The sequence below is a fragment of the Telluria sp. RB2R28 genome, from assembly GCF_059685835.1.
This window is the reverse complement of sequence record NZ_JCASIK010000001.1, coordinates 345,176-402,278: the sequence shown is the minus strand read 5'-3', so window position 1 is coordinate 402,278 and position 57,103 is coordinate 345,176. Positions and strand designations below refer to the sequence as shown.

General features: G+C 65.2%; 50 protein-coding genes, 1 tRNA gene and 1 riboswitch (1 of these 52 only partly in view). Of the genes, 29 read left to right on the top strand and 22 right to left on the bottom strand.

The features are described from left to right. Positions 1-225 precede the first annotated feature (225 nt). A complete protein-coding gene (locus AC56LV_RS01775; RefSeq protein WP_499555565.1) occupies positions 226-2,688 on the top strand; it encodes a hybrid sensor histidine kinase/response regulator in 2,463 nt (820 codons plus the stop codon). On the opposite strand, the gene AC56LV_RS01770 is transcribed toward AC56LV_RS01775, so the two are convergent. The 9 genes from AC56LV_RS01770 to glyA all read right to left on the bottom strand — a co-directional run bounded on the left by AC56LV_RS01770 (position 2,649) and on the right by glyA (position 9,644). Continuing rightward, complete coding sequence (locus AC56LV_RS01770) at positions 2,649-3,281, bottom strand: riboflavin synthase (RefSeq protein ID WP_499555563.1); 633 nt, start codon at positions 3,279-3,281, stop codon at positions 2,649-2,651. The genes AC56LV_RS01775 and AC56LV_RS01770 overlap by 40 nt on opposite strands. 6 nt (positions 3,282-3,287) lie before the next feature. Next, a complete protein-coding gene (gene ribD / locus AC56LV_RS01765; RefSeq protein WP_499555561.1) occupies positions 3,288-4,451 on the bottom strand; it encodes a bifunctional diaminohydroxyphosphoribosylaminopyrimidine deaminase/5-amino-6-(5-phosphoribosylamino)uracil reductase RibD in 1,164 nt (387 codons plus the stop codon). A 28-nt stretch (positions 4,452-4,479) separates the two neighbouring features. Further along, positions 4,480-5,073, bottom strand: coding sequence for a GspH/FimT family pseudopilin (locus tag AC56LV_RS01760; protein ID WP_499555559.1), 594 nt, complete (start codon positions 5,071-5,073; stop codon positions 4,480-4,482). Beyond that, positions 5,070-5,549 (bottom strand): type IV pilin protein, encoded by a 480-nt coding sequence (locus AC56LV_RS01755; protein ID WP_499555557.1) that lies wholly within the window; start codon positions 5,547-5,549, stop codon positions 5,070-5,072. Before AC56LV_RS01755 ends, AC56LV_RS01760 begins: the two co-directional genes overlap by 4 nt. 37 nt (positions 5,550-5,586) lie before the next feature. Beyond that, positions 5,587-6,231 carry a pilus assembly PilX family protein gene (locus AC56LV_RS01750; RefSeq protein WP_499555555.1) on the bottom strand — a complete coding sequence of 215 codons (645 nt, stop codon included), beginning with the start codon at positions 6,229-6,231 and terminating at the stop codon, positions 5,587-5,589. 7 nt (positions 6,232-6,238) lie between these two features. Further along, positions 6,239-7,228, bottom strand: coding sequence for a PilW family protein (locus AC56LV_RS01745; protein ID WP_499555553.1), 990 nt, complete (start codon positions 7,226-7,228; stop codon positions 6,239-6,241). Beyond that, complete coding sequence (gene pilV / locus AC56LV_RS01740) at positions 7,225-7,752, bottom strand: type IV pilus modification protein PilV (protein WP_499555551.1); 528 nt, start codon at positions 7,750-7,752, stop codon at positions 7,225-7,227. Before pilV ends, AC56LV_RS01745 begins: the two co-directional genes overlap by 4 nt. 103 nt (positions 7,753-7,855) lie before the next feature. Continuing rightward, the gene (nrdR, locus tag AC56LV_RS01735; RefSeq protein WP_183550526.1) at positions 7,856-8,323 is read right to left on the bottom strand and encodes a transcriptional regulator NrdR; all 468 of its coding nucleotides are present in this window, start codon (positions 8,321-8,323) and stop codon (positions 7,856-7,858) included. Between the two features lie 73 nt (positions 8,324-8,396). Next, positions 8,397-9,644: a serine hydroxymethyltransferase gene (gene glyA / locus AC56LV_RS01730; protein ID WP_499555549.1), complete on the bottom strand. Its 1,248-nt coding sequence runs from the start codon at positions 9,642-9,644 to the stop codon at positions 8,397-8,399. A gap of 99 nt (positions 9,645-9,743) precedes the next feature. After that, positions 9,744-9,863, bottom strand: a riboswitch (ZMP/ZTP riboswitch). A 174-nt stretch (positions 9,864-10,037) separates the two neighbouring features. Here glyA and AC56LV_RS01725 point away from each other — a divergent pair. From AC56LV_RS01725 to AC56LV_RS01680, 10 genes are all read left to right on the top strand, one after another. After that, a complete protein-coding gene (locus AC56LV_RS01725) occupies positions 10,038-10,784 on the top strand; it encodes an SDR family oxidoreductase (protein WP_499555547.1) in 747 nt (248 codons plus the stop codon). Positions 10,785-11,030: 246 nt separating this feature from the next. Then, positions 11,031-11,435: a tol-pal system-associated acyl-CoA thioesterase gene (gene ybgC / locus AC56LV_RS01720; protein ID WP_499555545.1), complete on the top strand. Its 405-nt coding sequence runs from the start codon at positions 11,031-11,033 to the stop codon at positions 11,433-11,435. A gap of 23 nt (positions 11,436-11,458) precedes the next feature. Continuing rightward, positions 11,459-12,142, top strand: coding sequence for a protein TolQ (tolQ, locus tag AC56LV_RS01715; protein WP_183550516.1), 684 nt, complete (start codon positions 11,459-11,461; stop codon positions 12,140-12,142). Between the two features lie 16 nt (positions 12,143-12,158). Further along, positions 12,159-12,590, top strand: a complete 432-nt coding sequence (locus AC56LV_RS01710) for a biopolymer transporter ExbD (protein ID WP_183550513.1) — start codon at positions 12,159-12,161, stop codon at positions 12,588-12,590. 24 nt (positions 12,591-12,614) lie between these two features. Further along, positions 12,615-13,685, top strand: a complete 1,071-nt coding sequence (tolA, locus tag AC56LV_RS01705) for a cell envelope integrity protein TolA (protein ID WP_499555543.1) — start codon at positions 12,615-12,617, stop codon at positions 13,683-13,685. Positions 13,686-13,716: 31 nt separating this feature from the next. Then, complete coding sequence (gene tolB / locus AC56LV_RS01700) at positions 13,717-14,988, top strand: Tol-Pal system beta propeller repeat protein TolB (protein ID WP_332529816.1); 1,272 nt, start codon at positions 13,717-13,719, stop codon at positions 14,986-14,988. 33 nt (positions 14,989-15,021) lie between these two features. Next, on the top strand, positions 15,022-15,549 hold the full coding sequence (pal, locus tag AC56LV_RS01695; protein WP_183550504.1) for a peptidoglycan-associated lipoprotein Pal: 528 nt from the start codon (positions 15,022-15,024) through the stop codon (positions 15,547-15,549). 130 nt (positions 15,550-15,679) lie between these two features. Then, a complete protein-coding gene (gene ybgF, locus AC56LV_RS01690) occupies positions 15,680-16,435 on the top strand; it encodes a tol-pal system protein YbgF (protein WP_499555541.1) in 756 nt (251 codons plus the stop codon). 73 nt (positions 16,436-16,508) lie between these two features. Further along, a tRNA-Lys gene (locus AC56LV_RS01685) sits at positions 16,509-16,584 on the top strand. Between the two features lie 70 nt (positions 16,585-16,654). Further along, positions 16,655-16,912, top strand: coding sequence for a hypothetical protein (locus AC56LV_RS01680; protein ID WP_258836033.1), 258 nt, complete (start codon positions 16,655-16,657; stop codon positions 16,910-16,912). A gap of 177 nt (positions 16,913-17,089) precedes the next feature. On the opposite strand, the gene AC56LV_RS01675 is transcribed toward AC56LV_RS01680, so the two are convergent. The 3 genes from AC56LV_RS01675 to AC56LV_RS01665 are packed head-to-tail and all read right to left on the bottom strand — an operon-like array spanning position 17,090 to position 20,127. After that, positions 17,090-17,899: an ABC transporter ATP-binding protein gene (locus AC56LV_RS01675; protein WP_499501607.1), complete on the bottom strand. Its 810-nt coding sequence runs from the start codon at positions 17,897-17,899 to the stop codon at positions 17,090-17,092. 13 nt (positions 17,900-17,912) lie between these two features. Beyond that, entirely contained in the window at positions 17,913-18,818 is a 906-nt protein-coding gene (gene ntrB, locus AC56LV_RS01670; RefSeq protein ID WP_499555539.1) for a nitrate ABC transporter permease, read from the bottom strand. A 28-nt stretch (positions 18,819-18,846) separates the two neighbouring features. Next, positions 18,847-20,127, bottom strand: coding sequence for a CmpA/NrtA family ABC transporter substrate-binding protein (locus AC56LV_RS01665; protein ID WP_499555538.1), 1,281 nt, complete (start codon positions 20,125-20,127; stop codon positions 18,847-18,849). 429 nt (positions 20,128-20,556) lie between these two features. Between AC56LV_RS01665 and AC56LV_RS01660 the strand changes: the two genes are divergently transcribed. The 5 genes from AC56LV_RS01660 to AC56LV_RS01640 all read left to right on the top strand — a co-directional run bounded on the left by AC56LV_RS01660 (position 20,557) and on the right by AC56LV_RS01640 (position 24,869). After that, complete coding sequence (locus AC56LV_RS01660; protein WP_499555536.1) at positions 20,557-20,751, top strand: hypothetical protein; 195 nt, start codon at positions 20,557-20,559, stop codon at positions 20,749-20,751. Positions 20,752-20,837: 86 nt separating this feature from the next. After that, positions 20,838-21,167: a hypothetical protein gene (locus AC56LV_RS01655; protein WP_499555534.1), complete on the top strand. Its 330-nt coding sequence runs from the start codon at positions 20,838-20,840 to the stop codon at positions 21,165-21,167. A gap of 164 nt (positions 21,168-21,331) precedes the next feature. Continuing rightward, positions 21,332-22,087, top strand: a complete 756-nt coding sequence (locus AC56LV_RS01650; protein ID WP_499555532.1) for an ABC transporter ATP-binding protein — start codon at positions 21,332-21,334, stop codon at positions 22,085-22,087. Next, complete coding sequence (locus AC56LV_RS01645; protein ID WP_499555530.1) at positions 22,084-23,514, top strand: DUF3526 domain-containing protein; 1,431 nt, start codon at positions 22,084-22,086, stop codon at positions 23,512-23,514. The genes AC56LV_RS01650 and AC56LV_RS01645 overlap by 4 nt, the downstream gene beginning before the upstream one ends. Continuing rightward, positions 23,511-24,869 carry a DUF3526 domain-containing protein gene (locus AC56LV_RS01640; RefSeq protein ID WP_499555528.1) on the top strand — a complete coding sequence of 453 codons (1,359 nt, stop codon included), beginning with the start codon at positions 23,511-23,513 and terminating at the stop codon, positions 24,867-24,869. Before AC56LV_RS01645 ends, AC56LV_RS01640 begins: the two co-directional genes overlap by 4 nt. A gap of 33 nt (positions 24,870-24,902) precedes the next feature. On the opposite strand, the gene AC56LV_RS01635 is transcribed toward AC56LV_RS01640, so the two are convergent. Continuing rightward, on the bottom strand, positions 24,903-26,720 hold the full coding sequence (locus AC56LV_RS01635; RefSeq protein WP_499555526.1) for a methyl-accepting chemotaxis protein: 1,818 nt from the start codon (positions 26,718-26,720) through the stop codon (positions 24,903-24,905). A 252-nt stretch (positions 26,721-26,972) separates the two neighbouring features. On the opposite strand from AC56LV_RS01635, the gene AC56LV_RS01630 reads away from it, so the two are divergent. From AC56LV_RS01630 to AC56LV_RS01615, 4 genes are all read left to right on the top strand, one after another. Next, on the top strand, positions 26,973-28,373 hold the full coding sequence (locus AC56LV_RS01630; RefSeq protein WP_499555524.1) for an L-cystine transporter: 1,401 nt from the start codon (positions 26,973-26,975) through the stop codon (positions 28,371-28,373). Between the two features lie 95 nt (positions 28,374-28,468). Beyond that, entirely contained in the window at positions 28,469-29,230 is a 762-nt protein-coding gene (locus AC56LV_RS01625) for a histidine phosphatase family protein (protein WP_499555522.1), read from the top strand. Positions 29,231-29,241: 11 nt separating this feature from the next. Then, positions 29,242-30,219 (top strand): NAD(P)H-hydrate dehydratase, encoded by a 978-nt coding sequence (locus AC56LV_RS01620; protein WP_499555520.1) that lies wholly within the window; start codon positions 29,242-29,244, stop codon positions 30,217-30,219. A gap of 292 nt (positions 30,220-30,511) precedes the next feature. Next, a complete protein-coding gene (locus AC56LV_RS01615; protein WP_499555518.1) occupies positions 30,512-30,913 on the top strand; it encodes a hypothetical protein in 402 nt (133 codons plus the stop codon). Between the two features lie 70 nt (positions 30,914-30,983). Here AC56LV_RS01615 and AC56LV_RS01610 read toward each other — a convergent pair whose 3' ends face one another. The 4 genes from AC56LV_RS01610 to AC56LV_RS01595 all read right to left on the bottom strand — a co-directional run bounded on the left by AC56LV_RS01610 (position 30,984) and on the right by AC56LV_RS01595 (position 40,541). Continuing rightward, positions 30,984-35,234 (bottom strand): ATP-binding protein, encoded by a 4,251-nt coding sequence (locus tag AC56LV_RS01610; protein ID WP_499555516.1) that lies wholly within the window; start codon positions 35,232-35,234, stop codon positions 30,984-30,986. A gap of 259 nt (positions 35,235-35,493) precedes the next feature. Continuing rightward, the gene (locus AC56LV_RS01605) at positions 35,494-38,700 is read right to left on the bottom strand and encodes an efflux RND transporter permease subunit (RefSeq protein ID WP_499555514.1); all 3,207 of its coding nucleotides are present in this window, start codon (positions 38,698-38,700) and stop codon (positions 35,494-35,496) included. 27 nt (positions 38,701-38,727) lie between these two features. Next, on the bottom strand, positions 38,728-39,873 hold the full coding sequence (locus AC56LV_RS01600) for an efflux RND transporter periplasmic adaptor subunit (protein WP_499555512.1): 1,146 nt from the start codon (positions 39,871-39,873) through the stop codon (positions 38,728-38,730). A gap of 245 nt (positions 39,874-40,118) precedes the next feature. Next, positions 40,119-40,541: a divergent PAP2 family protein gene (locus tag AC56LV_RS01595; protein ID WP_499555510.1), complete on the bottom strand. Its 423-nt coding sequence runs from the start codon at positions 40,539-40,541 to the stop codon at positions 40,119-40,121. A 133-nt stretch (positions 40,542-40,674) separates the two neighbouring features. Between AC56LV_RS01595 and AC56LV_RS01590 the strand changes: the two genes are divergently transcribed. Both AC56LV_RS01590 and AC56LV_RS01585 read left to right on the top strand, forming a co-directional pair. Further along, positions 40,675-41,733 carry a DUF475 domain-containing protein gene (locus AC56LV_RS01590; protein WP_499555508.1) on the top strand — a complete coding sequence of 353 codons (1,059 nt, stop codon included), beginning with the start codon at positions 40,675-40,677 and terminating at the stop codon, positions 41,731-41,733. 122 nt (positions 41,734-41,855) lie between these two features. Beyond that, on the top strand, positions 41,856-42,290 hold the full coding sequence (locus AC56LV_RS01585; RefSeq protein WP_499501589.1) for a DUF8785 domain-containing protein: 435 nt from the start codon (positions 41,856-41,858) through the stop codon (positions 42,288-42,290). A 27-nt stretch (positions 42,291-42,317) separates the two neighbouring features. Here the strand turns inward: AC56LV_RS01585 and AC56LV_RS01580 are convergent, their stop codons facing one another. Together AC56LV_RS01580 and AC56LV_RS01575 are read right to left on the bottom strand one after the other, a co-directional pair. Then, a complete protein-coding gene (locus tag AC56LV_RS01580; RefSeq protein ID WP_499555506.1) occupies positions 42,318-44,771 on the bottom strand; it encodes a coiled-coil domain-containing protein in 2,454 nt (817 codons plus the stop codon). A 108-nt stretch (positions 44,772-44,879) separates the two neighbouring features. Then, the gene (locus AC56LV_RS01575; RefSeq protein ID WP_499555504.1) at positions 44,880-45,905 is read right to left on the bottom strand and encodes a serine/threonine protein kinase; all 1,026 of its coding nucleotides are present in this window, start codon (positions 45,903-45,905) and stop codon (positions 44,880-44,882) included. A gap of 156 nt (positions 45,906-46,061) precedes the next feature. On the opposite strand from AC56LV_RS01575, the gene AC56LV_RS01570 reads away from it, so the two are divergent. Both AC56LV_RS01570 and AC56LV_RS01565 read left to right on the top strand, forming a co-directional pair. Further along, the gene (locus tag AC56LV_RS01570) at positions 46,062-47,102 is read left to right on the top strand and encodes an alpha/beta hydrolase (RefSeq protein ID WP_499501586.1); all 1,041 of its coding nucleotides are present in this window, start codon (positions 46,062-46,064) and stop codon (positions 47,100-47,102) included. A 130-nt stretch (positions 47,103-47,232) separates the two neighbouring features. Next, a complete protein-coding gene (locus AC56LV_RS01565; protein WP_183550443.1) occupies positions 47,233-47,919 on the top strand; it encodes a UPF0149 family protein in 687 nt (228 codons plus the stop codon). A gap of 27 nt (positions 47,920-47,946) precedes the next feature. Here AC56LV_RS01565 and AC56LV_RS01560 read toward each other — a convergent pair whose 3' ends face one another. After that, positions 47,947-50,457, bottom strand: coding sequence for an ATP-binding protein (locus AC56LV_RS01560; protein ID WP_499555502.1), 2,511 nt, complete (start codon positions 50,455-50,457; stop codon positions 47,947-47,949). A 99-nt stretch (positions 50,458-50,556) separates the two neighbouring features. Continuing rightward, positions 50,557-51,141 carry an oligoribonuclease gene (gene orn, locus AC56LV_RS01555; RefSeq protein ID WP_183550437.1) on the bottom strand — a complete coding sequence of 195 codons (585 nt, stop codon included), beginning with the start codon at positions 51,139-51,141 and terminating at the stop codon, positions 50,557-50,559. A gap of 47 nt (positions 51,142-51,188) precedes the next feature. Between orn and AC56LV_RS01550 the strand changes: the two genes are divergently transcribed. The 5 genes from AC56LV_RS01550 (at position 51,189) to AC56LV_RS01530 (ending at position 56,056) form a co-directional block, all read left to right on the top strand. Then, complete coding sequence (locus AC56LV_RS01550; protein ID WP_332529788.1) at positions 51,189-52,451, top strand: M48 family metallopeptidase; 1,263 nt, start codon at positions 51,189-51,191, stop codon at positions 52,449-52,451. After that, positions 52,448-52,792 carry a 4a-hydroxytetrahydrobiopterin dehydratase gene (locus tag AC56LV_RS01545; RefSeq protein WP_499555500.1) on the top strand — a complete coding sequence of 115 codons (345 nt, stop codon included), beginning with the start codon at positions 52,448-52,450 and terminating at the stop codon, positions 52,790-52,792. Before AC56LV_RS01550 ends, AC56LV_RS01545 begins: the two co-directional genes overlap by 4 nt. Next, the gene (rsgA, locus tag AC56LV_RS01540; RefSeq protein WP_332529786.1) at positions 52,789-53,703 is read left to right on the top strand and encodes a ribosome small subunit-dependent GTPase A; all 915 of its coding nucleotides are present in this window, start codon (positions 52,789-52,791) and stop codon (positions 53,701-53,703) included. The genes AC56LV_RS01545 and rsgA overlap by 4 nt, the downstream gene beginning before the upstream one ends. Positions 53,704-53,787: 84 nt before the next feature. After that, the gene (gene argF, locus AC56LV_RS01535; RefSeq protein WP_499555498.1) at positions 53,788-54,711 is read left to right on the top strand and encodes an ornithine carbamoyltransferase; all 924 of its coding nucleotides are present in this window, start codon (positions 53,788-53,790) and stop codon (positions 54,709-54,711) included. 112 nt (positions 54,712-54,823) lie between these two features. Next, the gene (locus AC56LV_RS01530) at positions 54,824-56,056 is read left to right on the top strand and encodes an argininosuccinate synthase (protein ID WP_258836058.1); all 1,233 of its coding nucleotides are present in this window, start codon (positions 54,824-54,826) and stop codon (positions 56,054-56,056) included. Between the two features lie 132 nt (positions 56,057-56,188). Here the strand turns inward: AC56LV_RS01530 and AC56LV_RS01525 are convergent, their stop codons facing one another. Then, positions 56,189-57,103, bottom strand: the 3' portion of a protein-coding gene (locus AC56LV_RS01525; protein WP_499555496.1) for a porin. Its footprint extends 111 nt past the window's final position; only the last 915 of its 1,026 coding nucleotides appear in the window; its start codon lies off the right edge, out of view; its stop codon occupies positions 56,189-56,191.

Genomic DNA, 57,103 nt, shown 5'->3' with positions numbered 1-57,103 from the left:
CGCCGGCCTGGCCTTTCCGGCTGCCGGCGCGCATCGTCTATACTATGCGTGCCCGCAGCGGGCATTCGCCCCCGTACACATCAACGCCGGCGCCAGGCACCATTGGCGCTCTACTGGTAACAACCCATGAGCATGCCCGATCACCCGGTTCACCTGGCCAGCGCCCTGTTGCATGGCGCCCAAGCACACCACCGCGTGCTGCCTGCGCACTGAGTCGGCAGCCGCATGCATTCACCCGACGAGTACCGCGCCGAAATCGACCGCCTGCGCAAGACCACGCGCGACCTGGTTGCCATGACCACCCTGCCGGCCATCTGGGGCGACCTGCCGCCGGAGGGCGTCATCGACAGCCTGGCGAGCGTCCTGCTCACGACGCTGGACCTGGACCTGGTCGGTATCCACCTGCCGGGCAAGGGCGAGATCGATCCCCTGGACGCGATTCGCCTGCGGCGCAACGATGACGCTGACGGCGCCATGCTGGCGGCCGCGCGCGCGGCGCTCGACGCCGCCATCGGGTCGGCCGACCTGCATGACCTGTGGCCCGCCACCCTGCACGCTGACGGTGACAATGACGCGGCGCTGCAATTCGGCACGGCGCGCTTCGGCACCGGCAGCGAGCCAGGCGTCGTGGTCATCGGCGCGCGGCGTGCGGGCTTTCCGTCCGAACACGAGCGCCTGCTGCTGGGCGTGGCCGCCAACCAGGCCGCCGCGATCCTGCAGCGCCGCCTGGCCGAGCGCGCACTGGCGCGCAGCGAATCGCGGTTCCTGGACCTGGCCGACTCCGCGCCGGCCATGCTGTGGGTGACTGAGCCCGATGGCAAGCTCTCGTTCCTGTCGCGCGCCTGGCACGAATTCACGGCCCAGGACCGGGGGACGAGCCTGGCGTTCGGCTGGACGGCAGCCGTGCATCCCGATGAGCGCGACGCGGCGCTGCACGCCGTCGTCGATGCCAATGCGCGCCGCGTGCCATTCAGCATGGAGCATCGGCTGCGGCATGTCGTCGATGGGTACCGCTGGGTGATTGCGACCGGACAGCCGCGCTTTGCGGCGAACGGCGACTTCCTGGGTTTTGTCGGCAACGTGCTCGACATCAGCGACCGCAAGCGGACCGAACAGGCATTGCACGAGACGCGCGACACGCTCGTGACGATGTTCGACGCCCTGCCGGTGGGCGTGGCCGTGGCCGGCCAGGACGGCAAGCTGCTGCTGTCGAACCAGGCAATGCACCGCTACCTGCCCACCGGCGTGCTACCGTCACTGGACGAAGAGCGCTACATGCGCTGGACCGCGTTCGATGCAGATGGCCGGCCCCTGGAGCGCCGTGACTTTGCCGGCGCACGCGCGGCGCGCGGCGAGCGCGTCGTGCCGGGCATCGAAGCGCGCTACCTGGGCGACGATGGTGTCGAGATCTGGACGCAGGTGGCCGCAGTGCCGCTCAAGGGCCGCGACGATGTCACGCGCGGCCATGTGGCGATCGTCACCGACATCGATGCCTTCAAACGCACCGAAGCAGCGCTGCGCCTGGCAGAATCCCGCCAGCGCGAACTGTTCGACGAAGTGGCCAGGGCCAACCGCAACCTGAGCGAATTCCTGGCCGTGCTGGCGCACGAACTGCGCAATCCGCTCGCTCCTTTGATGACGGGCCTGGAATTACTGCGCGTCGGCCCCCGCGACCCCGCCGTGGCAGCCAATGTGCGCGACATGATGGAGCGCCAGGTCCGGCAACTGGCGCACCTGATCGACGATCTGCTCGACATTGCGCGCGTCACCAATGGCAAGGTGGAGATCCGCAAGACCCGCGTCGACCTCAACGCCATCGTGACCAATGCGGTCGAAACAAGCCTGCCGCTGATCGACAAGCACCGCCATGCATTCGACCTGCAGCTGCATGCTGCGCCGCTGCCGGTGCAGGCCGACGCCACCCGCATTGCGCAGGTGATCGGCAACCTCTTGACCAATGCGGCCAAATACACGCCCCCTGGCGGCGCGCTGTCGCTGCGCGTGACGCAGGACGGCACCCACGCCCTCATCACCATCACCGACAACGGCGTCGGTATTCCCGCCGCCTCACTGGAATCGGTGTTCGAGATGTTCAGCCAGGTGGGCAGCAACCGCCAGCACGCGCAGGGCGGCCTGGGCATCGGCCTGTCGCTGGTACGCCAGCTGGTCGACCTGCACGGCGGCGCGGTCAGTGCGCACAGCGAGGGCATCGGCAAGGGCAGCACGTTCGTGGTCAGGCTCGCGCTGGACGACGCGCCGGCGACGGCGCCGCCTGAGGAGGTCGCCGCGCAGGGCACGCCGGCTGCGCCGGCACTGCGCATTCTCGTCACGGACGACAATGTCGATGCGGCGGTGACGCTGTCGATGCTGCTCGAGATGGAGGGCCACGCCGTCACGGTCGCCCATGACGGCCAGCAGGCGCTGCAGATGGCCGCGCAATGCGTACCGGACGTGGTGTTTCTCGATATCGGCCTGCCGGACATGTCGGGCCACGACGTGGCGCGACATGTCCGGCAGCTCGCCGGGCTCGAACGCTGCACCATCGTCGCCGTTTCTGGCTGGGGTGCGCAGGACGACCTGGCGCGCTCGAGCGCCGCCGGCTTTGATGCGCACTTCACCAAGCCGGTGGACTCGAGCCGGGTGCTCGATTACCTGGCGGTGGTTGCTGCCAGCATGCGCTCGACGTAGCGCGCAATCAGGTCGATCTCGAGATTGACGCGCGAACCGGCCGCCAGGTGGCGCAGCGTGGTGACCTCGATCGTGTGGGGAATCAGGTTGATCGAGAAGCGGCAGACTTTCTGGCCGCCCTCTTCCAGGTCAGCCACGCGATTGACGGTCAGCGACACGCCGTTGACGACGATCGACCCTTTATAGGCCAGGAACTTGCCCAGCTCGTGCGGCGCATCGATGATCAGTTCGCGCGATTCGCCGACCGGCTCGAAACTGTGCACGACGCCCAGTCCATCGACGTGACCCGAGACCAGGTGCCCGCCCAGGCGCTCGGCCAGCGTCAAGGCTTTCTCGAGGTTGACTTCACCGGGCGCGTCCAGGCCCACGGTCTTGTTCAGGCTTTCGCGCGAGACGTCGACCGTGAACCCGGTGGCGCTCTTTTCGGTGACGGTCATGCAGGCGCCGTTGATGGCGATCGAGTCGCCCAGGCCCACGTCGGCCAGCGGCAACGGGCCGGCATCGATGGCGAGACGCACGCCGGCGTCCAGGCCGCCGGCCAGCGGCGCGACGGAAGTGATGGTGCCGACAGCGGCGACGATTCCAGTAAACATACGACGTTATTCCTTGTTGGGGGTAGCAGAGGATGGGGAAGCAGCTTCGGCGAAGCGGGCCAGGATGCGCAGGTCGTCGCCCACGCGCGTGACGTCGTGGAAGCGCAACTGGCGCCGCCCGGTCAGTTGCGTGAGCGGCGGCAGGTCGAACATGCCCTGCCCCGGGCCGATCAGGCTGGGCGCCAGGTAGACCAGCAATTCGTCGACGCAGCCTTCGCGCACGAGCGAGGCATTGAGCTTGCTGCCCGCTTCAACGTGGACCTCATTGACTTCGCGCCGACCCAGTTCGCGCATCAGCGCCGGCAGGTCGACCTTGCCGTGGGCGTTCGGCAGGTACAGCACCTCGTGGCCGGCGGCGCGCAGGGCGGCGGCTTTCTCGTCGCCCGGTTGTTCGGCCGCGGCGACGAGCCAGCACGGTTCGCCCTGCAGGATGTGCGCATCAAGATCGATCTCGAGGCGGCTGTCGACGATCACGCGGCGCGGCTGCATCGGCGTGGCCAGGCCCCGTACCGTGAGTTGCGGATTGTCGGCCTTGACCGTGCCGATGCCGGTGACGATCGCGCTGGCGCGGGCGCGCCAGGCATGGCCGTCGGCGCGCGCATCCGGCCCGGTGATCCACTGGCTTTCGCCGCCGGCCAGGGCCGTGGCGCCATCCAGGCTGGCGGCCACTTTCAGGCGCACCCACGGCAGGCCGCGCACCATGCGCGAGAAGAAGCCGATGTTCAATTCCTGCGCTTCGCGCGCCATGATCCCGGAACGCACCGCGATGCCCGCCGCTTCCAGCTGCGCCAGGCCACGACCGGCGACGAGCGGATTGGGGTCGACCATGGCCGCCACCACGCGCCCCAGGCCGGCAGCGATCAGCGCGTCCGAACAAGGCGGCGTGCGGCCGTGGTGGCTGCACGGTTCGAGCGTGACGTAAGCCGTGGCGCCACGCACGTCGTTGCCGCGCGCGGCGGCGTCGCGCAGCGCCTGGATTTCAGCGTGCGCCTGGCCGGCCGGTTGCGTGTGGCCGGCGCCGATGACGACGTCGTCCTTGACGATCACGCAGCCGATGCGCGGATTGGGCGCCGTGATGAACATGCCGCGCGCCGCCCAGGCCAGCGCCGCGGCCATGCCTTCGGTGTCGTTGAGAATCGGTTGGCTGTCGTGCGTCACGTGGTCTTTCATCGGTGCGCATCGTGCAATGCGCTTGTTTTCAGGGCGGTGCGGCAACGCCATCGCAGCCAGCATCACGCGCCGGGTTGCACAGGCGCGGGCGGCCAAGCATGTTGATTTTAATACGGCGTACCCCGCCGCCGTGGAACAGCGACAGCGTGCCGGGCCGCGCTGCGGCGCTGCTGGTCGTGCTGCAACTGCGTCCCGCGCCATTGTAGGCGATGTATTGCGGGGCTGCAGGGCTGGCAAAGGAATAGCTCACCTGCACGCCCTGCGGCAGCGTGGCGCGCACGGCCAGGATATCGTCGCCCGCGCCCGCCTGGCGATTGTGGTCGCGATCGACGTACACGGTCCAGCCACGCGACCAGTCGATGCCGGCCGCGTCGTTCGATGTCAGGATCACGGGCTCGTTGCGGGCGATCGCCATCGAGCGGGTGAGCTGGACTGCACTGTAGAGGTCGGCTGCGGCCACGCGCAGTTCCTGGCCCTGCACGATCCGGTGCAGGCCGGGCGCCGCCAGCGATGACGTGATCGCCACCATGCCCAGCACCACGGCCAGTTCGGCCATCGACAGGCCGGTGCAGCGGCGGCGCAGGATGGCGCGGGCGGGCGTGGTCTCAAGGCGCGTGGTCATGGCCAGCAGCGTGTAGGTTGGCCGCTTGAGCCACCTGGGCCACTAGCCCCGCTGGCGCCCTGCGCACCGGTGCTGTCCAGCGTCAGCGTGCCGCATTCCGGATCGGCAAATGCAGCGTTGACGTTGGCCGTGCCGGGCCGTGCGCGCAGCACGATGCAGGCGGCAATTGCCTGCTCGGGGCAGGCCTCGCCGTCGAGCTCATAGGCGCTGGCTGCAGCGCTATTGCCGAGCCAGGTGCGGAACTGACGCGTGTCGGCAGCGCCCGTGGCCATCGAGAACGCGACATAGCTGTAATGCTGGGCACGGTATTGTTCCTGGCGCTGCATCAGGTCGAGCAGCGCCAGCTGGGCTTCGACCCGGCGCGCCTTGACGATCTGGCGCGCATACGAGGGATAGGCCACCGATGTCAGGATGCCGACGATCGCCAGCACCATCAGCAGTTCGATCAGCGTGAAGCCGTTGCGATGTCGTGTCATGAACGTGCTCCTGTTTGCGCCTGTTTGGCCGGGTGCGTCATTCGGATGCCGCGGCAACCAGCGCGGACCAGTTGCCGATCTCGCGCCAGCCGGCGCGCCGGCCATGTCCACCGGCGGGTGGCAGGCGGTAATAGGCCTGCACAGCAGCCCCGGTGCCCGGCATGCTGCCGGCCCCGCGCGCGGCGATGCGGTACAGCTGGCCGTCGGCGGACGCCGGCATCAGCTCGATCAGGTAGCGTGGCGTCTCGAGCGGCAAGCCGCCCTCCCCTGTGGGCAGCGTGGCGCCGGTGAACGTGCCGAATGCGATGGCTGGGCCATCGTCAAGCACCAGCCGGGCCAGCTGGCCATCGGCGTCGGCGTCGTGCGCGCACAAACCGTTGTACGGCCGGGCGCCCAGGCACGCGCCGACGAAGGCATCCGCACTGCCGCCGCGGATCGCGTTGGCGCGCGCCGAGCCTGGCACCGCGCCGCCGTCGATATCGTGTTCGGCATCGAGCAAAGCGGCTTGGGCCATGTGCAGGGCCAGCGCGCGATCGCGTTCGTACGCCGCGGCGCGGGTGCTTTGCAGCGCGCCGCGCGCCGAGGCGATGCCCGTCATCAGCACAGCCAGCATCAGCACGAGAGCGGTGATGAGCGCGATGCCGGCCTGGCGCCGCGGCATGAAGAAACGTTGATGGCGCATACGCTGCTCAGCGCGCGGCCACCGGCGGCGCAGAAGGTGGCCCGCTGGGTGGAGCGACAGGCACCGCAAGTGGCACCGCAATCACCGCCCCATACACCTTGCGCACGCGCGCCTCGCCGCCGCGATCGAGGTCAGCCGCCGCCAGCCGGACACCCGGATCGGCAGCCGCCAGCGCACCGTCATACCCCGGACCGAACAACCAGTGCACGAGACCCGCACCCGCACCAGGCGCCTGGCGCGACCCATGCAGCAGCAAGCCAACCCGCACGCTCGCAACGTGCTTCCAGTGGCTGCGTGTGCGCAGATCGGCGTCACGCTCGCCGGCAGTCGAGCCGGCCAGCACCAGCGCCGCATCGAGCGCCCGGATCGCGCTCGCGTTCACGTACCGGTTGGGCGCACCATCGCCATCGGTATCGAGGCCATACAGCACCTGGAAGCTGTCGACACGCCCTGCCACGGCATCGGACGACCAGCTGCCGGCGCCCCGGTATTTGCAGCGCAGTTCGGCGTCGCCCTGGGCATTGCGCGCAACATAAAAAATGCTCCAGCCTTCCTGATCGCGGTGCACGGGAAAGCCGGCGCAATCGAGCGTGCCGCCATCACCGTCCGGTGGCGCGCCGCTGCCGGTAAAGCGCAGCGCCAGCACGTCGCTGCCGTTGACCGTCGCCGGAAGCGGCGCATCGATGCCGGCGCCGGCGTGGGTCAGCGACGACGCATCCAGTCCGGCAATGGCAGCCGGTAGCGCAGGATCGATCACCGGATGCGCGGCCCAGTCGACGTGGCCCGCCAGGCGCACGGCGCGCGCCAGGGCATCCAGCGCGTAGCGGCCGGCGTCGTCCATCGCGGCCGCTTCGAGCAGCGCCGCGTGTGCACGCGTGGCACCGATCAGCAGCGAGCCAGCCGCAAGCAGCACGGCCAGGCCAAGCGCCATCGCGACCATGAATTCGGCGATGGTAAAGCCAGCCTGGCGCACACGCCGGTGCCGATGGACACTCATCGCGCCACCATCAGCACGAACGCCGGCAAGTCATCGTTGCCGTGCCAGCCAATCTTGATCGCCACCGCCGCATGTGCCCCGCCACTGCATGCCCACCGATAGCGGCGGCTGGCGGCATCCCACGGCGCCGCATCGCGGCACACGGCAATGCGCCCGCCAGGAAAGCGCCGGTGCACGAGCAGGCGCGTCTCATCGAGGTCGAAGGCCGCCAGCGCCAGCGGATCGCATGCGGCAGTGCCAAAGCATGGGGCGGCGGCGACAGGCGGACCGTCGGCGACGGCATCATAGTCGAGCGACAGATAGGGATTGCCTGCATCGGGCAGGCTGGCCAGCGGCAGATTGGCGCCGATGCGCGCCGCCAGCGAACTTGCCAGCTGGCCCGCTTCAGCCATCAGGGCCGCCTGCTGGTGCGTGCGCTCGGCCGCCAGCTGGGCCGCGCCGGCGCCGACGATGCCGATGGCGAGCACGAACAACGCCACCAGTACTTCGATGAGCGTAAAACCGTGGTGTGAGTGGATACGCACGCAAGCCTCCCGATATCGAGCTACGACGTTATCAGGCCGGCTTTGCACGCCCGTGCGTCGGCGCAAGCGTACGCCGCACCAATCGGGGAACCTTGAAAAGGGATTAGTTGTCGAGCTTGCGCTGGTGCCCGACTTCGGCCAGCGCTGCCTGGAACGAATCCAGGTCTTCGAAATTCTTGTAGACCGATGCGAAGCGGATGTACGCGATCTTGTCGAGGCCCTTGAGCTCTTGCATCACGAGCTCGCCCACATGGCCGGTGTCGACTTCACGCAGGCCGCTGGTGAGCAGCTTTTCTTCGATGGAGGCAACGGCCTTGTCGATGGCTTCGGCCGCCACGGGCCGCTTGCGCAGCGCCAGCATCAGGCTGCCACGCAGCTTCGACGAGGCAAACTCGGTGCGGCTGCCGTTCTTCTTGACGATGATCGGCATCGACAGTTCGATGCGCTCATAGGTGGTGAAGCGCTTGTCGCACTTGCCGCAGCGGCGCCGGCGCCGGATGGCGTCCCCCTCCTCCGATACGCGGGTATCGAGGACTTGTGTATCTTCATGCTGGCAAAAGGGACATTTCATGGCGCCGAGGCTGCAATACTACGTGGAGACTACCGGGCCAGCGAACCGGCCCGGATAGACAGAGTCAGCCAGATCAGGCGGCGTAAACCGGATACTTGCTGGTGAGTTTCTTGACTTCGCCCTTGACGCGCTCGATGGTCGCAGCGTCGTGCGGGTTGTCCAGCACGTCGGCGATCAGGTTGCCCACGGTGACGGCGTCTTCTTCGACAAAGCCACGCGTCGTGAAGGCCGGGCTGCCCAGGCGGATGCCCGAGGTGACGAACGGCTTTTGCGGGTCGTTCGGGATGCCGTTCTTGTTGCAGGTCATGTGCGCCTGGCCCAGGATTGCTTCGGCTTCCTTGCCCGTCAGGTTCTTGGCGCGCAGATCGACCAGCATCACGTGCGATTCGGTGCGACCCGACACGATGCGCAGGCCACGCGCGGTCAGCGTGTCGGCCAGTGCCTTGGCGTTCTTGACGACCTGCTGCTGGTAGGTCTTGAACTCAGGCGTCAGCGCCTCTTTGAACGCAACGGCCTTGCCGGCGATCACGTGCATCAGCGGGCCGCCCTGGATACCAGGGAAGATGGCCGAATTGATGATCTTCTCGTGCTCGGCTTTCATCAGGATGATGCCGCCGCGCGGGCCGCGCAGCGACTTGTGCGTGGTCGAGGTGACGAAGTCGGCGAACGGCACCGGGTTCGGGTACTCGCCTGCAGCGATCAGGCCGGCGTAGTGGGCCATGTCGACCATGAAGTAGGCGCCGACTGCCTTGGCGACCTTGGCGATGCGCTCGAAATCGATCTTCAGCGAGAACGCCGATGCGCCGGCGATGATCATCTTTGGCTTGTGCTCGTGCGCCTGGCGCTCGAGGGCTTCGTAGTCGATGTCTTCGTCAGCGGTCAGGCCGTACGAGACGACATTGAACCACTTGCCCGACATGTTCAGCGGCATGCCGTGGGTCAGGTGGCCGCCTTCGGCCAGCGACATGCCCATGATCGTGTCGCCTGGTTTCAACACGGCGAAGAACACGCCCTGGTTCGCCTGCGAGCCCGAGTTCGGCTGCACGTTGGCCGCTTCCGCGCCAAACAGTTGCTTCAGGCGGTCGATTGCCAGCTGCTCGACGACGTCGACGTATTCGCAGCCGCCGTAGTAGCGCTTGCTTGGATAGCCTTCGGCGTACTTGTTGGTCAGTTGCGAGCCCTGCGCTTCCATGACGGCTGGCGAGGTGTAGTTTTCGGACGCGATCAGCTCGATATGGTCTTGCTGACGGACGTTTTCCTTCTGAATGGCATTCCACAGATCCGGATCGACATTGGCCAGCGTATGGTCTTTAGCAAACATGTAAAACTCCAATCGATAGTAATCCAGGCAACGAGCGGCGCTGTGTGCGGGTGCGGGAGCCAAAGGGCGCGGGCAGCCGCGATCGAACGCGTACCGGTTGATGGCTGCCCAGGCGAACGGCGTATGGCGTCTCACGTTCCCCGGTGGGTACCCACCTTTGCCGCGCTGCGCACCAATCGGTGGCGCTTGTGCGGTGTTTCGCCAGTTACGTGAGACGTAAAGTCCGCAAATTGTACTGAACTCCCCATTGAAGGGCAAGGAAAGCGCCGTTCTGGTGACCAGTCAGGGCGCAATTGCCTGCCCGCCACGGCGGGCTGATCATTTCGGCTACAATTTTGCCAGCCTGCATTTGCCTTCGCACTTCTACCTCACTGCCCTTTTCAAGGATTCATCATGATCGTCCTCATTACCGGCGCATCGGCCGGCTTCGGCGCCGAAATGGCGCGCACCTTCGTTTCGAACGGCCACCGCGTGATCCTGGCAGCCCGCCGCACCGACCGCATCGCCGATCTGGCCGCCGAGCTGGGCGACGCCGCCCTGCCGGTAACGCTCGACGTCACCAGCCGCGCGTCGATCGAGGCAGCGCTGGCCGGCTTGCCGGCCGACTGGAAGGGGATCGATGTGCTGATCAACAATGCCGGGCTGGCCCTCAACACGGTGCCGGCGCACGAAGTGCCGCTGGAAGACTGGGAAACCATGATCGCCACCAATTGCAAAGGCCTGGTGACGATGACCCGTCTCGTGCTGCCCGACATGGTCGCGCGTGGCAGCGGACTGGTGATCAATATCGGCTCGACCGCCGGCCACTACCCTTATCCAGGCGGCAACGTGTACGGCGCCACCAAAGCGTTCGTGGAACAGTTCACGCTCAATCTGCGCGCCGATCTCGTCGGCACCGGCGTGCGCGCCACCAATCTGGCGCCGGGCCTGTCCGGCGGCACGGAATTCTCCAACGTGCGCTTCAAGGGTAACGATTCGGCTGCAGCCAAGGTCTACGAAGGCACGACGCCACTGAGCGCAAAGGATATTGCCGACACCGCGTACTGGATCGCGACGCTGCCACCGCACGTGAACGTCAACAGCATTGAACTGATGCCGACCTGCCAGGGTTTCTCGCCATTCACGATCAAGCGCGCATGATTGCTCACCTGCCCGCGCAGGCACGTGCGAGGGCAGGCAGATTGGCCACCGATAGCACGGTCGCCATTTGTGAGAAAATGTTACAGTGATTGGTCTTTTTGCCAAGTTTCAAGTCTACTACCGCTCAAAAGCACAATTTTGTGCGAGGGGTACGTAAGTAATTTCCACGATCGATGGCCGGAAACGGTGATATCGAGAAGGAAACTCGCGTAGAATGTTTCTCATGTTCATGTATCGGCAGTAACAATGTCTTCAGTATTTAACTGGCCAGTCAGGGTGTATTACGAAGATACCGACGCTGGCGGCATTGTCTTCTATGCCAACTACCTGAAATTCTTTGAACGCGCCCGCACCGAATGGCTTCGGTCACTCGGCGTGCAGCAACAAGCCCTGCTCGACGCGGACAACACCGCCTTCGTCGTCAAGAGTGTGACCCTCGACTACCACGCTGCGGCGCGCCTCGACGACCAGTTGACGATCCAGACCAGTGTTGCCAGGCTGGGACGCGCATCGGTCCAGTTCCTGCAGCAGGCCTGGTGCGGTGAAACCCTGCTCAATACGGCGAGCGTGACCGTGTGTTGTGTCGATATTGCCACAATGCGCCCGCGCCCCTTGCCCGACCACGTGGCTGCTAAAATGCGTGCCGCCTGAATACATACCTAAATAAATAGCCCATGACCGTCACCCCAGACCTTTCATTCGTCGCCCTGATCGGCAATGCCCACGTGCTGGTGCAATTGATTATGGCCTTGCTGTTACTGCTGTCGATCGTGAGCTGGACCTACATCTTCCGCAAGGTATTCGCGATCCGCGCCGCCCGTGCGCAGACCGAGCAGTTCGAGCGCAGTTTCTGGGCCGGCGGCAACCTGCACACGCTGCACCAGAGCGCCAGCAGCCAGCGCGACCAGAGCGGCGCCCTGGCCCGCATCTTCGAGTCCGGCATGGGTGAATTCATCAAGGGCAAGCAAGCCTCGCGCGAGACGCTCGACATGAACTCGGTGCTCGACGGCGCCCGCCGCGCCATGCGCGCATCGTTCCAGCGTGAACTCGATGCACTGGAATCGCACCTGAACTTCCTGGCGTCGGTCGGCTCGGTCTCGCCGTACATTGGCCTCCTGGGTACCGTCTGGGGCATCATGAATGCGTTCCGCGGTCTGGCCAGCGTCGAGCAAGCCACGCTGGCGATCGTCGCGCCCGGCATTGCCGAAGCACTGATCGCCACTGCAATCGGCCTGTTTGCCGCCATCCCGGCCGTGGTGGCGTACAACCGCTTCACGCACGATATCGACCGCCTGGCCAACCGCTTCGAGAGCTTCGTCGAAGAATTCTCGAACATTCTCCAGCGCCAGTCGCGCTGATAGAAGGAGCCTGACCATGGCCTTTTCCAGCAGCATGCGCGGCGGACGTCGCCGCAAGTTCAAATCCGAGATCAACGTCGTGCCTTACATCGACGTGATGCTGGTGCTGCTCATTATCTTCATGGCAGTGCCGGCCAACCAGGCGCCGAGCGTGGTCAACCTGCCGCGCGCCGAAAAATCGGCGCTGCCGCCGGACACCTATATCCAGGTGTCGATCGAGCCCGAGAATCGCCTGTCGATCGGCGTACAGGGCAAGGGGCGCGTGGCCCAGGAGGACGTGGCCGACCGCTCCGCCCTGCTGCAGCGCCTGCGCGCGCTGCATGAAGAACACCCCGATTATCCGGTGCTGATCGCGGGCGACCGCGAGAGCAAGTACGACGACGTCATCCAACTGATCTCGGAAGCCAAGAAGATGGGTATCAACCGGGTTGGCCTGGCCACCCAGTGATGTCGATGCATTGATGCCTAGAATATGCCCGAAATAAAGCCAGACAACGCCGGCGTGCCATACCACGTGCCGCCCGAACCGAGCCGTCTGCCATCGTTCCTGCTGGCAGTGGCCGTGCACGCCGCGTTGCTGGCGTTTCTGTGGATCGGCGTGAGCTGGACGGCCAAGACGCCAATTACCGTCGAGGCCGAAGTGTGGGACATGTCAGTGCAGACTGCCGCCGCCCCCGAGCTGCCGCCCGAGCCTACCGTGGAGCCCGAGCCAACCCCTGAACCGGAGCCCGAGCCGACGCCGGAGCCCGTGCGCACGCCGCCACCGCCGCCACCACCACCGGTGGTCGAGGAGCCGGCGCCGAAGCCGGCGCCGGACATCGCGCTGCAGCGCGAAAAGGAACGCAAGGCCGAGGAAGCCAAGAAAAAAGCGCTGGCCGAGAAACGCGACGCGGAAAAACGCGAGCGTGAAGAAAAACTCGCCGAGCAAAAGAAGAAGGACGAGGCAGAGCGCAAGCAGAAAGAGAAAGAAAAAGAGCTGCTCGCCAAGAAGGAAGCGGACGAAAAGAAAAAAGAAGCCGAGAAGGAAGCCGACAAGAAAGCGGCAGCGCTGGCCGCGGCTGAAAAGAAAAAAGAAGCGGACGAGAAAAAGAAAGCCGATCAGGTCGCAGCGGCTGCCGAGAAGAAGAAAGCGGACGCCGCCAAAGCCAAGGCAGCCGCTGCCGAAGACGCCAAGCTCGCGAAGTTGCGGGCCGATGAGCTCAAGCGCATGGCCGGCGCCATGGGCAGCGGCGGCAGCGCGGCCAAGTCGACGGGGCCGAAGTCGGACGGCGGCTATATCGCCGCGATCACGGCAGCGATCAAGAGCAGCACGGCCTATCCGGGTAACACCGATGTGTCGGGCAATCCACGCGCCACGTTCCGCGTCGAGCAGTTGCCGACCGGTGAAATCATGTCGGTTCGGTTGGTGAAAAGCAGCGGTGTGCCGGAATTTGACAGGGCAGTGGAAAATGGTATCAAGAAGGCATCACCACTGCCCAAAAAGAAGGACGGGACTGTGGAACGTACGCTTGACGTGAATTTCTCGATGCGCGATTACGATTGATTCGGTTCGAACCAGTTTTACAAGAGAAACTATGAAAAAAATCCATTTCTTGCTGTTTAGCGCTTCCCTCGCCATGGGATCGGCAGCCAATGCGCAGCTGCAAATCGAAATCGCCGGTGTCGGCAGCAACCAGATTCCGGTCGCGATTGCAGCCTTCGCCGACGAATCCGTCGCACCCGATAAGGTCTCGGCCGTCATCCGCGCCGACCTCGAGCGCAGTGGCGTGTTCAAGGTCATCGACGCCGGCCAGGTCATCAGCGACCGCGATGCCGGCAGCATCAATCTGGCTGCCTTCAAGGCCAGCGGCGCCGACGCGCTCGTGGTCGGCAGCGTATCGAAACAACCGGATGGCCGTTTCGCGATCCGCTACAAGCTGATGGATACGGTCAAGGGCGGCGAAATCTCGCAGATGGGCGGCGAAGTCCAGCCCCGCTACACCCGCCTGCAGGCGCACCGCATTGCCGACGATGTCTATGAAAAGCTGACCGGCGTGCGCGGCATCTTCTCGACCCGCATCGCCTACGTGAAGGCCGACAGCGGCGCCAAGCGCTATATCCTTGCCGTGTCCGATGCCGATGGCGAGAACGAAGTCATCGCCACCCAGGGCAAGGAACCGATCATTTCGCCATCCTGGTCGCCGGACGGCTCGAAAGTCGCCTACGTCTCGATGGAAGACCGCAAGCCGGTCGTGTATCTGCAAGACCTGATGACGGGTCGACGCAACGTGATCTCGAACCAGAAGGGCAACAACTCGGCGCCATCGTGGTCGCCGGACGGCTCGACGCTGGCCGTGGCCCTGTCGAAGGACGGCAATACCGAGATCTACTCGGTCAATTCGGGCGGCACCGGCCACAAGCGCCTGACCAACAACCCGGCGATCGATACCGAGCCGCAGTTCTCGGCCGATGGCCGGACCATTTATTTCACGAGCGACCGCAGCGGTGGCCCGCAAATCTACAAGATGAGCGCAGCCGGCGGCAACGCCACCCGCGTGACGTTCAATGGCAGCTACAACATCAGCCCACGCGTGTCGTCCGACGGCAAGACGCTGGCCTGGATTTCGCAGCGCGGCGGCGCTTACTCCTTATATGCGATGGACCTGGCCAGCGGCCAGGAACTGCGCCTGGCCGATGGGGCCACCGAACCGAGTTTTTCGCCTAACGGCAAGTACATCATGTATGCAACCAAGGGTGGCGGTCGCACCTCGCTGGCCGTGGTGTCTGTGGATGGACGAGTCAAGCAACGCTTGACAACCAAAGCGGGAAACATTCGGGAGCCCAGCTGGGGTCCCTTCATGAAGTAAGAAGTAAAACCTCAACATAACAGGAGAAAATCCATGCGCAACTTCAAGAGTGTAGCTTTCATCGTTTCCACCGCAGCCCTGCTGGCCGCCTGCTCGTCGCCAACCAAGCTGAACGAAACCCCGGTCGTCGAGAAATCGCCAACGCCGGCAGCGCCAGCTGCTGCCGATCCACGTGACATCAACCCGGTCCAGACCGGCAGCGTCGATCCGCTGAACGACCCACAAGGCGTTCTGGCCAAGCGCAGCATCTACTTCGACTACGACAGCTTCGTCGTGCGCGCTGACGGCCAGCCAGTGGTCCAGAACCACTCGGCTTTCCTGACCAAGAACACGTCGCGTAAAGTCCTGATCCAGGGCAATACCGATGAACGCGGCGGCACCGAGTACAACCTGGCCCTGGGCCAGAAGCGTGCTGAAGCCGTCCGTCGTTCGATGGCATCGCTGGGCGTGTCGGAAGGCCAGATCGAAGCCGTGTCGCTGGGCGAAGAAAAGCCAAAAGCCACGGGCAGCAACGAAGAATCGTGGGCTGAAAACCGCCGCGCAGACATCGTCTATCAATAATCGATTCGGCTGAACAAGCCGGACAGGTTCGATTGACAGGGGGCGGGACGCAGTGCAGACTGCTACCCGCCCCTTGTTTTATCTCAGCAACCGCCGAAGTCACCGGCTTAGTAGAAAGAACACAACGCTTATGCTCAAACTGTCCAAGTCCCGCCTCGCATGCCTCGTGCTGGCCCTGTCGATGCCGCTGCACGCCGTCGCCGGCCCGTTCGACGACGAAGAAGCGCGCAAGGCCATCCTGGACCTGCGCACCAAGGTCGACAACATCACGCGCGACCTGACCGCACGCATCGACAGCAAATCGGACAAGACGGTGCAGATCGAGATGCTCAACCAGCACGAGCAGACGATGCAGGAAATCGCCCGCCTGCGCGGCCAGATCGAAGTGCTCGCCAACGAAGTCGCCAAGGCCCAGAACAGCCAGAAGCAGCTGTACGCTGACCTCGACGCGCGCCTGAAAAAAGTCGAGCCGCGCGCCGAAGTCATCGACGGGCAGAACGCCGACGTGCTGCCGACTGAAAAGACCGCGTACGAGGCCGCCACCGCCCAGTTCCAGGCAGGCGACTACAAGGGCGCCTCGGTCGCGCTGCAGGAATTCGTCCGCCAGTATCCGCAGTCGCCATATGCATCGAATGCGCAATACTGGCTCGGCAACACCTTCTACGCACTGGGCGACTACAAGAAGGCCATCGCGGCGCAGCAGGTCGTCACGACCACCTACGCCACGAGCCCGAAGGTGCCGGACGCGATGCTCAATATCGCCAGCAGCTACACCCTGCTCAAGGACAACAAGAACGCGAAGAAGTCGCTGCAGACGCTGGTAGCGAAGTACCCCGATTCGAGCGCCGCGCAGACCGCACGCGATCGCCTGGCGTCGCTGAAGTAAGCACACGGATCAGCGATACGCCGGGCGCGGCATTTGACAGCGCCCGTGTCGCCCCCTATAATCTTGCTTCTTCGGGTCGTTAGCTCAGCTGGTAGAGCAGCGGACTTTTAATCCGTTGGTCGCAGGTTCGAATCCCGCACGGCCTACCAAAGATTCAGCAGAAAAGCCAACCTTCGGGTTGGCTTTTTTGTGTTCCGCTCATATTAGGATAACCCCACCATGACTTATGAAGATTTTCTCGACGAGGTGACCACGCTCCTCACGGAGATGTATGACCTCACCGACGAAGCGGCGATCAAGCTGGTGGTCGACGCGCAAGCCAACGATTACTTTGTCGCGCATGACGACAAGGAAGAACTGCGCACCGCCGAGCAGGCCAAGCTGGACGCCACCGCGCTCCACGAAGGCAAGCAGAACCGCAACCAGACGCAGCGCAAGCAGCAGCAGCGTCAGGTGCAGAAGAAAAAAGCCACGTAATCAACCCGCCTTCACCGGATGCGCGTGCGTGCCACATTCGATCGGGGCCGCGTAGGGTGGACGGCTGTGCCGTCCACGCGTTCAACATGCGCCTGAATTCTCGGCGATTCGGCGATCCTTGAACGCGTGGGCGGGAAACCCGCCCACCCTACTGCTTTGATCGAACACCGTCACCAATCAGGCAGCCACGGCCGGATGCGCCTGCTTGCGATACAAGAACTCCAGCACCTGCCGGCGATGCTCGGTATAGCGCGCATCCTGCGCCAGCGCCACCCGGTCACGGGGCCGCTCGAGTTCCACGGCGACGATCTCGCCGATCGTGGCCGCCGGCCCATTGGTCAGCATGACGATCCGGTCCGACAGCAGCACCGCCTCGTCCACATCGTGCGTCACCATCACCACCGTGGATTTCGTGGCCGCCACGATCTTGAGCAGCTCGTCCTGCAAGTGCGCGCGCGTGAGTGCGTCGAGTGCGCCGAACGGCTCGTCCATCAGCAAGACCTTAGGCTGCATTGCCAGCGCCCGCGCGATGCCGACGCGCTGCTTCATGCCGCCCGAGATTTCATGCGGCCGCTTGGTTTCGGCGCTCGTCAAGCCCACCAGCGCCAGCGCGTCCATCGTCCGCTCACGCAGCTGCGCGCGGGATTCAGCCCCGCCGAACACCCGCTCGACACCCAGATGGATGTTCTCGTAGCACGTCAGCCACGGCAACAGCGAATGATTCTGGAACACGACCGCGCGCTCCGGGGACGGGCCGCCGATCTCGCGGCCTGCGCAGATCAGCAGGCCAGCCGTCGGCTTGAGCAGTCCGGCGATCAGGTTCAGCAGCGTCGACTTGCCGCAGCCCGAGTGGCCGATCAGCGTGATGAATTCGCCCTTGCTGACCGTCAGGTCGATCCCCTGCAACGCTGGGAACACGCCCTTCTTCGTGTGAAACGCCATCTCGACGCCGGTGATGTCGATGAATTTCTTTTGCAGTTCGTCCATGATCGAAACCCTTTCAGTTAGCCACTTGTTCGTGGGTCAGTGCGCGTGCCAGCGACACCAACGCCAGTTCGAGCAGCAGGCCAACCACGCCGATGATGGCAATCGCGATGATGATGTGGGCCACGTTCAGGTTGTTCCACTCGTCCCACACCCAGAAGCCGATGCCCACGCCGCCGGTCAGCATTTCGGCTGCCACGATGACGAGCCACGCGGTGCCGATCGCCAGGCGCACGCCGGTCAGGATGTACGGCAGCGCCGATGGCAGCAGGATCTTGGTGAGGATCTTCCACTCCGACAGGTTCAGCACGCGCGCCACGTTCATGTAGTCCTGCGGCACCCGCTGCACGCCGACGGCCGTGTTGATGATCATCGGCCAGATCGAGCAGATGAAGATCGACCAGATCGCCGCCGGGTCGGCCGATTTGAACACCAGGAGGCCAATCGGCAGCCAGGCCAGCGGCGAGACGGGCTTGAGCAGGCTGATGATCGGGCCGAACATGCGGCTGACAAACTGCACGCGCCCGATCACGAAGCCCAGCGGAATCCCGATCAGCGCCGCGAGGCCGAAGCCGATCGCCACGCGCTGCAGCGACGCCAGCACGTTCCAGCCGATGCCCTGGTCGTTGGGGCTGTTGCGGTAGAACGGATCGGCAAACAGTTCGAGCGCCGCCTGCCACGTGACCAGCGGCGACGGAAACGCCTCGTTCTGCGCGGCGATCACTTGCCAGACCAGCAGCACGAGCGCGATGCCGGTCAGCGGCGGCGCCACGCGCCGGACCACCGCGGCGAACGGCTGCGCGCGACGGGCAGCGACAGTGCTGGCTGCCGGCTTGCGCGGCGTCGCGGTGCGCGCCGGGCCGCTGACGGCCACCGGCACCGGCGCCGGCTCGTTGGGAACGGATTTCAACAGGGCATTCATGACGGCTCCTCGCAGTACGGGTGGATGGTCAAGCCTTGACCTTGAACGACGCGGCATACGCCTGTGGGTTCTTGCCATCCCACACGGCGCCGTCCATCAGCTTCGATGTGCGCAGCAAGCCCGCCGGGACCGGCGTCTTCGTCATCGTCGCCGCGTCCTTGTACAGCTGGACCTGGTTGACCGCCGTTGCCACCGCCAGGTAATCCGGATCGGTCTTGAGCAGGCCCCAGCGACGATGCTGCGTCATGAACCACATACCGTCGGACAGGTACGGGAAGTTGACCAGGCCATCGTTGTAGAACTTCATGTGGTTCGCGTCGTCCCAGGTCTTCCCCATGCCGTTCTGGTACCGGCCCATGATGCGCTGGTCGATCGCATCCTTGCTGGTGTTGACGTACGACTTGGCGGCGATCACTTCGGCCATCTTGTTCTTGTTGGCCAGCGACGCATCGATCCACTTGCCCGCCTCCAGGATGGCGGCCATCATCGCGCGGCACGTGTTCGGATTGGCCTTGGCAAATTCCAGCGTCGAGCCCAGCACCTTCTCGGGGTGGTCGCGCCAGATGTCCTGGGTCGTCGTGGCGGTGATGCCGATGCCGTCCATGATGGCGCGGTGGCCCCACGGTTCGCCGACGCAGAAGCCGTCCATGTTCCCAATGCGCATATTGGCCACCATCTGCGGCGGCGGCACGGTGATGACCTTGGCGTCCTTCATCGGATTGATGCCATTGGCGGCCAGCCAGTAATACAGCCACATCGCGTGGGTGCCAGTCGGGAAGGTTTGTGCGAACGTGTAGTCGCGTTTTTCGGTGCGCATCAGCTTGGCGAGCGAGGCGCCGTCGACCGCGCCCTTGGTGGCCAGTTGCTTCGACAGCGTGATGGCCTGGCCATTGTTGTTCAGGCCCATCAGCACGGCCATGTCCTTCTTCTGGCCGCCAATGCCCATCTGCACGCCGTACAGCAGGCCGTACAGCACGTGGGCAGCGTCGAGGTCGCCGTTGGCGAGCTTGTCGCGCACGCCGGCCCACGAAGCCTCTTTGCTCAGCACGAACTTGACGCCGTACTTCTTGTCTAAGCCCAGCACCGACGCCATCACCACCGATGCGCAATCGGTCAGTGGAATGAAGCCGATCTTGATCTCGGTTTTTTCGGGCTTGTCCGACCCCGCCGCCCATGCCCCGCCCCCGGCCAGGCCCAGCAGGCTGCCGGCCGCTGCCAGCGACGCACCCTGGATAATGTTCCGGCGCGTCCCATCGACGTTCGTGCCGGTGGACGGGTTGCCCTGCGCTTGACGCTGTTGATTTTCCATTGCAAATCCCAAAAAGTGATCAGGCAAAAAAAAACGACTACCGCACATGAACGTGTTCATGCGTTGGTAGACGTCGTTGTCCGGGGAGGCGGGCCAGCGTTGGCATTCACCTCGTGCGCTCCGTTGCGCATTGGTTATTACGCAAGCTTCGTGCCAGTGACCGTCCCAGAGTGAGCGCGAGCAGGGCCACCGCTGCAATGCACCGCAGCATGGCGTGCGCCGCGCACTACGATCGCGCAGCGCCTCTTTTTGGACGGCGCTGCAGGTCCGGTACGCTGGCTGTCCGTACCTGCGCACGGTTGAGGACGCGGCCTTCCACAAGTGAATCCGTGCATGCTAGGATTGTTTATTGCCTCAAACACAAGCAGAAGCACAAATAAACGCACACTATTGACCTTGCACCGCCGGGGCCTGCAACTGGAGCCATTTATGCACACCGAACAAGTCCAGCGTCACCGCACGCCGATCCATACGGCGACCGCCGTCGACCGCAGCAATCCAAAAAAGCCACGCCGTCATATCGCGCAAGACATCGTCGCCGGCCGCCGCCGCCTGCGCCAGCGCATCGGCGTGGTCGCCGTCGTCTGCATCAGCCTGGCCACGCTGCTGGTGGCGTTCGAGTAAGCCGGCGCATTGCGCCCCGCCTTGCGCCTTGCCCGCGCCGTAATGGCCGGGCTATACTGCGCCGTCACCCGTTCCATCAGGATTGCATGTCGCTGTTGCACACCTTACGCATCACCCACACCAGCACGGCCCTGCGCCGGCTGCTCCTGTGTGCGTGCGCGCTGATCCTGGCGCTGCAACTCATCGGCAGCTCATACCACGAGCATGACCTGGCCGAGCAGCTGTCCGACTGCGTCAGCTGCCAGGTCGCCGCCCATGCCACGGCGGACCTGCCGGCCGTGTCGCCACAACTGCTGGCCGTCTTCCTGGCGGTCGCCTACCTTCTCGCGCGCCTGCCGCGCCCCGCGCCATTCTACCGGCGCCAGTACCTGATCCCTTCCCCCCAGGCGCCACCACGCCACCAGTCCGTCCACTGATTCGTCCTTGCGCCGACGCGGTCACCAACGTGACGTGACGGCGTAGCGGCGCGAGTCATCTCCGTCCCGTTTGCCGGCGCCGCCTTTGCGTACGTCTGCATCGAGCGTGCACGCTGCATGCGTGCGCCGGCATCCCTTGTTTACTCTGAAAGAACACGATGACCATGACCACTCCTGCCATGGAAGCGACCGGCGTGACCGTCGCCTACGGCGCCACGACCGTGCTGCGCGACCTGAACCTGCGCGTTGCGCGCGGTGAAATCTATGCCCTGCTGGGCGGCAATGGCGCCGGCAAGTCGACGACGCTCAACGCCTTCCTCGGCTTTCTCGCACCGCAGGCCGGCAGCGTGCGCGTGTGCGGCATCGACGTCGCCGCCGACCCGCTCGCCGCGCGCGGCCAGCTTGCCTACGTGCCCGAAAACGTCGCCCTTTACGAACACCTGAGCGCCCGCGAAAACATCGACTACTTCCTGCGCCTGGCCGGCAGCGCTCCGCTTAATGCCACCCTTGACGCTACCATCGACGATGCCTTGAGCGCGGTGCGGCTCGATCCGGCCGCATGGACGCGCCGCCTCGGCGGCTACTCGAAAGGCATGCGCCAGAAGGTCGCGATCGCCCTTGCCGTGGCGCGCCAGGTGCCGCTGCTATTGCTCGACGAGCCGACCACGGGCCTGGACCCGCAGGCCACCAGCGAATTCAACACGCTGCTGCAAGACCTGCGCGCACGGGGCAGCGCCATCTTCATGGTCACGCACGATCTGCTGGGCGCGGCCGAAGTGGCCGACCGCATCGGTTTTCTGGAGCGCGGCCACATCGGCCACGAAGTGGCCGCCAGCGGCGCCGAACACTATGACGTGCGCGACCTGTACCGGCGCTACGCCGGTGCCACGAACGCTGCCGCCAGGCCGGAGGCCGCATGAGCGTTTCCCGGGCACTGCCCGCAGTTGCCGTGGGCGAGTGGCGCGCCATGCTGCGCAACCAGGTGGCCGTCGCCGCCGGCATCCTGATGCTGGCGCTCACGCTCGTGGCCATCGTCGTCAGCCATGAGCGCGTGGGCGCCGTGAACGCCGAACGGGCGCGCTTCCAGAGCACGGTCGACGCCCAGTGGGCCAACCAGCCGGATCGCCATCCGCACCGCGTCGTCCATTACGGCCACTATGTGTTCCGGCCGCTGAGTCCCCTCGCCTTCTTCGATTTCGGCGTCGATCCGTTCACCGGCAGCACGCTGTTTCTGGAAGGCCACCGCCAGAACAGCGCCAACTTCAGCGATGCCGCCCAGTCGTCGGTGCTGCTGCGTTTTGGCCAGCTGACACCGGCCTTCGTGCTGCAGGTGCTCACGCCGCTGCTGATCGTGTTCCTCGCCTTCGGGAGCGTCGCGCGCGAGCGTGAGCGCGGCCAGTTGCGGCTGCAGATCGTGCAGGGTGTGGGCGGCGCGACGCTGTTGCTGGGCAAACTCGCGGCCCATGCGGGCGTGACGCTGCTGCTGGGCGCACCGGCCTTCATCGCGCTGGTGGCGATCGCTGTCGTGCACCCGACGGTCGCGGCCGAGGCGCTGGCGCTGCTGGCCGGGTATGCGCTGTACCTGCTGGTATGGGTCGTGGCGGCCGTGCTGGTGTCGGCATCGCTGCCCCGGGCGCGCGACGCGCTGCTGGCGCTGGTGGCCGGCTGGATCGTCACGGCGATCCTGCTGCCGCGCGTGATGCCCGATGTCGCGGCCGGCGACGTGGGCCGCCCGAGCCGCATCGAGACCGAGGTCGCGATCCACGAGCGCCTGGCCGCGATCGGCGATACCCACAATCCGGACGACCCGTACTTCAATGCATTCCGCGCGCGCACGCTGAAACACTACGGCGTCGCGCGCGTGGAAGACCTGCCGGTCAACTACAGTGGCCTGTTGATGGCCGAGGGCGAGCGCATGACGAGCGCCCTGTTCGATGAATTCATGCGCGCCGACCATGCCCGCCAGAGTGAAGAAAGTGCGATCGTCCATTCGGCCAGCGTGGCCAGTCCGCTGATCGCGCTGCGCCGCATGTCGACCGCACTGTCCGGCACCAATCTCGACAGCCACGCGCGCTTCCTGCTCGAAGGTGAACGCTACCGCTACGCCTTCGTCCAGCGGCTCAACGGCCTGCACGTCAACGTCGTCACGCCCACCGGCGCCGGCGACGAGCGTATCGACAAGCACCACTGGGAAGACACGCCGCGCTTCGGCTACGCCCCTGCCCCGTTCGCCGACGTCGCCGCGCGCCATGCCTGGCCCGCGTTCGCCCTGCTCGGTGGCTGGCTGCTGGCGCTGGCGGGAATCGGCGGCTGGGTCGCCAAACGCCTGGAAAGGAATCCGGCATGAAAACACTGTTATTGGAACTACGTCAGATCGCGCACTCGCGCCTGGCTGTCGGCGCCGTCGTGCTGCTCGCGCTGCTGTCCGCGCTGTCCGTCTGGACCGGCCTGCACGCCGTGAGCCAGCAGCGCGCCACGCTCGAGCGCATCGCCGCGAGGCATGCCCATGACCATGCGGCCATCCTGGCCACGCAGTTACGCAGTGGGAATGCCGAAGCCGGCGCGGTCGGCTACTACCTGCCGCACCTGACCGTCAATCCGCCGTCACCGCTGGCATTCGCCGCCATCGGCGGGCGCGATCTGCAGCCGTCGGCGCTGCGCGTGCGCATCCTGGGCCTGCACGCGCAGCTGTACGAATCCGAGTCGATCAATCCCGAGCTGGCCATGCCGGGGCGCTTCGATTTCGCATTCGTGCTGGTGTACCTGACGCCGCTGTTCGTCATCGCGCTGATGCACGACTTGGTTTCGAGCGAGCGCGAAGCCGGGCGCCTGCGCCTGCTGGCGTCCCTGCCGAAAGGTGCGGCCGATACCTGGCGCCGCCGCGTCGGCTTGCGCTATGCGTTGCTATGGCTCGCCGCGCTGCTGCCACTGGCAGTAGGCGCCTTCATCGCCGGCGCCGGCGTGACGGGCTTCGGCCAGATTGCGCTGGTGGCGACGCTGTACCTGGCGTTCTGGTTCGGCCTGTCGGCCTGGGTGGCGGCGCGTGCGCGCACGTCGGCCGGCAGCGCCGCGATCCTGCTGGCGAGCCTGGTAGGACTGACGATGATCCTGCCGACGCTGGCCGATGCGGGCATCGCACGCCTGTCGCCGGTGTCGAAAGGCGTCGAGCTGGCGCTGGCGCAGCGCCAGGCCGTGCACTCGGCGTGGGACGTGCCCAAGCCCGACACGTTCGAGAAATTCTTCCGCACGCATCCCGAATGGAAGGACACGGCGCCGGTCACCGGGCGCTTCCACTGGAAGTGGTATTACGCGATGCACCAGGCGGGCGACGATGCGGTAGCGCCAAGCGTGGCGCAGTACCGCGCCAGCATGGTGGCGCGCGAAGACTGGACCGCGCGCGCCGGGCTGCTGCTGGCGTCGGTGAACGTGCAGGTGCTGCTGCACCGGCTGGCCGATACCGACCTGGCCTCGCAACTGGCGTACCACGACCGGATCGGGGCGTATCACACGCAGCTGCGGCAGTTCTTCTATCCGTACATGTTTAATGAGCGGCCGTTCACGCCGGGCGATGCGGCGAAGCTGCCGGTGTATGACGGCCGCGCGATGAAGGGAACGCTGGCGCCGGGGCAGTTGCTGGCGCTGGCCTTGCTGGCCTTGCTGTTATTGGCGGCGGGGCTGCGCACGTTGCGCACGGTGCGGTAGGATCGGCGGCCGGGCCGCCAATCCCGGACCGCGTCAGAACTCTTCCCAGCCGTCGCCAGTGCTCGCGTTGGCGGTCTCTGCCTTCGCTGCCTTCGCCGGCTTCACCGGCTTCGCGGCTGGCGGGGCATCGGCGAGAGTTGTCATCACGACCGGTTTTACCGGCGCTTTGGCTACCGGCTTCAGCGCAGGTTTGGCCACCACAGGCGGCGTCGCTTTGGCCACCGCAGGCAGTGCTGCATTGCCCACCATCTTCGGCGCACTGGTCACCACGCGCGGCTTGGCCATGACTGCGCGCACACCCGGCGACGTTGCAAGCTTGAACTCGCCCACGGTCTGCGCCAGCTTGGCCGCTTCTTCCTGCAGCGATGTCGCCGCCGCCGACGCCTGTTCGACCAGCGCCGCATTCTGCGTCGTCACCTGATCCATCTGCGCGATAGCGCCGTTGATCTGCTCGATGCCGGCTGTCTGCTCCTGGCTGGCGGCGGTAATCTCGGACATGATGTCGGTCACGCGATTCACGCTTTGCACGATCTCGGCCATCGTCGTGCCGGCGCGGTCCACCAGTTGCGAGCCGTGGTGCACCTTCTCGACCGAATCGTCGATCAGCACCTTGATTTCCTTGGCTGCCGCCGCGCTGCGCTGCGCCAGGCTGCGCACCTCGCCCGCCACCACCGCAAAGCCGCGGCCCTGCTCGCCGGCGCGCGCTGCCTCGACGGCTGCGTTCAGGGCCAGGATATTGGTCTGGAACGCGATGCCGTCGATCACGGCGATGATATCGACGATGCGCGTGGCCGATGTGTTGATCGCGCCCATCGTCTGCACCACCTCGGCCACCACGGCGCCGCCCTTGCCCGCCACTTCCGATGCCGACGTGGCCAGCGCATTGGCCTGGCGCGCATTGTCGGCGTTCTGCTTGACGGTCGACGTCAGTTCTTCCATTGACGAGGCGGTTTCTTCCAGCGAGCCGGCCTGCTGCTCGGTGCGCGACGACAGATCCAGGTTGCCGGCCGCAATTTCGCTTGAGGCGGTGGCGATATTGTCGGTGCCGGTACGGACCTGGCCAACGATGCGCACCAGCGAATCGTTCATGTCCTTGAGCGCCTGCAGCAGGCGCCCGGTTTCATCAATCGAGGTGACCTCGATGGTCTGGGTCAGGTCGCCCTGGGCGACGGCGCCGGCGATCTTCACGGCCTGCTCGATCGGACGCACGATCGCGCGCACCAGCAGGTACCCGACCAGCGCGGCCATGATGAGGCCGAAGGCCAGGCCGGCCAGGCATACCGCGCGCACCAGCTCAAAAGTAGCCTGCGAGGCCTGGTATTCGGTCAGCGCCGCGGCCTGCTGTTCTTCGATCAGCCGGATGCCCAGCGTATTGAGCGGTGCATACAACTGCGTCATCGGCCCGTTCAGCAACTGGACCGCCTGCACATTGTCATTGGCGCGAATCGCCGCGACTGCCGGCAGCAGGCCGCCATCGAGGAACGCCTTGCGCGCCGCAGCGATTTCCCCGACCAGCGCGCGCTCCTTTTCGCTCATCGGAATCTGCGTGAACTCGCCCCACAGTTTGTTGATGGTCGCGCTCGTTGCGGTGACGGTGTCCATCGCGGCGCTGCGCTGGCCGGCATCTTCCAGGTTGATGGCTTTCGCGACGGCCAGCTGGTTTGCCGTGATCAGCTGGGTGACCTCCCCGGCCTGGCTCAACCCGACCAGGCGGCGATCGTACATCTGCTTGAGCTCAGCGTTGGCCGTGCCAAGGTTGTAGATGCCGATGACGGCGCCGGCGATGAGTTCGACCGCGAGAAACGCGATGACGAAAATGAGGCGCGACTTGATGCTGAGATGTTTGAACATGTTCGCTGGGCTGACGTGAAAAGGGATAAGAAGGTGCGTTATTGGATTATAGAAACTTTGTCTTCCCCGTGGGAAGTATTGAGCGGGAGATTGACCGGTTACCTATACAAGCCGCTGCCAGCGTCGCTGGTCCGCAACAGCCAGGGGCCGCCAGGACAAGCTGCGCCTTGGCAAAAATGACAAGCGCACTGTGAACAGGCAACTTTGTCGATAAAATGACACGATTGTCCACGCCGCCCCATCGAAGCCCCCATGACACTTCCCGTCCTGCTCAACCTCGCCATTGCCCTGGCCGTCTGCGTTTTCCTGTACCGGTTGCAGGCCAATCATGTTTCATTCACCAAGCGCGTGTTCGCCGGCCTAGGCCTTGGCGTCGTGCTCGGCGCGGCGCTGCAGGTGATGTACGACGTGGGTGGCCCGGAGATCAAGGCCACCAATGCGTGGCTGAACGTGATCGGCAGCGGCTATGTCCAGCTGCTGCAGATGATCATCATTCCATTGATCATGGTCTCGATCATCCAGGCGATCCTGAAGCTGCGCGACGCCTCGTCGCTTGGCAAGATCAGCACGCTCACGATCGGCATCCTGCTCATCACGACCATCGTGGCGGCCTCGATCGGCATCCTGATGGCCAAGCTGTTCGGCCTGACGGCGGTCGGCCTGACCTCCACCGCTGCCGAAGTCGCGCGCGGCGAATACATGCAGGGCAACCTGGCCGCGGCCAAGGAACTGTCGCTGCCGTCGCTGCTGCTGTCCTTCATCCCGGCCAACCCGTTCCTCGACATGACCGGCGCGCGCAAGACCTCGACCATTGCGGTGGTGATCTTCGCGATCTTCATCGGTGTCTCGGCCACCGGCATCGCCGGCAAGAAGCCGGAAGTCTTCACGTCGTTCAGCAGCTTCGTGCACGTGGCGCACGTGATCGTGATGCGCATGGTCACGCTCGTGCTGCGCCTGACCCCGTACGGCGTGTTCGCGCTGATGGCCAAGGTCGTCTCGAGCTCGAGCTGGCAAGACATTCTTGGCCTGCTCAACTTCGTGGTCGCCTCGTATGCCGCGCTGGCGCTGATGTTCTGCGTCCACCTGGCGATGGTCGCAGCGGCCGGCCTGAAACCCTGGCGCTACGTGAAGAAGATCTTCCCGGTGCTGGTGTTCGCGTTCACGTCGCGCACGAGCGCCGGCTCGATCCCGATGAGCGTGGCCACGCAGACCGCGCGCCTGGGCACGCCCGAAGGCACGGCCAACTTCGCCGCCTCGTTCGGCGCCACGATCGGCCAGAACGGCTGCGCCGGCATCTACCCGGCCATGCTGGCGGTGATGATCGCGCCGACGGTCGGCGTCGATCCGTTCACGGCCGCGTTCCTGCTGCCGCTGCTGGCGATCATCGCCTTCGGCTCGATCGGCGTGGCCGGCGTGGGCGGCGGCGCCACGTTCGCGGCGCTGATCGTGCTGTCGGCGATGGACCTGCCGGTGGCGCTTGCGGGCCTCTTGATCTCGGTCGAACCGCTGATCGACATGGGCCGCACGGCGCTGAATGTCAGCGGCTCGATCGCCGCCGGCACGGTCACCAGCCGGGTCATGGGGCAGACCGATATGCGCGTGTTCAACGATGACGCCGACATCAACCTGGACAGCGAGGCGCGGGCTGTCTGACGTTGCCCGACGGTTTCCGTGCACGGAACAATCGTGCGCTGAAGCCGTCATGAAACCTTCTATGATGACGCCAAGATAACTTTTTGGCGGACTTCATGGAACAAAAATGGCCACAGGAAATTTGGGTCGTGCGGCACGGACAGAGCGCCGGCAACGTCGCCCGGGACCTGGCTGAAGCAGCAGCAGGACACCGCATCGACATCGCCGAGCGCGACGTCGACGTGCCATTGTCCGACCTTGGCGAGCGCCAGTCCGACGCCCTCGGCGCCTGGTTCGCATCGCTCCCCGCAGCACAGCGCCCGACGGTCGTGCTGCATTCGCCGTACGTGCGCGCCGCCGAAACGGCCAACCTCGTGATGCGCCACCTCGACCGCGACAGCCTGTGCGTGCGTGAAGACGAGCGCCTGCGCGAGAAGGAATTCGGCGTGCTCGACCGCCTGACGACACACGGCATCGCGCACGACTTCCCCGACCTCTACGAGCAGCGCCATCACGTCGGCAAGTTCTATTTCCGCCCGCCCGGCGGCGAAAGCTGGTGTGACGTCATCCTGCGCCTGCGCAGTGTCATGGATACGCTGGAACGGGAATTTGCCGGCGAGCGCGTGCTGATCGTTGCACACCAGGTCACGGTCAATTGCTTCCGCTACCTGTTCGAGCACCTCACCGAAGCGCAGATCCTCGACTTCGACCGCAGCGACGATGTCCCGAACTGTTCCGTCACATCCTACGAATTCGATCCCGAGGCCGGCAAGCGCGGCGACCTGGCACTGCGCCTGGTCAATTTCGTCGCGCCGCTGGAGGAGACCGGCACACCGGTCACCGTGGCCAAGGACGTCGCATCCGCCCCCAACGCATAAGGGTACCCAGCATGGACATGAACCAGGTACACGACGTCAACGCCGCCATGCTGGCCGCCTGGCCACTGCCGCAACCGGGCGCGGCAGGCGACAAGGAAGTACGCGGCCACATATTGATCATCGGCGGCTCGCGCGAAATGCCGGGCGCCATCATCCTGGCGGCCACGGCCGCGCTGCGCGCCGGGGCCGGCAAGCTCACGATCGCGACCGGCGCCAGCGTCGCCCAGCTGGTGGCGCTGGCGATGCCCGAAGCGCGTGTGATCGGCCTGACCGAGCACGATACCGATGGCTTCAGCCTCGACGCCCTGTCCAGCCTCGACCCGCTGGCCGATCGCGTCAACGCCGTGCTGGTCGGGCCCGGCATGCGCGACGAAGCGAGCACGGCCCGCCTGGTGCATGCACTGCTGCCCCACCTGGTCGACGCGGACGTGGGCCTGGTGCTCGACGCCTGCGCGATGGACGTTCTCCTCTATCCACCAGAGCATTGGCCCGAGGGCAAGCCGATGCGTTTCGACCGTCCCGTGATCATGACGCCGCACTGCGGCGAAATGGCGCACCTGACCGGCATCGACAAGGATTGCCTCGTCGGCCAGCCCGATGCACCGGCCCTGGCGGCGGCGCGCGACTGGAACGCCGTCATCGCACTCAAGGGCGCGCGCACCGTGATCGCCGCGCCGGACGGCACGCTGTGGCAGCACGAAGGTGCTGGCAATATCGGGCTGGCCAGTTCCGGCTCGGGCGACGTCCTGGCCGGCATCATCGGTGGCCTGCTGGCGCGCGGCGCCACCGAAGCGCAGGCCGCCTGCTGGGGCGTGGCGCTGCATGCACGCGCCGGCGACCGGCTCGCAAAGCGCCTGGGCACGCTGGGTTATCTGGCCCGGGAACTTGCTGCGGAGGTACCGGTGTTACTGGAACAGCTTGGTCACAAAGACAAGCCAGCGGCGAAGGATGCGGTGCCCCTGGCGGGCGATGTGCACCTGGGAACCTAGAACACCGGCGGTCACACGATGTGTGTAAATAATGTTACCGATTTCCGTAAGTGTGCGGTATCTAACGAACCAGCTGTCGGGCTTGCGGTCTAATTGACACAGATGCATTGAAACACATTGAAGTCGAAACAGATTCACAGAAGTACGCACTGGGGCCGCGTATTGCGTCGGTACCCTCAACGTTTCACCAGCGGCCATCGCGCTGCAGTGGAACTGACCTGGCGCCGCAATGTCCCAACAAGCAATCCGGGATCTGCGGCACACAAATAGACGTCAATCGAGGAGTGAAAAAATGAATGCAATGACCAAGGCACCAAAAATCCTGCTGACCGCCGCTGTGCTGGCAACCCTGCTGGGCGCTTGCAAGAAAGATGAAGCAGCGACCACCACGACCGTTCCGGCTGACACCTCGGCCACCATGCCAAGCAGCACCTCGGGCGCCACCGGCACCATGGGTGACACCGGCGCTGGCGCAACCGGCACCGGCACTACCGGTACGGGCGACATGGGCACGGGCGCTGCTGCCGGCACCACCGGCACCACGACCGACACGTCGGGCGCAGCTGGCACCATGGGCACGACTGGTGCCACCGGCACCACGGGCATGACCGGCACTGCAGAAGGCGCCACCAGCCCACAGACCACCGACCCACAAAGCACCACCACGCCGCCAAGCGGTACGACCGGCAAGTAATCGCGGTCAACCAGCCGAACATCGCCCTGCAGATTGGGGCGGGTTCGGCGCACCATCGCAGCCCGGCTTTTTAGCCGGGCTGTTTGTTTTGTGACAGCGTCGGGACAGGTACCGGCGTGCGCCCCGCCACATCGCGGATCAATTGCTCCACAATCAAAAAATCAGCTGGCTTGGTCAGATGATGGTCGAACCCTGCCTGACTCGAGCGCTTGCGGTCCTGCTCCGCGCCCCAACCTGTCAGTGCGATCAGCGTTGATGTTTCCATGCCGGGGATGCGCCGCATCGCTTCGGCCGCGTCGTAGCCGGTCATGTCGGGCAACCCGATATCGAGAAACACGACTTGCGGCACCAGCGCTGCCGCCTGCAGCAGCGCCGAGGCGCCGTCGTGCACGGCGGTCACCGTGTGCCCGTTCATCCCCAGCAGGGCCTGCAGCGTCTCGGCCGCATCGACGTTATCGTCCACCACCAGGATACGCAGCACGCCCGGGTCGGTCTGTGCTGCCAGCTGCGCCGCATCGGCCACGACTGGCGGCGGCGCGGCGCTGTCGGCCGGCAGCGGCAGCCAGACCGTGAACTGGCTGCCCTGCCCGACCCCGGCGCTGGTGGCGGCCACCCGGCCGCCATGCAGCTTCACCAGACGCTGCACGAGGTTCAGGCCCACACCCAGTCCGCCTTGCGCCATCTCGGCGCCGGCATGGGCCTGCGCATACATGTCGAACACGCCCTCGAGCGCATCGGCGGCGATGCCGATGCCGTTGTCCAGCACCGAGATCGCGACTTCATCGCCCTCGATCTGCGCCCGGATTTCCAGCGTGCCGCCTGGCGGCGTGTACTTGGCCGCGTTGTTGAGCAGGTTGCTCAGGATCTGGGCCACGCGATGGCGGTCGGCGTGCAGGCCGACATAGCCGTCCGGCAGGTGCACGGCCAGCGCGTGGCGGCCACGCTCGACCAGCGGCATGCTCATGTCGACGGCTTCGCGCACCGCGTCGGCCAGCAGTACACGCTCGCAGCGCAGCGTGACCTTGCCTTCGGCCAGGCGCGCCATGTCGAGCAGATCGTCCACCAGATGCACCATGTGATCGACCTGGCGCCGCATGATGGCCTGCACGTCGCCGCTGGCCGCGCCGATGCGCATCAGCTCCAGGCCCGAACGGATCGGCGCCAGCGGATTGCGCAGTTCGTGCGCAAGCGTAAACAGGAAATCGCTCTGCGCCCGGTTCTTGGCACCCAGTTCGCGCGCCAGGCGGTGCAGTTCCTGCTCGGCGTGCTTCTGGCTGTCGATATCGAGCGTGACGCCGTCGAAGCGTTCGGGCTGGCCATTCTTGTCCAGGCCACACCAGCCGATGGCGCGCAACCAGCGCGGCGCCCCGTCGCCGCCATCCGCTGCGGCAACACGAGTGCGAAATTCGAGGTCCAGCGGCGCGCCGGCGCGCACCGCGTGCTCGACACTCTCGGCGAGCCGCTCGCGGTCTTCCGGATCGACCGCTGCGAGCAGTTCGCTCACCGTAGCGGCGCGGCCCATGTCGACACCGAAGTGCAGCGCCATCTCGGCATTGATCTGGAAATGCGTGAACGGCACGTCGGCATACCAGACGCCGATATCGCCCGCTTCGGACACGCGCTCGAAGCGCTCCTGCAACAGCTTGCGCGCATGGACGTCGATCACGGTGCCGACATAGCCGTCCGGCTCCCCGGCGGCGTTCACGCGCGGCAGGCCGGCATCGATGAACCAGCGGTAGCTGCCGTCCTGGCCGCGCAGGCGGTAGTCGAACGAGAACGGCTCGCGGGCCGCGCTGGCGGCCAGGAATATCTCGCCCGAGCGCGCGGCATCGTCGGGATGCACGTTCTCGAGCCAGCCCATGCCCAGGTCCTGCTCGGGCGTGCGGCCCGTGTAGTCGTACCAGCGCCGGCTCAGGTAGGTGCACCGGCTGTCGTTGTCGGTGGTCCAGAGCATCGCTGGCGAGGCGTCGATCAGCGCCCGCACATGCGCTTCGCGTGCCTGCGCATCGCGTGCGTTCTGGCGCCGTTCGCGTCCCAGCGCCACCTGGGTGCCAATGCGAGCCAGCAGTTCGTTGGCCGAAAACGGCTTGACCAGATAATCGTCGGCGCCGGCCTGCAGGCCCTCGACCTTGGCTTCTTCGCCGGCGCGGGCCGACAGCAGCATCACCGGCAGATGGCGCAACACTTCGCTGGCGCGCACCTTGGCGATCAGGCCGAAGCCGTCCAGGCGCGGCATCATCACGTCCGACAGCAGCAGGTCGGGCGGGTCCAGCAGCGCCATCTCGTAGGCCGCCTGGCCATCGGCCACCGCGCGCACGTCGGCATGCGGTTCGAGCAGCGATTTCAGGTAGGCACGCATGTCGTTGTTGTCGTCGGCGACCAGGATGCGCGGCCGCGCGTCATGCTGCGCTTCGTGCTGCACCTCAGGCTGCGCGGGCGCGCTCGTGTCCAGGTCCGAATCCTGTGCCGGCGCAGCGCCTTCCTGCACATCGGGCAGCCAGCGCAGTGCTTCCTCGACGAACGCCGCGCCCATGCGCTGGCGATCGGCCATCGTCTCCGGCGCCTGCACGATGCGATCCGCCGGCAGGTGCGCGTCGCCGAATGGCAGGTCGACGTCGAAGCGCGTGCCTTCGCCGAAGGCGCTCGACACCGCAATCGTCCCGCCATGCAGGCGCACCAGCTCCTGGATCAGCGCCAGGCCGATGCCGGTGCCTTCGTAGGTGCGCCCCGGCGCACCCTCGATGCGGTGGAAGCGCTCGAACATGCGCGGCAGTTCGTGCTCGGGAATGCCGGTGCCGGTGTCCTGCACCGACAGCCGCGCCATGCCGGCATGTTCGCGCAGCGTCACCGTCACGCCGCCGTGCAGCGTGAACTTGAAGGCGTTCGACAGCAGGTTGAAGACGATCTTTTCCCACATGTCGCGGTCGACGAAGACCGGCTGGGTCAGCGGCTGCAAATTGACCGTGTACTCCAGGCCGCCCTTCGCCATGGCCGACTCGAACACGCCGGCCAGGTCGACCGTCAGGCGCGTGAGATCGACCGGGACGTAGCTGGCCTGCACGCGGCCCGCCTCGATGCGCGAAAAGTCGAGCAGCGAATTGACCAGCTTGAGCAGGCGCAGCGAGTTGCGGTGCGTGAGCTCGACGCGCTGGCGCTGGATCGCATTCATCGACTCGGGTGCATCGGCCAGCGCATCGTCGAGCGGGCCGAGAATCAGCGTCAGCGGCGTACGAAATTCATGCGAGACGTTCGAGAAGAACGCGGTCTTGGCGCGGTCGATCTGGGCCAGTTCTTCGGCGCGGCGCTGTTCCTGCTCGTAGGCGATGACATTGCCCACGGCGGTATTGACAGCCGCCCCCAGCAACGCATAAAAGTTGCGGTACTCGGCATCGAGCGCGCGGCGCACGCTGACCCCGGCCACGACAAAGCCGAACAGCTCTTGCTGGCCGGGCAAGGTCAGCGGCAGCACCAGCGCCGAGCGCGGCGCGTCCTCGTAAGGCCCGCAAGCGACCTGCCCGAGGCGCGCTGCCACGTCGTCGACCTGTTCGACCGTATGCGAGCTGCTGCTGCGGGCAAACGGCCAGATGCTGTCGTCGAAGGTGGTTGCCACCGGGGCCAGTGGGTTGCCCGGCGCCAGGCCAGCGCTGCCGCGCAGCGCCAGCGTGCCGGTCACGGCATCGATCTGGTAGAACAGCACGAACGGCACGTCGGCGGTCATGTGCGCGCAGTGGCTTGCCAGCTGTGTGCCGATGTCATCGACCGAACGCGTCGTCGCCAGGCTCGCGGTCAGGTCACGCAAGCCCTTGCTGCGGCGCGCGTTGAGCACCTGGGCCGTGGTTTCGGTAATTGGATGGAATATGCCGCCGATCGCGCCCGACTCGTCGCGGATCGGCGAGAACGAGAACGTCATATTGGCTTCTTCGAGATAGCCGCTGCGGTCGAGGAACATCTGCTGGTCGCGGATGTACGCACCGGAGCCCTGGTGCGCAAGTTCGAAGGCCTCGCCCACGACCGGCAGGGCCGTGGCCCAGACCACCTTGAATGGCGCGCCCATGGCCGCCGGATGCAGGTCGCCGCAGATCGGGCGGTAGGCGTCGTTGTAGATCTGGATGTCGTCCGGGCCCCAGCAGACCAGGATCGGGAACGTCGACGACAGGCACAGGCTCACCGATGTGCGCAGGCTCTGCGGCCAGCCGGACAGCGGTCCGAGCGGCGTTGCCGACCAGTCCATGCTGCGGATCAGTTCGCCCATTTCGCCCCCACCGGCGAGCCAGTTCATGTCGTCGTTAACGGACAAGGCGATGGGCTGGGCTGCGGGCATGGGGCTGGACCTTACGGAGAAAAAGGAAATGCGGCGTGGCGGCGTGCACAGGCACGCCACCGTTGCACAGGCTGCCTGCTGGCGAGGTGCATGGCAAAACAGCCGCCATTAGACCATAAGCCGTCGTCCGCTGGTTGCCGAGGTGCTATTTTACAACCCCGATAAAGCAACCATTTGTCAAGAATAAAAAAACACGGCCAGTCATCACTGGCCGTGTCCGGAACATCCGGCAAGGCGCGCAGCGCCCTGCCGCGGTGGATCAGACCGGCGCCACCTTGGCGCGGCCGCGGCCCGTCACCATCTGCACGAGGCGCATGACCAGCCGATAGACCAGGCGCACCAGCGTCAGCGCCAGGATGGCTTCGACGAACGTCATCAGGAATGCCACCAGCGCATTGCGGTGCTCGGCGCGGCGGCCGTACTTGGCCACCATGCGGTCGCGCGCAATCTCGATGCTGTCATAGAAGGTTGGCACCACCAGCAGCGTCAGGATGGTCGACGTGATCGTGCCGCCGATGATCGCAATGGCCAGTGGCTGGTAGAACTCGCCCGAGTCGCCCAGGGCCAGCGCCACCGGGAGCATGCCGGCGATCAGCGCGAAGGTGGTCATCAGGATCGGCCGCAGGCGCTTGCGCCCGGCCGCCATCAGTGCCTCTTCGCGGTCCATTCCTTCGTCCTCGAGCGCCCTGGCGGCGTCGAGCAGCAGGATCGCGTTCTTGGCAACCAGACCCATCAGCATCAGGATGCCGATCATGCTCATCAGGTTGAGCGTATTGCCGGTCATGATCAGGGCCAGCACGACGCCGATCAGCGACAGCGGCAACGACAGCATCACGCCGATCGGCGCCGTGAACGAACCAAACTGCATCACGAGGATCAGGTACATCAGCGCAATGCCCGAGAACAGCGCAATGAGCATCTCCTTGAACAGCTCGGCCTGATCTTCACCCGAACCGCCCAGCGCCAGGCCATAACCCGGCGGGAAGTCGAAGGTGCGCGCCAGCTTCATGGCGTCGGTCGTGACTTCGCCCGCCGAACGGCCCTGGGCATTGGCCGACACGGTGATCATGCGCTCGCCGTTCTTGTGGCGGATCGCCGACGGGCCCTTGCCCATCGTGATCGACGCGATCTGCTCGAGCGGCACCATCATGCCGGTGCCGGCAACCGGGATCGGCAGGCGCTCGATGCTGTCGGTATTGACGCGGTCGTCCGGGTGCAGGCGCACGGCGACGTCGCGGGTTTCGCTCGTCGGATCGACCCAGTCACCCACTTCGATGCCGGCAAACGCCACCCGCAGCGACTGCGCCGCATCGCCCACCGAAATGCCCAGGGCATTGGCAAGACCCCGGTCGAGCACGATCTGCAACTCGTTCTTCGGATCCTGCTCGGACAGCGCGACGTCGACCGCGCCCGGCACTTCACGCAATTTTTCCATATAGGCGGTGGTCAGCTCCATCAGTTTGCGCGAATCGGGGCCGGTAAATTCCACCTGCACCGGCTTGCCGCCGCCCGACAGGTCATCGATGACCGTGTATTCGGCGCCCACCAGGCTGGCGATTTTGGCGCGCAGTTCGACGGCGACTTCGGACGCGGTGCGCTTGCGCTCGCTGCGCTTGCCGATGTCGACATAGATCGTGCCGCCACTGGTCTTGACGTTGCTGTTCGTGTCTTTCGTTTCAGGCAAAGTGCGGGCCAGCACGGCCGCCGCTTCGAGCTTGCGGCGCGCATATTCGATCGACGACGAGGCCGGCGTGCGCACCTCGATCTGCAGGTTGCCCGAATCCTGCTTGGGCAGGAAGCTCGACCCGCCGAAGAAATGGTGCATGACGAGCGCGCCAATCAGACTGGCCACTGCCAGGAATGCCATCGCGCGGCGGTGATGCAGCGCCCAGGCGATCACGCGGCCGTAGCGGTCGGCCTGGTGGTCGAACCAGTGATTAAAGCGGTCGAGCACGGCGCCGATGCCGGTCTTCGGGCGGCTGTGGTGATCCGGCGGATCGCCCCAGTAGGCCGACATCATCGGGTCGAGCGTGAACGAGATGAACAGCGAAACGATCACCGAGCAGGTCACGGTCAGGGCAAACGGGCGGAACCATTCGCCCGACACGCCCGGCATGAACGCCACCGGCACGAACACGGCCATGATCGAGAACGTGGTTGCGGCGACGGCCATGCCGATCTCGGCGGTGCCTTCGAGCGCCGCGGTGCGGCGGTCGGACCCCATTTCCATGTGGCGCACGATGTTTTCGCGCACCACGATCGCATCGTCGATCAGCACGCCGATCGCCAGCGACAGGCCCAGCAGTGTCATGAAGTTCAGCGTGAAGCCGCACAGCCAGACCGCAATGAATGCGGCCAGCACCGACGTCGGCAGGGCCAGCGCGGTGATCAGGGTCGAGCGCCACGAGTTGAGAAACGCGTAGACGACGAACACGGTCAGCACGGCGCCCAGTACCAGCGCCTCGATCACGTTGTTCAGGCTTGACTGCGCATCCTTGCCGCCGTCGCGCACGACTTCAAGTTCAGTGCCGGCCGGCAGCAGCTTGCTCTGCGCCGCCACCACTTCGTGCACCCGCTTGGCCAGCGACACGGTCGACGCGTCGCGTGAGCGCGAGATCTGCAGGCCCACATTCGGCTTGCCGCTGCGTACCGACAGCGTATTCACGTCGGCGAAGCCGTCGCGGATCTCGGCCACCTGGCTCAGGCGCACGATCTGGTCGCCATTGCGCTTGACGACGATCTGCGAAAAGTCTTCGGGCCGCTCGATGCGGCCGACGAGGCGGATGCCTTTTTCGTCCAGTTCGCTACGCAGCTTGCCCACCGGCGCATTGGTATTACCGTTGCGCAGCGCGTTGGTGACATCGGACGCAGAGACATTGAATTCGCTCAGCTTCTCGGCGCGCAGCAGTACCGACAGCTCGCGACGCAGCGCGCCGTTGACGACCACCGTCGAGACACCATCGATGCCGCGGAATTCGTCGGCCAGCACGTCTTCGGCATAGCGCGAGATTTCGGCATGGCTCTGGGTGCTGGACGACAGCGCCAGCGACATGATCGGCTGGGCCGACGGATCGATGCGGCGCAGCACCGGCTCGCGCATCTCGATCGGCAGCTTGTAGCGCACAGCGGCAATCGCATTGCGCACATCGTCCGACGCTTCGATCAGGTCGCGGTTGAAGTCGAATTCCATCCAGATCGAGGCGCCGCCTTCGTAGGAATTGGAATTGACGTCCTTGACGCCCTGGATTGCCTGCATCTGCTTTTCGAGGCGGTTGGTGATCTCGCGCTCGGCGGTTTCGGGCGATGCGCCCGGATACGGAATGTCGACCACGATGATCGGAATCTCGACATCCGGCTCCTGGTTAACCTTCAGCTTGGACAGGGCCAGCAGGCCGATGGCCATCATCGCGACGATGATGACGATCGTCGCGACCGGTTTCTTGACACTAAAATTGGACAGGAACATGGTGGGTTTTCCTTTGGCGTTCCTGGTTTACTTGCCCTGGACTGCGCCGGCGCCCGAACCCGCGCCATTCGCGCTGGCCACACGGGCGTTCGGCATGTCGACCTTCTGGCCGTCCTTCAGGTTCGACGTTGGCGCACGCAGCACCACGTCGCCGGCCGCGAGGCCCTGCTTGATCTCGACATTGCCGGTGCGGGCGTCGCGCGCGCCGACCACCAGCTTGACCTTCGACAGCGTCTTGTCCTTGATGCGCCAGGTATGGCTGGCGTCGCCCACGCGCACCAGCGCGCTCTCGGGCAGCATCAGCGCATCGCTCGCGGCGGCGTCGACACGGCCTTCGGCGTACAGGCCGGCCACGCGCGGCTGCGCATTGTCGACAAAGCCCACCAGCACCTCGACCTGGCGCGTCACCGGATTGGCGGCCGGGTCGATGCGTTTGACGACGCCGGCAAAGGTCTGGTCGGCGTAGCCATTGACGCGGAAGTTGACCTTCTGGCCGATCTTGACGGTGCTGACCGAGTCGGCCGAGACCGCGCCTTCGAAGCGCATGCTGGTCGGGTCGATGACCTTGACGAGTTCCTTGCCGATGGTGGCGGTGTCGCCATTGGAGACCTTGCGCTCGGAAACGATGCCGTCGAATGGCGCGCGCACGGTGGTACGGGCCAGTTGCTGGCGCGCGGTGGCCACGCGGCTGCGGGCGCTCGACAGTTCGCTCAGCGCGTTGTTGCGCGCCATTTCGGCGTCGTCGAGCGCCTTGGCCGACGTCATCCCCGACGCTGTCAGGGTTTTCAGGCGTTCGAGCTGACGGTTGGCCTGCTCGACCGCCAGCGAGGCGGCGCGCTGCATGTCTTCGGCCGACATCAGGGTGTCGCGGATCGAGGTTTCGTCGAGGCGCACCAGCACGTCGCCGCGCTTGACCGGTTCGCCATTTTCCTTAAGCACCTGCAGCACGATGGCCGAGACTTCGGCGCGCAGGTCGGCGCGGCGCTCGGGCTCGATCGAGCCGGTAATCACCGGGCCCGACGACACCGACGCACTCTGGATCGTCAAGACATCCTCTTGCGCCACGGTCAGCTGGGTCGGCTTGTTGTCCTTGCCCTCGGGGGCTTTGGAATCTTTGCCGCAAGCGACTAGGCTTGATGCGATGGCTAGAACGAGGAGTGTTTTGCGCAGCATGGTGGTTCTCCGGAAATGGACTCGGTGTTTTTATAAAAATAAGTTCAGATACATCCAGCGCGCAGTATTCAGGAGGTCTCTAGCAGCGTCAATTGACGATCCTGTGGTTTGCACAATTGGATGGATGAAGTGCGGAATCTGGCGATGAGCTGCATTCCGTCCGGGATGAAATACCGTAAAAAACGGACAGACGATGGACGCCCGACGTCCAGCGGGATGCGCGGCGCACGCATCCCGTACATACACTAGAGCCCGCCCAGCACGGTGTAGATCAGAAAGCCCATACCGATGCCGGTCAGGATGCCGCCGGCGATCTCGAACCGGGTGTGCCCCATGCGCTCGCGCAGGATCACATAATCCTCTTTGCCGTCATGCAGGCGATTCAGTGTGACGGCGTGGCGACCGACGTGCTGGCGCAGGCTGTTGGCGTCGATCATGACGATGAAGGCGAGCGTGACCGCCACGCCGAACGCCGGATGGCCCATGCCTTCGCGCAGTGCGATCAGCGTGGCCATGCTGGAAACGACGGCGCTGTGGTTGCTCGGGAAGCCCCCATTGCCGACCAGATCGAAGGCCCAGCGCCGGTAGCGCACACTGGATATGAGGAACTTGATCGGGCCGACTACCATCCAGGTCAGTACCGGTGTGACGAGATAAATGATTTCCATGATGTCTTAGAGTGAAAAATGCTGGGCAGAATTATCTCAGAAGCAAGGCTCGGCGGGCGACTTTCGGTACAGCCCATTTTGGCAGGGACACGGTAATATTGTCCCAACAGGTACCTGCACACAAGAGGCGCATATGCGGCATTTCCGGTGGTCGTTCGTCGTAACGGCAGTGCTCATGGTGCTCGCGGGCTGGTGGGGCTACGCGCACCGGGGCTGGCCGGGGCTGCTGCAAGCCTTGTGGATCACGGCCATCCTCGGCGTGCTGGAAGTGTCGCTTTCTTTCGACAATGCCGTGGTCAACGCATCGGTGCTCAAGCACTGGAACGAATTCTGGCGCAAGTTGTTTCTCACCGTTGGCATCCTGGTGGCGGTATTCGGGATGCGCCTGCTGTTTCCGCTGGTGATCGTTGCGGCCGCAACCGGGCTGGGGTTGCCGGACGTCTGGCACATGGCGCTCGACAATCCCGCCGAGTATTCGCGCAACCTGACCGCGCACCACGCCGAGGTCGCAGCCTTCGGCGGCGCCTTCCTGATGCTGGTGTTCCTGAACTTTTTGTTCGACGAAGAAAAAGAGCTGCACTGGTTCGACTGGTTCGAAGCAAAGGTCGGCAAGTACGGCACCGAAGGCCTGGCCGTGCTGCTCACGCTGCTGTGCGTGGTCGCCGCCATGCGCCTGATGCCCGAAGCGCGCAAGCTGGCGGTGCTGATTGCCGGCGTCACGGGCCTGCTCATCTATATAGCGGTGAAATGGCTCAGCAACCTGCTGGAAGCGAAGGAACACGATCCGTCGGTGGGCGCGATGATCTCGCAGGGCAGCATCGGGGGCTTCCTGTACCTCGAGGTGCTCGATGCGTCGTTCAGCTTCGACGGCGTGATCGGCGCGTTTGCCATCACCAACGATGTCGTCATCATCATGCTGGGGCTGGCCATCGGCGCCATGTTCGTGCGCTCGATGACCGTGTTCCTGGTCTACAAGGGCACGTTGCAGGAATTCGTCTATCTCGAGCATGGCGCGCACTACGCCATCGGCATCCTGGCGCTGATCATGTTCGCCAGCGTCCACTACCACATTCCGGAATGGTTCACGGGGCTGTCCGGGCTGGCGTTCATTCTCGTCTCACTGTGGTCGTCGATCCGGCATCGCCGGCGCCTGGCTGCACAAGACGCCCCGGGCGCCAGCCAGACAGGCTGAATCCTTCGTTGTCAGCAATCCCGGTTTGCGATTAAGGCAAGGCATGGCAGAATGGGCGCGCACCGCGTTTGCGCTGCCCGTTTGCCAACCCCGACCACTTTCTTGATCGACCAGCCCCAACCATGCCGACCACCCTGCCCAAGCGCACTTCCGCCATCCTGCTCATCCTCATCGCCGTCGTCGCTGTCCTGGCTGCAGGCTATACCTGGTTCACGCTGACCTGGTCGTACTCCGAAGGCGAACGGGCCGGCTACCTGCAGAAATTCTCCAAGCGCGGCTGGCTGTGCAAAACGTGGGAAGGCGAGATTCTGCTGTCGAGCATGCCGGGCGCGATTCCCGAGCGCTTCGTGTTCACGGTGCGCGACGAAACCGTGGTGCCGGCCCTGCTGGCCAGCATGGGCAAACGCGTGCAGCTGACGTATGACCAGCACAAGGGTGTGCCGACCACGTGCTTTGGCGAGACCGAGTATTTCGTGTCGAAAGTGGCCGGCGGCCCGGACAATCCGCTGTCGCCAAGCCAGGCGCCGGGTTTGCCTGAACAGGCGCCGGCGCAGTAAGCACAGGGGGCGGACCGCCCGCCCCCGTTATGGTTTGCGATCCGGGTCCAGCTCGCGCTGGGTTGCAATCACTTCTGCCAGCCTGGCGGCCGCCTGCGCCGCCGATGTATCGCCGGCCCGCGCCTGCGATTGCTTGAACCGGCCCAGCACCTCACGGGTCAGGTCGGCCGAGACCGAACGCTGCCCCGCTTCGACCTTGCGCTCGCCGATGGCGCGCTGCGTCGCTGCCAGCTCGACCGCGTCGTCGTCCTGACGCCGGCTTTCCAGATTGACCAGTTGCTTGCGCGCGTCGGCCATCTGCTGCGTCGCGTGCGCTGCCCTGCGCTGCATCTCGGCGTGTTCTTGCGCGTGTTCGAGCAGCGCCCGCTGCGCTTCTCGTTTTTCGAGCGCTGCCTGCACCGCCGCCAGCTCGGCCAGCTCGCGCTGGCGCGCCAGTTCGGCCTGCGCCTGCTCGGCGTCGGCGCGCGACACGGCCGCCTGCGCCGCTGCCTGTTCGGACGCCAGGCGCGCCGCCTGCGCTTCGTTGGCGCGGGTGTCGGCGGCGGCCTGCTCGCGCTGCGCGGCCAGCTTGCGCTCGACCAGCACGAGCGCTTCGCGCGCGGCGCGGGTTGCGTCGCGTTCGGCGGCAATGGCGGCCTCGGTCAGCGCCACCTGTTGCTGTTCGACCTCGGCCCGCTCGGCCTGGGCCTGCGCCAGCTCGGCGGCGCGGCGCGCGTGCGCTTGCTGGGCGGCAGCTGCCGCCTCGGCCTGCGATGCTTCTTCGATGGCCGCGTCGGCCTGCGCCTGCTGCGCTTCCCAGGCGGCGCGCTGCGCTTCTTCGATGCGCCTTTCGGCCTCGACCTTCGCCTGCAGGGCCGCAGCAGCCGCCGCTTCGGCCTCGCTGCGCGCCTGCGCCGCCAGCGTCAGCTCGTGCTCGGCCGCGATTTTCTGTTCGAGCGCCGCCAGGGCCTGGGCCTCGGCGGCGGTGCGCTCCTGCTCGGCCTCTACCAGGTGTTCGGCCTGTTCGCGGCGCTGCGCCGCCAGCTGCGCGGCCTCTTGCTGCAACTGCACCTGCGATGCTTCGAGCGCCAGGGCCGCCGCGTCGTCCTCGTTCAATGCAGCCTGCGCCTCGGCCGCCGCCTGCGCCAGTGCAGCACGCTCGTCGGCCAGAACGCGCTCGCGCTGGTGTTCCTCGGCCTCGCGCTGCGCCGCGGCGGTGGCCGCTTCATCGGCCGCCATGCGCGAGCGCGCGTCGAGCGCGGCCTGGGCTTCGGCTTCCAGCCGCGCCTGCACCTGCTCTCCCGCTTCTTCTTCGGCGCGGGCGCGGTCTTCGGCCACCAGGCGCAGCTTGCGGTCGGCCTCGATGCGCGCTTCGGTCGCGGCCAGGATGCGCGTTTCGGCATCGCGCCGCGCGGCGGCGCTCGAGGCCGCCATCTGTTCTTGCCGCTCGCGGTGCACGGCGGCGTCGCGGATGTCTTTCTCGGTCTGCAGGCGCATGCGCAGCGACTGGCCGGCCACGCGTTCGGACTCGGCCTGGGCCAGCGCAATCGCCTCGCGTTCCTGCTCGATGTGGGCGTAGGCGCGCGCTTCTTCGAGTGCGCGCGCTTCGGCCGCCGCACGGGCGAAGGCCGACGTCAGCGCGATCTGATCGGCGCGCTCGCGCTGCTGGGTCAGTTCAAGGGCTTCGGCTTCGGCGTCGGCCAGTTTTTCGGCAGTCTGGCGCGCCGAGCGTTCGGCCCGCTCGCGCTCGCGCGCCAGGATGGCGATACGGGCGTCGGCGCTGGCGTTGTGCTGCACTTCTTCGCGCGCCGCCTCGACGGCGGCCATGCGTTCGACCGCCTGCAGGCGCGCCTGCTCGGTGTGCACGACCAGTTCATCGGCTGCGCGGGCGGCCTTGGCGGCCAGTTCGGCCTCGGCTTCGATCTGCGCCGTGGCGCGGCGGCGCGCTTCTTCTTCGAGGCGGGCCCGCGCTTCGGTGGCGACCCGCACTTCGGTATCGCTTTTCACGCGCGCGCGCAGTTCGGCAGTCTCTTGACGGATTGCCTCCAGACGTTCGCTCGAGGCCTGCGCGGCAGCGCGCAGCGAGTCGAGGCGTTCGCGGTTGGCGGCGATGGCGTCTTCGGACGCCTGGGAATTGGCTTGCGCCGCCGCGGCGGCAGCGGCGTCGAGCGAGGCGCGCTCGTCGGCCAGCGAACGGGCGCGTGCTTCAGCGTGGTGGCGGCTCTCGGCCGCCATATTCGCTTTCGCCTCAGCTTCAACACGCGCGATCGCTTCCTGGATTTCGCGCATTTCGAGGGGTTTGCGACCTGGACCGGCAAATTCGGCAGGTTCCGCCGCAGCGGGCAGCACCGGCGTGACTGGCACCACCGGCTGCGCAAACGCGGCAGCCGCCGGCATTGGCACTGGCATTGGCACCGCATCGGCCGGCGCCAGCGCGCCGGCGGCCGGCGACAGGTCGATCGTGAAGTCGGTGTCGTCTTGTTGGGCTGGGTTCGGTTCCATGCGGAGTCTCTGTAGCGGCTGTCTCGTTGATTATCCGGCAAATCCGGTTCTCGTGCTATGCCGAACTGGGTGGCAATCGTGCATCAGCTTGGCGCTTTGCCACACCCTCTACATCTGCCACAGCGGCGGCTCATCCATCAACGCGACCTGCTCGCGTAGTTCGAGGATGCGGTCTTGCCAGTAACGCTGGGTATTGAACCAGGGGAAAGCGGCCGGGAATGCCGGATCGGTCCAGCGCATCGCCAGCCACGCCGAGTAATGGATCAGGCGCAGCGTGCGCAATGCTTCAACCAGATACAGCTGGCGCGGGTGGAAATCGCAGAAATCCTCGTAGCCGGCCAGCACGTCGGCCATCTGACCCACCATCTCCTGCCGCTCGCCCGACAGCAGCATCCACAGATCCTGCACCGCCGGCCCCATGCGGCTGTCGTCGAAGTCGACGAAGTGCGGCCCATCCGGCGTCCACAGCACGTTGCCGCCGTGGCAATCACCATGCAGGCGCACGAGCGGCAACTCGCCGGCGCGCTCATAGCAGCGCGCCACGCCTTCAAGCGCCTGTTCCATCACGCTCGACCAGGCCGGCATCAGTTCGGGCGGCACGAAGTCGTGGCCGCGCAGCCAGTCGAACGGTTCGCGGCCGAACGTGACCGGGTCGAGCGCGGGGCGCAGCAAAAATGGCTTGACGGCGCCCTGCGCATGGATACGGCCGATGAAACGGCCAATCCATTCCAGCACGGCGGGGTCGCCCAGCTCCGGGGCGCGCCCGCCGCGGCTTTCGAATACCGCAAAACGGAAACCGTCGAACGTGTGCAGCGTGCGCCCGTCGATCTCGATGGCCGGCACCACGGGGACCTCCTGCGCCACCAGCTCGGCAACAAAACCGTGTTCTTCCAGGATGGCCTCGTCGCTCCAGCGTTCGGGCCGGTAAAACTTGACCACCACCGGCTCGCCCTCTTCACGGCCTACACGGTAGACGCGGTTCTCGTAGCTGTTGAGCGCCAGCAGGCGCCCGTCGCCGTGCAGGCCAACGCTGTCGAGCGCATCAAGCACGGTCGCGGGATCGAGGCGCGCGTACGGGTGGTCGGGCGTGGCGTCAGACGTGGCGTCTGCGGTGGCGGGGTTCAGGTTATCCATGCTCCATTGTACGGCGGCGCACGGTCGCGTGGCGATTGTGAACATTTCACTACTGCTGTGTTCGTTCTCGCACAGAGTGTGACAATCTAACAAGGTCTCATGTCATGTATGTACCCGCGCATCGTGCAGCGGAGAAATAACCGCATAGGACTAACCATGAAAAAACTGACTTTGACCGTCATCGCTCTCGCCGCTGGCCTGCTGGCCGGCACCGCCATCGCACAAACTGCCGCTCAGCCGCCAAAGGCCGAGCCGAACATGCAAAAAGTGCTGGACGCGATGGCGGCCCTGAAGCCAAAGCCGATCGAAACCCTGAGCCCGGAAGAAGCGCGCAAGCAACCAACCCCGAGTGACGCTGTCAAGAAAGTGCTGACCGACGCCGGCAAGAGCACGGCACCGGAACCAGGCGTGACGATGAAGACGCAATCGATCCAGGGCAAGGACGGCAGCTTCCCGATCCACATCTTCACGCCTGAAGGCGCGGGCCCGTTCCCGGTCGTCGTGTACTTCCACGGCGGCGGCTTCGTGATTGCCGACACCAAGGTGTATGAAGCGTCGGTGCGCGGCCTGGCCAAGAAAGCCAAGGCGATCGTGATCTCGGCCGACTACCGTCGCGCACCGGAGCACAAGTTCCCGACCCAGACCGAAGACGCGTTCGCGGCCTACCAGTGGGCGCTGGCCAATGCCAAGAGCATCAATGGCGACCCGATGCGCGTGGCAGTGGCGGGCGAATCGGCCGGCGGCAACCTGGCGACTGTCGTGTCGATGATGGCGATGGAAAAGAAAATCCAGATGCCGGTGCACCAGCTGCTGGTCTACCCGGTGGTCAACGACGACATGAACAACGAGTCGTACAAGAAGAACGCCAACGCCAAGCCACTGAACAAGGCGATGATGACGTGGTTCTTCAAGCACTACGGCGCCGATCCGAAGAGCCCGCACGCACTGCCGATGAAAGCCGCCTCGCTCAAGGGCCTGCCACCGGCAACAGTGATCACCGCGGAAATCGATCCATTGATGACCGAGGGTAAGGCTTATGCCGACCGCCTCAAGAAGGAAGGCGTGACCGTCAACTATCGCCACTTCACCGGCGTGACCCACGAGTTCTTCGGCATGGACGCCGTGGTGCCGAAGGCCAAGGAAGCCCAGCAATTCGCAGCTGACGAGCTGACCAAGGCGTTCAACGCCAAGCGTTAATCATTCTTCACTGAAGTAAACGTTGCAAGCAGCGCCTCGCCGGCAGGTTTTTCGTGCCCGGCGACGGCGCAGGCGTTACACTGGCGCCTTTGACGCAACAGGCGCGCTCGCGCCACAGACCACCTACCCCATGCACCTCGAACAGCCCCTCTCCGAAAAAGAATTCGACGAACTCGACCAGTTCCTGCTCTCCGACCGTTGCTCCGACGACGCGATGACGATGGACACCCTGCACGGCTACCTGACCGCCATCGCGATCGGCCCGGAATCGATCATGCCGGCCGAATGGCTGCCGATGGTCTGGGGCGAAGACGAGGCCGCGGCGCCGAAATGGAAGAACAAGCGCGATGAAGAACGCATCGTCAACCTGATCATGCGCTTCATGAACGAAGTGTTGATCACGTTCGAAGTCGCGCCGAAGGACTTCGAGCCGCTGTTCTGCGAGCACGAGGTCGATGGCAAGGTCCTGATCGATCCGGAAGCCTGGTGCTGGGGCTTCTGGGAAGGCGTCGAACTGCGCGCCGGCTCGTGGGATGCGATCTGGGACAGCGACGTCGCTGAACTGATCCGCCCGATCTACCTGCTGGGCGCGGACGAAATCGAAGAAGCCGAACTGGCCGAGGTCGACGACCCGGTCAAGGTGCACGCCCTGGCGCTGCAGATCGAGGCCAACGTGCCGGCCATCTACCGCCACTGGCTGCCGCTGCGCAAGCCGGCGGTGGAAACGATCGTGCGCGATGAGCCGAAAGTCGGCCGCAACGACGACTGCACCTGCGGCAGCGGCAAGAAATTCAAGAAGTGCTGCGGCGCTGAATGATGGATTGCAGGATTGACGGCCTGGCTGTCAATCCTGCCCGACCTGTTCGCGAACATTCGCCCGAACCCGCGGCCCGGCCGTCCTGGCCGGCACGCCCGCCAGTACCTCCAGCAATACCTCCACATCGAGCGGCTTGACCAGATGGTGCGCAAACCCTGCCGCCAATGCCGCATCGCGGTCATGCGGCTGCCCGTAACCCGTCACCGCCACCAGCACCGAATCGGCCATCCCGGGATCCTGCTGCAGGCGCCGTGCCAGTTCGTGCCCGTCGATGTCGGGCAAGCCGATATCGAGCAGGCAGACATCGGGCCGCATGCTGCGCGCCCGCGCCAGTGCACCCAGCGCCCCTTGCTCGATCGCCACGTCATGCCCCTGCGCCGCCAGCAGCAGACCAAGCATCTCGGCCGCATCGGTGTTGTCATCCACCACCAGCACTTTGAGGCGCATGACGGTAACTGGCGCATTGACCTCCGGCGCCGGCAGGTCGGGCGCTTCTTCGAGCAGCAGCGGCAGCGTGATGACGAACGTGCTGCCCTTGCCCAGGCCCGGGCTGGAACAGCCTACCGTACCCCCGTGCAGCTCGACCAGGTGCTTGACCAGCGCCAGGCCGAGCCCCAGGCCGCCCTGGGCGCGGTCCGATGAGCGCTCGGCCTGCGTAAACAGGTCGAACACGCGCCCGGTAAGTTCGACGTCCATGCCGATGCCTTCGTCGCGCACGCTCAGCACCAGACGTGTGCCGTGCAGGTCGGCGCGCAGGTCGATGCCGCGCCCGGCCGGCGTGTACTTGGCTGCATTGGCCAGCACATTGGCCACCACCTGCACCAGGCGCGCCTTGTCGCCGAGCACTGCGACGCCGGCGGACGGCAGGCGCACGGTCAGCGTCTGCGCGCGCGTGTCGATGGTCGGGCGCACCTGTTCGATCGCTTCTTCGATGACGGTGCGCGCCGCCACGCGCGCCTGGCCCAGCGTGATCAGGCCGCGCGTCACGCGCGAGACGTCGAGCAGATCGTCCACCAGCCGCGTCATGTGACGTACCTGGCGGCTGATGATGGTGCTGCTCTGGTGCACCCGGCGCGCATCGACGTTGCCGAGCCGGAGCAACTCGGCGGCGGCGCTGATCGGCGCCAGCGGATTGCGCAGCTCGTGCGCGAGCATCGCCAGGAATTCATCCTTGCGCCGGTCGGCTTCCACCAGCTTTTCTTCGGCCAGCTTGCGGTCGGTGATGTCGCGGAAAAACGTGGCGATGCCGCCGTCCTGCGTCGGGTAGGCGCGGATATCGGTCCAGATGCGGCGACCATCGGGAAACACGTGGCACTGCTCGGCGCTGCCCGCCTTGCGGCTGGCCATCACGCTGTGGTACATGCGCCCGGCCTCGCACTCGATCATGGCCGGGAACACGTCCCAGTGATTGCGCCCGATGACTTCGTCGCTCGTGACGCCGCAGATACGCAAGCCTTCGGCATTCATGCGCTGCATCACCCAGTTGCGGTCGAACAGCGCGAAGCCTTCGGAGATATTGGCGAAGATCTCGCGGCCCCGGTCGCGCTCCTCGCGCAGCATCGCATGCGCATGCGCCGTGCCCGCCGCGGCCCAGGTGCGCTCGGCAACATCGCGCGCCAGCCGGACATCGTGTTCGGTCCACGCGCGCGGCGTCGGCGCATTGACGCACAGGCATGCGGCCAGGCGGCCTGCCGACATCAAAGGCACCACCAGCATGGCGCCCACGCGCTCGTCAAACGGTGACTGCAGCGCGCGCGGATCGTTGGCGGCGTCGTGGATGCACACGACGTCGCCGCGCTGCAGCGCCACCATCAGGGCCGGACCGAAACGATCCGGCTGCGCACGCGGCGCTGCCGGCGAGGCGCCATCCTGCAGCGACAGGCGCGGCGCGACCAGCGTTCCGCTCAGCGGATCGATCTCGGCATACACCACGCGTGTCGTGGCCGATTCTGCGCTCAATTCTGCGCCCAGCAGCGCGCTGGCAGTGGCAATGACCTCCCCCGGATCGGCCAGCGCTGCGAGCGCGTCGGACAGCATGAGCCGGAACGCCGCGCGGCGCTCGCCCAGCACGCGGGCCGTCGTTTCCATCGCGGTGCAGAACAGGCCGCCAACACTACCGTCAGCGGCATGCAGCGGCGCGTACGAAAAGGTGAACCAGGTGCGTTCGGGATAGCCGTTCCGCAGCAGGCACAGCCCGTAATCTTCGAAAAAGACCGGTTTGCCCGCCATGGTGCGTTCGATCTGCGGCTGCAGCTCGGGCCAGACCTCGGGCCACACGGCCGCGAACGGCTGGCCGAGCGCGCCAGGGTGGCGCTCGCCGAGGATCGGGATATAGGCATCGTTGTACAGGACGATGTGCTGCGACCCCCACGCAACGAACATTGGGAAGGCGGAATGCAGCAACATGTCGACGGCCGTCCGCAGGGACGGCGGCCAGGTGTCGGGTGCGCCGAGCGGGCACTGGCGCCAGTCGTGGCTGCGCATCTGCGCAGCCATCACACTGTCACCCGAAAAAGCGGTAGCAAAGAGCGAAGCCATGCCCAGGATTGTCGCATAACTTGCTTGCCGGATTGCAGCTTTTCCGGTTTGACAGTGACCCTTGCGCAACTTTACAACTCTCGCATTCCCGTCAAGGCATCACAGCTTAATGAAGTGCTCACGGTAGTAGCGCAGCTCTTCGATCGACTCGACGATGTCGGCCAGCGCCGTGTGCTTCTGGTGCTTCTTGAAGCCGGACGCCAGCTCGGGCTTCCAGCGGCGGCACAGTTCCTTCAGCGTCGACACGTCGAGGTTGCGGTAATGGAAGAACGCTTCGAGCTTCGGCATGCCGCGCGCCATGAAGCGGCGGTCCTGGCAGATCGAATTGCCGCACATCGGCGACTTGTTTTTCGGCACGTACTGCTTGAGAAATTCGATCAGTTCGACTTCGGCCTGGGCTTCGGTCACGGTCGACGCCTTTACGCGGTCGATCAGGCCCGACTTGCCGTGGGTGCCCTTGTTCCAGTTGTCCATCTTGTCGAGTGTTTCATCCGACTGGTGGATCGCGAACACCGGGCCTTCGGCGATGATGTTCAGGTCGGGATCGGTGACGACGACGGCGACCTCGATGATGCGGTCGTTGTCCGGGTCGAGGCCCGTCATTTCCATGTCGAGCCAGACCAGGTTGAATTCATTGGGCCGCTGGGGCGTGCCCGGCACTGCGGAAGGTGTCGCTTGTGACATAATTCTCTCTTTGCCTAATCAATCCTGCATTTTCTCACAGGCACAGAATGTCTTCATTCGCGTTTTCGGTTTTGTTCGTCGTTTTCCTGCTGCTCACCTTGTCGCTGCGCACCTGGCTGGCCGCGCGCCATATCCGGCATATCGCGCGCCACCGCGCCAGCGTGCCGGCCGAGTTTGCGCCGAAAGTGCCGCTCGCGGCGCACCAGAAAGCGGCCGACTACACCGTCGCCAAGACCCGGCTCGGCCTGATCGGCACGCTGTGGGGCGCCATCGTCCTGATCGGCTTCACGCTGATGGGCGGCCTGCAACTGCTGTCGCTGGCGATCCTGCCGTTCACCGGCCCCGGTCTGATGCACCAGCTGGTGCTGGTCGTTGCCTTTGCCGTGATCGCCAGTGTGCTCGATCTGCCGCTCGACTGGTACCGCCAGTTCGTCCTCGAGCAGCGCTTCGGCTTCAACAAGATGACGCCCGGCCTGTGGTGGGGCGACCTGATCAAGAGCACGTTCGTGGGCGCGCTGATCGGCCTGCCGCTGCTATGGGTCGTGCTCAAGCTGATGGAAGCAAGCGGCTCGCTGTGGTGGCTGTACACGTGGTTCGTCTGGAGCGGGTTCCAGCTGTTGATGATCGCGTTCTACCCGACCGTGATCGCGCCGCTGTTCAACAAATTCACGCCACTGGCCGATGTCAGCCTCAAACAGCGCATCGATGGCTTGATGACGCGCGTGGGCTTTGCGTCGCGCGGCCTGTTCGTCATGGACGGCAGCAAGCGCAGCGCGCACGGTAATGCGTATTTCTCGGGCTTTGGGCGTGCCAAGCGCATCGTGTTCTTCGACACGCTGCTGTCGCGCCTGGAGCCACAGGAAATCGAAGCGGTGCTGGCGCACGAACTGGGCCACTTCAAGCTGCGCCACATCGTCAAGCGCGTGGCCACGATGTTCGCGATCTCGCTGGCCTTCCTCGCCCTGCTCGGCTACCTGAAGGGCCAGGCCTGGTTCTATACGGGCCTGGGCGTGCTGCCGTTCATGAACGCGTCGAACGACGGCATGGCGCTGATCCTGTTCATCCTCGTGCTGCCGGTGTTCACGTTCGTGCTCGCGCCGCTGAGCTCGATCACGTCGCGCAAGCATGAATTCGAGGCTGATGCCTTCGCTGCGCAGCACACCGACCACCGCGACCTGGTGTCGGCGCTGGTGAAGATGTACGAAGACAATGCGTCGACGCTGACGCCCGATCCGCTGCATTCGGCATTCTATGATTCGCACCCGCCGGCGTCGGTTCGGGTCAAGCGCCTGACGATGGCGGCCGCATGAATCTGACGCCGCCACTCACGTCGCGCCATTGCACGCGCAAGGCAGCCGCGCTCGACGCAGCTGTCATCGCCACGCTGCTGCACGACGTGCCCGGCTGGAGCGTGGCCGACAACGTCCTGGCACGCACCTTCACGCTGCCCGACTACCGCGCCACGATCGCATTCGTCAACGCGGTGGCAACGCTGGCCGAACACGAAGACCATCACCCTGAGATGACGGTCGGCTACACCACCTGCCGCGTCAGCTGGACCACCCATTCCGCGGGCAGCACGCTGTCCGACAACGACTTTATCTGCGCCGCGAAAGCCAATGCGCTGTACCTCAACCAGGAAACCGCATGAGCGCATCCCCCACTGAACTGACCGGCACCATCATCGCGGCCCACGGCCGCCACTACCTGGCCGACATCGACGGCGAAAAACTGCAGTGCGTCACGCGCGGCAAAAAGACCAATGTGGCCGTGGGCGACGTCGTGCACGTGGTCAGGACGTCCGAGAACCAGGCCGTGATCGAGCGCATCGCCGAGCGCACCACGCTGCTGTACCGCTCCGACCAGTACAAATCCAAGCTGCTGGCGGCGAACATCTCGCGCCTGTTCGTCGTGATCGCCACCGAGCCCGGCTTTGCCGACGACCTGGTGTCGCGCTCGCTGGTGGCATGCGAAGCGGCCGGCATCGAGGCGCACCTGATCCTCAACAAGACCGACGTGACGGACCTGCTGCCCCGCGCGCGCGAACGCGCTGCACAGTATGCGCGCCTCGGCTACCCGGTGCACGAGGTCTCGGCCCAGGCGCATCCTGAAGAAACGGTCGAGATCCTCAAGCCGCTGCTGGCCGGCCAGTCGTCGATCTTCATCGGCCAGTCGGGCATGGGCAAGTCGTCGCTGATCAATCTTTTGATCCCGGACGCCGACATTGCCGTGCGCGAAATCTCGGCCGCGCTCGATACCGGCAAGCACACGACGACGTTCACGCGCCTGTACTGGCTGCCGGAAGTCGATGGCAAGGCCGGGGCGATCATCGATTCGCCGGGCTTCCAGGAATTCGGCCTGTACCACTTGAGCGAGGGCATGTTAGAACGCGCCTTCGTCGAGTTCAAGCCGTACCTGGGCGGCTGCAAGTACTACAACTGCCGCCACCTGGCCGAGCCGTTCTGCGCCATTCTCGACGCCGTGGCAGCGGGCAAGATCTGGAAGCACCGCCATGAACTCTACGGGCAATTGCTGCACGAATCGGCACAGACCCTGTATTGAGACCCTGACTACTTTCCCTAACGGAAAGAAATCCCCCTTATAATTCAAGGGACAAACATCGCAGCAGACACGAGCAGACTTATGATGACGAGCCCCCCACCGATCAAGCACTTCCTGCAGTTTTCCGACTTCACGCGCGACGAGTTCGAATACGTCATCAAGCGCGCGGCGATCATCAAGCGCAAGTTCAAGGCCTACGAGGTGTACCACCCGCTGGTCGACCGCACGCTGGTGATGGTGTTCGAAAAAAGCTCGACGCGCACGCGCCTCTCGTTTGAAGCCGGCATGCACCAGCTGGGCGGCGCCGCCATCTACCTGAACACCCGCGACAGCCAGCTCGGCCGTGGCGAACCGGTGGAAGACGCTGGCCAGGTGATCAGCCGCATGTGCGACATCATCATGATCCGCACCTTCGGCCAGGACATCATCGACCGCTTCGCCGCCAACTCGCGCGTGCCGGTCATCAATGGCCTGACCAACGAACACCACCCGTGCCAGGTGCTGGCGGACGTCTTCACGTTCCACGAGCACCGCGGCTCCATCGCCGGCAAGACGGTCGCGTGGATCGGCGACGCCAACAATATGCTGTATTCGTGGCTGCAGGCAGCCGAAGTCTTCGGCTTCCACCTGAACGTCGCCACGCCAAAAGGCTACGAGATGGACCCGAGCCTGGTCTCGACCACGCGCTACACGCGGTTCGACAACCCGTCGGATGCCTGCGAAGGCGCGCACCTGGTCAATACCGACGTCTGGACCAGCATGGGCTACGAAAAGGAAAACGCCGAGCGCATGAAAGCGTTTGACGGCTTCATCGTCGACGAAGCCAAGATGGCCCGCGCCGCGAGCGACGCACTGTTCATGCACTGCCTGCCAGCGCACCGCGGCGAAGAAGTGGCCGCCGAGGTCATCGACGGCCCGCAATCGGTCGTCTGGGACGAAGCCGAAAACCGCTTGCACGTGCAAAAAGCCCTGATCGAGTACCTGCTGCTCGGCCGTATCGAAGATTGATTTTTACCCCTGAAGCTTGATCGTTGGCCGTCCATCCCGGCGCTTGCCGGGATGGATTTGCGAGCCAGCTGACCATTACTCCTCTACCCTCCCTCCATCACTGGAACATCCCATGAGCGACATCAAGAAAGTAGTACTGGCCTATTCTGGCGGCCTCGACACCTCCGTCATCCTGAAATGGCTGCAAGACAATTACGGCTGCGAAATCGTCACCTTCACCGCCGACCTCGGCCAGGGTGAAGAACTGGAACCGGCACGCGCCAAGGCCATCAAGTTCGGCATCAAGCCAGAGAACATCTATATCGACGACGTGCGCGAAGAATTCGTGCGCGACTTCGTCTACCCGATGTTCCGCGCGAACACCGTGTACGAAGGCGAATACCTGCTGGGCACGTCGATCGCACGGCCGCTGATCGCCAAGCGACTGATCGAGATCGCCAACGAAACCGGCGCCGACGCCGTCTCGCACGGCGCGACCGGCAAGGGCAACGACCAGGTACGTTTCGAGCTGGGCGCGTATGCGCTCAAGCCGGACGTCAAGATCATCGCTCCATGGCGTGAATGGGACCTGCTGTCGCGCGAAAAACTGCTGAAGTACGCAGAAGACGCGGGCATCGCAGTGGACATGAAGCACAAGAACGGCGGCGCGCCGTACTCGATGGACGCCAACCTGCTGCACATCAGCTTTGAAGGCCGTCACCTGGAAAACCCGAGCGCCGAAGCCGAGGAATCGATGTGGCGCTGGACCGTCTCGCCGGAAGCGGCGCCGGACGAAGCGGAATACCTGGACGTCGAATTCGAGCGCGGCGACATCGTCGGCCTGAACGGCAAGCGCCTGTCGCCTGCCGCCGTCTTGACCGAGCTGAACCGCCTGGGCGGCAAGCACGGCATCGGCCGCCTGGACCTGGTGGAAAACCGCTACGTCGGCATGAAGTCGCGCGGCTGCTACGAAACCCCGGGCGGCACGATCATGCTGCGCGCGCACCGCGCCATCGAATCGATCACGCTCGACCGCGAAGTGGCGCACCTGAAGGACGACCTGATGCCGCGCTACGCATCGCTGATCTATAACGGCTACTGGTGGGCGCCGGAACGCGTCGCACTGCAGACGCTGATCGACCACACGCAGGCCACGGTCAACGGCTGGGTGCGCATCAAGCTATACAAGGGCAATGTGATCGTCGTGTCGCGCGATTCGAAGACCGATTCGCTGTTCGACATGAACATCGCGACGTTCGATGAAGATGGCGGCGCGTACAACCAGGCCGACGCTGGCGGCTTCATCAAGCTCAATGCGCTGCGCATGCGTATTGCGGCGAAGGCACGCGCCAAGCGCGGGCAGTAAGTTCTTTCGCAGGCGTAGGGTGGACGGCTAGGGCGTCCACGCGTTCAGATCAAGCTGATATCGTGGTGCACGAAGTTTGTTTGAACGCGTGGACGGGAAACCCGTCCACCCTACGATATTTACTGCTGTCGTTCAGAACACGTGGCGCAGCCCCAGCGCAATGCTGTTGCCGCCATCAAACCCCGTCTGCTTGTCGCGCATATAGATCGCATACACGTCGGTGCGCTTCGACAGGAAATGGTCATAGCCGAACGAGGCGGTCCGGCGCACATTGACCGGCACCACCGCGCGCGTACGCTCCGAGCGCGCAAATTCTGCCAGCACGGCGCCCTGCGCAGTGACCGGCACCTTCAGGCCCAGATCCCAGGTCCGCGTTTCATTGACCGTACCGTCGGCCGACGAGCGCACCATCGCGCCATGCAGTTTGGCCACCTTGAAGTCGTTGGCGGCGCCGAGCAGATACCCTTTCTGCTGCGTCAGTGGCGCCGTCACCGGCACCCGGAAGCGCTGCGCGGACGCCACCGCTGTGAACGCGCCCTTGACGTAATTGGCATGCAGGCCGACGTTCGCGGTGCCGGTGCTGCCGGCGGTTTCGCCGGCGCCGACGATCACATTGGCAAGCAGGCCGTTCGTACGCGGCGTGGTGTATTGCAGCGCATTGTTCCAGACCGTGTCGCCGATCAGTGCGCCGTTATAGCTCGCCACGAACGAATGCAGCACCAGCGGCGAAAACACCACCGAAATACCGAACGGGCTGACCATCCCCATATTGATGTATGTGGGATTGGTCTGGCGCCCCACCGTTACCCGGCCGAAGCCGCCTTCGATGCCGACGTACGCATTGCGCGAGAACAGCGGGTCGTTCACGCTGCGGCCCTGGGCGCCGGTATCCGCCTGGAAGAAGCTCTCCAGCGCGAACAGTACCTTGTAGCCGCCGCCCAGATTCTCCGAACCGCGCACGCCGATGTACGAGGTTGTCAAGCCGCCATGGCCCAGCATCGTCACGGCTTTCGGGTCGCCGCTGCGTTCAAGCTTGGCGCCGTAAGC

Coding starts and splice junctions, on each gene's coding strand:
- AC56LV_RS01620 (WP_499555520.1), top strand. CDS start 29,242: ATGGACATGAACCAGGTACACGACGTCAACGCCGCCATGCTGGCCGCC.
- AC56LV_RS01590 (WP_499555508.1), top strand. CDS start 40,675: ATGCGGCATTTCCGGTGGTCGTTCGTCGTAACGGCAGTGCTCATGGTG.
- AC56LV_RS01650 (WP_499555532.1), top strand. CDS start 21,332: ATGACCACTCCTGCCATGGAAGCGACCGGCGTGACCGTCGCCTACGGC.
- pal (WP_183550504.1), top strand. CDS start 15,022: ATGCGCAACTTCAAGAGTGTAGCTTTCATCGTTTCCACCGCAGCCCTG.
- tolA (WP_499555543.1), top strand. CDS start 12,615: ATGCCCGAAATAAAGCCAGACAACGCCGGCGTGCCATACCACGTGCCG.
- AC56LV_RS01530 (WP_258836058.1), top strand. CDS start 54,824: ATGAGCGACATCAAGAAAGTAGTACTGGCCTATTCTGGCGGCCTCGAC.
- AC56LV_RS01755 (WP_499555557.1), bottom strand. CDS start 5,549: ATGACACGACATCGCAACGGCTTCACGCTGATCGAACTGCTGATGGTG.
- ybgC (WP_499555545.1), top strand. CDS start 11,031: ATGTCTTCAGTATTTAACTGGCCAGTCAGGGTGTATTACGAAGATACC.
- AC56LV_RS01675 (WP_499501607.1), bottom strand. CDS start 17,899: ATGGACGAACTGCAAAAGAAATTCATCGACATCACCGGCGTCGAGATG.
- AC56LV_RS01610 (WP_499555516.1), bottom strand. CDS start 35,234: ATGCCCGCAGCCCAGCCCATCGCCTTGTCCGTTAACGACGACATGAAC.
- AC56LV_RS01615 (WP_499555518.1), top strand. CDS start 30,512: ATGAATGCAATGACCAAGGCACCAAAAATCCTGCTGACCGCCGCTGTG.
- AC56LV_RS01575 (WP_499555504.1), bottom strand. CDS start 45,905: ATGGATAACCTGAACCCCGCCACCGCAGACGCCACGTCTGACGCCACG.
- AC56LV_RS01660 (WP_499555536.1), top strand. CDS start 20,557: ATGCACACCGAACAAGTCCAGCGTCACCGCACGCCGATCCATACGGCG.
- AC56LV_RS01760 (WP_499555559.1), bottom strand. CDS start 5,073: ATGACCACGCGCCTTGAGACCACGCCCGCCCGCGCCATCCTGCGCCGC.
- AC56LV_RS01585 (WP_499501589.1), top strand. CDS start 41,856: ATGCCGACCACCCTGCCCAAGCGCACTTCCGCCATCCTGCTCATCCTC.
- AC56LV_RS01565 (WP_183550443.1), top strand. CDS start 47,233: ATGCACCTCGAACAGCCCCTCTCCGAAAAAGAATTCGACGAACTCGAC.
- ybgF (WP_499555541.1), top strand. CDS start 15,680: ATGCTCAAACTGTCCAAGTCCCGCCTCGCATGCCTCGTGCTGGCCCTG.
- ribD (WP_499555561.1), bottom strand. CDS start 4,451: ATGAAAGACCACGTGACGCACGACAGCCAACCGATTCTCAACGACACC.
- AC56LV_RS01625 (WP_499555522.1), top strand. CDS start 28,469: ATGGAACAAAAATGGCCACAGGAAATTTGGGTCGTGCGGCACGGACAG.
- tolB (WP_332529816.1), top strand. CDS start 13,717: ATGAAAAAAATCCATTTCTTGCTGTTTAGCGCTTCCCTCGCCATGGGA.
- AC56LV_RS01775 (WP_499555565.1), top strand. CDS start 226: ATGCATTCACCCGACGAGTACCGCGCCGAAATCGACCGCCTGCGCAAG.
- AC56LV_RS01645 (WP_499555530.1), top strand. CDS start 22,084: ATGAGCGTTTCCCGGGCACTGCCCGCAGTTGCCGTGGGCGAGTGGCGC.
- AC56LV_RS01665 (WP_499555538.1), bottom strand. CDS start 20,127: ATGGAAAATCAACAGCGTCAAGCGCAGGGCAACCCGTCCACCGGCACG.
- glyA (WP_499555549.1), bottom strand. CDS start 9,644: ATGTTTGCTAAAGACCATACGCTGGCCAATGTCGATCCGGATCTGTGG.
- AC56LV_RS01745 (WP_499555553.1), bottom strand. CDS start 7,228: ATGAGTGTCCATCGGCACCGGCGTGTGCGCCAGGCTGGCTTTACCATC.
- nrdR (WP_183550526.1), bottom strand. CDS start 8,323: ATGAAATGTCCCTTTTGCCAGCATGAAGATACACAAGTCCTCGATACC.
- argF (WP_499555498.1), top strand. CDS start 53,788: ATGACGAGCCCCCCACCGATCAAGCACTTCCTGCAGTTTTCCGACTTC.
- tolQ (WP_183550516.1), top strand. CDS start 11,459: ATGACCGTCACCCCAGACCTTTCATTCGTCGCCCTGATCGGCAATGCC.
- AC56LV_RS01600 (WP_499555512.1), bottom strand. CDS start 39,873: ATGCTGCGCAAAACACTCCTCGTTCTAGCCATCGCATCAAGCCTAGTC.
- AC56LV_RS01630 (WP_499555524.1), top strand. CDS start 26,973: ATGACACTTCCCGTCCTGCTCAACCTCGCCATTGCCCTGGCCGTCTGC.
- ntrB (WP_499555539.1), bottom strand. CDS start 18,818: ATGAATGCCCTGTTGAAATCCGTTCCCAACGAGCCGGCGCCGGTGCCG.
- AC56LV_RS01710 (WP_183550513.1), top strand. CDS start 12,159: ATGGCCTTTTCCAGCAGCATGCGCGGCGGACGTCGCCGCAAGTTCAAA.
- AC56LV_RS01580 (WP_499555506.1), bottom strand. CDS start 44,771: ATGGAACCGAACCCAGCCCAACAAGACGACACCGACTTCACGATCGAC.
- AC56LV_RS01655 (WP_499555534.1), top strand. CDS start 20,838: ATGTCGCTGTTGCACACCTTACGCATCACCCACACCAGCACGGCCCTG.
- AC56LV_RS01605 (WP_499555514.1), bottom strand. CDS start 38,700: ATGTTCCTGTCCAATTTTAGTGTCAAGAAACCGGTCGCGACGATCGTC.
- AC56LV_RS01560 (WP_499555502.1), bottom strand. CDS start 50,457: ATGGCTTCGCTCTTTGCTACCGCTTTTTCGGGTGACAGTGTGATGGCT.
- orn (WP_183550437.1), bottom strand. CDS start 51,141: ATGTCACAAGCGACACCTTCCGCAGTGCCGGGCACGCCCCAGCGGCCC.
- AC56LV_RS01770 (WP_499555563.1), bottom strand. CDS start 3,281: ATGTTTACTGGAATCGTCGCCGCTGTCGGCACCATCACTTCCGTCGCG.
- AC56LV_RS01750 (WP_499555555.1), bottom strand. CDS start 6,231: ATGCGCCATCAACGTTTCTTCATGCCGCGGCGCCAGGCCGGCATCGCG.
- AC56LV_RS01545 (WP_499555500.1), top strand. CDS start 52,448: ATGAATCTGACGCCGCCACTCACGTCGCGCCATTGCACGCGCAAGGCA.
- AC56LV_RS01570 (WP_499501586.1), top strand. CDS start 46,062: ATGAAAAAACTGACTTTGACCGTCATCGCTCTCGCCGCTGGCCTGCTG.
- AC56LV_RS01680 (WP_258836033.1), top strand. CDS start 16,655: ATGACTTATGAAGATTTTCTCGACGAGGTGACCACGCTCCTCACGGAG.
- rsgA (WP_332529786.1), top strand. CDS start 52,789: ATGAGCGCATCCCCCACTGAACTGACCGGCACCATCATCGCGGCCCAC.
- AC56LV_RS01550 (WP_332529788.1), top strand. CDS start 51,189: ATGTCTTCATTCGCGTTTTCGGTTTTGTTCGTCGTTTTCCTGCTGCTC.
- AC56LV_RS01640 (WP_499555528.1), top strand. CDS start 23,511: ATGAAAACACTGTTATTGGAACTACGTCAGATCGCGCACTCGCGCCTG.
- AC56LV_RS01635 (WP_499555526.1), bottom strand. CDS start 26,720: ATGTTCAAACATCTCAGCATCAAGTCGCGCCTCATTTTCGTCATCGCG.
- AC56LV_RS01595 (WP_499555510.1), bottom strand. CDS start 40,541: ATGGAAATCATTTATCTCGTCACACCGGTACTGACCTGGATGGTAGTC.
- AC56LV_RS01725 (WP_499555547.1), top strand. CDS start 10,038: ATGATCGTCCTCATTACCGGCGCATCGGCCGGCTTCGGCGCCGAAATG.